The following is a 57671-nucleotide window of genomic DNA, read 5'->3' as shown; positions in this document are numbered from 1 at the left end:
CAGGTCGGCCGCGTCGCACGCGCGCGTGCCGTCGTGCGGCAGCCGGTAGGCGGCCATCAGGGCGCGCGCCGGGACCTCCTCCTCGACGACCTCGCGCAGTTGCTCACCGATGGTCTCCGGCAGCGAGCCGTCGCGCGGAGCGGGCTTGCCGTCGTGATTGGGGATGGAGCCGAAGTACTTCTCGACCCAGGCGAGGGTCCGCTCCGGGTCGATGTCGCCGACCACGGAGAGTACGGCGTTGTTCGGCGCGTAGTAGGTGCGGAAGAACGCGCGCGCGTCCTCCAGGGTCGCGGCGTCCAGGTCGGCCATGGAGCCGATCGGGGTGTGGTGGTAGGGGTGGCCCTCCGGGTAGGCGAGCGCGGTCAGCTTCTCGAAAGCGGTGCCGTAGGGGACGTTGTCGTAGCGCTGGCGGCGCTCGTTCTTGACGACGTCCCGCTGGTTCTCCATCGACTCGTCGTCGAGCGCGGTGAGCAGCGAGCCCATGCGGTCGGCCTCCAGCCAGAGGGCGAGCTCCAGCTCGTGGGCGGGCATGGTCTCGAAGTAGTTGGTCCGCTCGAAGCTGGTCGTGCCGTTCAGCGAGCCGCCCGCGCCCTGGACGAGCTCGAAGTGGCCGTTGCCCTTGACCTGGGCGGAACCCTGGAACATCAGGTGCTCGAAAAGGTGAGCCAGACCGGTGCGCCCCTTGACTTCGTGGCGCGAGCCGACGTCGTACCAGAGGCACACCGCCGCGACCGGGGTCAGGTGGTCCTCGGAGAGCACCACGCGCAGGCCGTTGGCCAGGCGGTGCTCGGTCGCTGTCAGGCCCCCGGAGCCTGCCTGGGCTGTGGCCGTGTGACCCATGGGCATGTACGTCCCTTCGATCGCGGAGCGGTCTTCACAACCGCGGTTTCCTGCTGGTCCTGCCACTGTATGCAAGCGTGCGAAGCCCTGGTGAAGTTCCCGGCGGCGACCTGGTCCCGGAAGCACGCGAGGCGTCCCGGACAGGGTCCTGGTCCCGGTTGTCAGTGCGGAGGTCCACAATGGTCGGCGTCAGATCCGGATCGCAGCAGCAGAGCGAGCCGCAGGGGCGGTCGTCACCGACACGAGCGTCCCGTAGGCGAGTGACCAGTAACAGGAGGAGCCGGCAGCGATGGCCCGCCGCAGCACGAAGACGCCGCCCGACGACTCGTACGAGGAGCGGATCCTCGACATCGACGTCGTCGACGAGATGCAGGGCTCCTTCCTCGAGTACGCGTACTCGGTCATCTACTCCCGAGCCCTGCCGGACGCACGCGACGGCCTCAAGCCCGTGCACCGCCGCATCGTCTACCAGATGAGCGAGATGGGCCTGCGCCCCGAGCGCGGGTACGTGAAGTGCGCCCGTGTCGTCGGCGAGGTGATGGGCAAGCTGCACCCGCACGGCGACGCGTCCATCTACGACGCCCTCGTGCGCATGGCCCAGCCCTTCTCGATGCGGGTTCCCCTGGTCGACGGCCACGGCAACTTCGGCTCGCTGGGCAACGACGACCCGCCGGCCGCCATGCGGTACACCGAGTGCCGGATGGCCGAGGCGACGAGCCTGATGACGGAGTCGATCGACGAGGACACCGTCGACTTCAACCCCAACTACGACGGCCAGGAGCAGGAACCGGTGGCCCTGCCCGCCGCCTTCCCGAACCTCCTGGTCAACGGCGCCTCGGGCATCGCGGTCGGCATGGCGACGAACATGGCGCCGCACAACCTGCGCGAGGTCATCGCCGCCGCCCGCCATCTGATCAGGTACCCGAACGCCGATCTCGACGCCCTCATGAAGCACGTCCCGGGCCCCGACCTGCCCACCGGCGGCCGCATCGTCGGCCTGTCCGGCATCCGGGACGCCTACGAGTCCGGCCGTGGCACGTTCAAGATCCGGGCGACGGTGTCGGTGGAGCCCGTGACGGCCCGCCGCAAGGGCCTCGTGGTCACGGAACTGCCCTTCACCGTCGGCCCCGAGAAGGTCATCGCCAAGATCAAGGACCTGGTCGGTTCGAAGAAGATCCAGGGCATCGCCGACGTCAAGGACCTCACCGACCGCGCCCACGGCCTGCGCCTGGTCATCGAGATCAAGAACGGCTTCGTGCCGGAGGCGGTCCTGGAGCAGCTCTACAAGCTGACGCCGATGGAGGAGTCCTTCGGCATCAACAACGTGGCCCTTGTCGACGGCCAGCCGCTCACGCTGGGTCTGAAGGAGCTGCTGGAGGTCTATCTCGACCACCGCTTCAACGTCGTGCGACGGCGCTCGGAGTTCCGCCGCGGCAAGAAGCGCGACCGGCTGCACCTGGTCGAGGGTCTGCTGACGGCCCTGCTGGACATCGACGAGGTCATCCGTCTGATCCGCTCCAGCGAGAACTCCGCGCAGGCCAAGCAGCGCCTGATGGAGCAGTTCTCGCTGAGCGATGTGCAGACGCAGTACATCCTCGACACGCCGCTGCGCCGTCTGACCAAGTACGACCGCATCGAGCTGGAGTCCGAGAAGGACCGGCTCAACGCGGAGATCGAGGAGCTCACCCGGATCCTCGACTCGGACACGGAGCTGCGCAAGCTGGTCTCCAGCGAACTGGCCACGGTCGCCAAGAAGTTCGGCACCGACCGGCGTACGGTCCTGCTGGAGTCGGGCGGTGCCCCGGTCGCGGCCGTGCCGCTGCAGGTGGCCGACGACCCGTGCCGGGTGTTGCTGTCCTCGACGGGTCTGCTGGCCCGGACGGCGAACGGCGAGCCCTTCACGGAGGACGCCGGCGCCAAGCGCGTGAAGCACGACGTGATCGTCTCGGCGGTGCCGGCCACCGCCCGCGGCGAGGTGGGCGTGGTCACCTCGGCGGGCAGGCTGCTGCGACTGAACGTGGTCGACCTGCCCCAGCTTCCGGAGTCACTGACGGCGCCGAATCTCGCGGGGGGCGCGCCGCTGGCGGAGTTCGTCTCCCTGGAGGACGACGAGACAGTGGTCTGTCTGACCACGCTCGACGAGTCGTCGCCGGGCCTGGCGCTCGGCACGGCTCAGGGCGTCGTCAAGCGCGTGGTGCCGGACTATCCGGCCAACAAGGAAGAGCTCGAGGTGATCACCCTCAAGGAGGGCGACCGGATCGTCGGCGCCGTCGAGCTGCGCACCGGCGAGGAGGACCTGGTCTTCGTCACCGACGACGCGCAGCTGCTGCGTTTCCAGGCGTCCCAGGTCCGCGCGCAGGGCCGCCCGGCCGGCGGTGTGGCGGGCATCAAGCTCACCGAGGGCGCGAAGGTCATCTGCTTCACCGCGGTGGACCCGGCGGTGGACGCCGTGGTCTTCACCGTCGCGGGCTCGCGGGGCACGCTGGACGACTCCGTCCAGACGACGGCCAAGCTGACCCCGTTCGACCAGTACCCGCGCAAGGGCCGCGCCACGGGCGGCGTCCGCTGCCAGCGGTTCCTGAAGGGCGAGGACTGTCTGTCCCTGGCCTGGGCGGGCCCCGTCCCCGCCCTCGCGGCGCAGAAGAACGGCACCCCGGCCGACCTCCCTGACATCGACCCGCGCCGCGACGGCTCGGGGGTGTCCCTGGCGAAGACGGTGGCGGTGGTGGCCGGGCCGGTCTAGGCGGTGGCCGGGCCGGTTGAGGGCCCTTCTTCTGGTGGCTCTTGAACGGTGCCGTGGAGCAGACGCTGGCCGTGGTGGCCGGGTCGGTCTAGGCGGTGGCCGGGCTGGTCCGGGCCGGGTCCGCGGCGTCCTCCTCGGGGTCCCGCACGTACCGCAGGACGCCCCACATGCCGTGCTCGTCGGCATGTGGGGCCTCGCTCCTGCACGCCTCCAGCTCCTTGCCGAGGGCGGGGGCGTCGATCCCGGAGCCGATGAGGACCAGCTGGGTGAGGCGTTCGCCGCCACCCGGCCAGGGCTCCGGGTAGAAGCGCAGGAACCGCCCGACGGCGTGGACGGCGTAGCGGTTGCGGACGTCGTACGGCCCGAAGTCGATGTAGCCCTTGATCCGGTACAGCCCCTCGGGCCGACTGTCCAGGAACGTCATCAGCCGACGCGGGTCGAGCGGCTCCCGGGAGACGAACGACAGGCTGTCGTACGCGGCGTGCAGGTGGCCGGCGTGGTCGTCCGCGCGGTGCTGGTGCGGGGCCAGTCCGTGGGCGGCGTCTGCGTGCGGGGCCGCTGCGCGCGGGTCGTCCTCGTGCAGGTCGTCGTCCTCGTGCAGGTCGTCGAAGGACAGCTGCCCGATGCGCTCCTCGCTCGGGCGGCAGTCGAAGAGGAACTCGGGGTCGATCCGGCCGTAGGTGGCCGGGACGACGGCGGCGCGGTCGACCAAGGACCGGACCAGCCCGAGGACACGTTCGCCGTCCGCCGCCCGGTCGAGCTTGTTGACGACGACGAGGTCGGCCAGCGCGAGATGCCGGTCGATCTCGGGATGCCGGGCACGGGTGTCGTCGAACTCGACGGCGTCGACCACCTCGACGAGCCCTCCGTACACGACCCCGGGGTGCTCGCTGGCCAGCAGCATCCGCACGAGTTCCTGCGGCTCGGCGAGACCGCTGGCCTCGATGACGATGACGTCGATGCCGAGGGAGGGCTCCGCGAGCCGCTCCAGGTACTGGTCCAGTTCGCTCGCGTCGACGGCACAGCACAGACAGCCGTTGCCCAGGGAGACCGTCGAGTCGCCGAGCGCTCCCGCCACGGCCATCGCGTCGATCTCGACCGACCCGAAGTCGTTGACGAGGGCGCCGATACGGCTGCCGCCGCTGCGGTGCAGGAGATGGTTGAGCAGGGTGGTCTTTCCCGAGCCGAGGAATCCGGCCAGGACGACGACCGGGATCTGCTGCGGTTTCGGGCTCGGCTGGCTCACCGTGCGACCTCTCTCGCGCCGACGCGTGCACCGGCTCGCGTTCCCGGCACACGTGGGGAATGGGGATGCCGCACCAGGATACGAGCCGGGAGATCCACGCCGAAGTCAACGACTGTCAGCAGCACTCGCGGGGGCAGACGTTGGGCAGGGCGCCGGCCTACGCGACCCGCGCTGTGCTGCGTGCGCCTTCTTTCCGCCTCCCCGCCGATCAGAGCCGCTCGGCGCTCTGGGAGACGGCAAGCGCCGCCCACCGCTCGCCGGGCTCTCCAGTCGACCGGCGCGCCGACGACCGGCGGGAGGCGCCTGAGCCGGGGGCCACACGGCCACTGGGAAATACGGGTTTCGATTGTTGGAGGGCCCCGCCTCGGCAGGGATGGGCCTGGTGGCGGGTACAGCGTCTGCACTGGGCGTTGCTCAGCAAGGCGATGGACGATCCGGAGCCGGCCGAGGTGCTCGACGCCTCCGACGGGACCGTCTCCCCAGGAAGCAGCGCCAGTACCTCTTCTCCAACGCTGCAGCCCCATGTCCCCCTCGGCGCCGCCCTTCCACGGCATGATCGGCCGAGAAAAATGTGGAGACGCATCGCCGACCGTAGGTGAATGCGCTTTACTGCCAGACACCCGGGCGATGCCACAAGCGGCGTCCGCTCGTCGAGGACGAGCCCCCTACTGTGCATCGCTCGTAGCTTTCGGCAAATGTGCACTCCGCCATGCACCCATGCTCTAAGGACAATCAGTGACGCAGATTATCCGTCGGATCGGCGCTTCACCACGTGAACGAGGAAGCAACTCCGGCGCTAATTGCCCTGACATTTTTGAACTGGCAGACGGAAACTTCGCCGTCATCGGGACAGACGTCACCGACACGCTCGACAGCGAACTTCCGATCGATGCCTCGCGGGCCGACTACGAGCGGATCGTGTCCATTTCCCGGGAGACACTCGTCCGCGCCAAGGCGGACATCCCGGACGCCTGATCCGCACGTCGGCACAGCCGTCGGTCTGCTCGCCGACGCAGAGGGACGGACCGCCTGCGTGCACCGGTCGTGCCGCAGGCGTCGCGAAAAGGAGAGCCGGTTTCCCCTCCCTCCAACGGGGAAGCATCCCGCAGACGTTGGGGGGCGGATGGATCGCCGACGCTTCAGCCGGTCGCTGTTACGGATGAGCCTGTGGGGCGCAGCAGGCCTCATGGGCGCAGCACTCGTCGGCGCCGGTTCCATAGTGATCAGTGGCTGGCTACTGAGTGGTGTCGAGGACGTGAACGGCGGGCGGCGCCAGGCGGTTGAGCGCAGCGCTGTCGGTGATTATTTCGGGGGCATCAGCGCTGTTTTTTCGGGACTTGCCCTCCTCCTTCTCGTGATCACCTTACTGTTCCAGCAGCGGGAATTGCGCTTGCAGCGTCAGGAACTGACATTGCAGCGACAGGAACTCATCTCCTCCCGCGAGGAACTACGACGCAGCGCACGATCCGATCTCCGAGCCCTGCACGTTCAGCTGACCCAGATGGCCATGGATGACCCCTCCTTGGCGAGCGTGTGGAATGACTACCCGGACGAGACCGCTGAAGTAGTGCGCCAGAACTTGTTTGCCAATCTCACGTTCGGCCATTACCTCCTCTTCTACGAATGGGGAGACGTGACGGAAGGGGAGTTACTCGAGTACGCCCGCACGCTTCTCAGGAGTCCCTCCTTCCAGCGCTACTGGGAGGCATCCCGCGGCGCCAAGGAAGGCCTCTCGCCGGACAGTCACGAGGGACGCCTTTTCCGCCTCTTCGAGCAGGCCATCCGCGAGACTCAGGGCCGCAGCACTCCCAGCCCCCCGTAGCCGGGTACGGACCTTCAGGCGGGCACAGGCGCCGGCGCTTCCGGCCCCACATACCGCGCCACCGGCCTGATGATCTTCGTGTCCTCCGCCTGCTCCAGGATGTTGGCGCTCCAGCCCACCGCCCGGGCGGCGGCGAAGGTCGGTGTGAACATCTCGCGTGGCAGACCGCAGAGTTCCATGACCACGCCCGCGTAGTACTCGACGTTGGTGTGCAGTTCCCGGCCGGGCTTCAGCTCCGCCAGAATCGCCTCGATGTGACGCTCGACCTCGACGGCGAAGTCAACCCGCGGCCCGCCGAACCCCTGGGCGACCTCGCGCAGCATCCGGGACCGCGGGTCCTCCGTGCGGTAGATCGCGTGTCCGAACCCCATGATGCGCTCACCGGCGAGCACCCGCTGACGCACCCAGGGATCGATACGGTCCGGGGTGCCGATGGCGTCCAGGGTGTCCAGAGCCCGGCTGGGAGCGCCCCCGTGCAACGGGCCCGACAGCGCCGCCACCGCCCCGGCGAGGCATGCCGCCACGTCCGCACCCGTCGACGCGATGACCCGGGCCGTGAAGGTGGATGCATTGAATCCGTGGTCGATGGTTGAGATCAAGTATTGCTCGATCGCCCGCGCATGCCGCTCGGTCGGTACCGAACCGGTCAGCATGTACAGGTAGTTCGCCGCGTAGGTGAGATCCTCGCGCGGCTCCACGGGTTCCAGCCCCTGACCCAGCCGGTGCAGCGCGGTGAGCAGCGTCGGTACGGCCGCGGCCGCCTCGATCGTGTCCCTCCGGCGCCGGTCGGCGTCGATGTCGTACACGGGGCGGAAGCCCTTCGCCGCCCCCAGCAGCGACAGCGCGGTACGCATCCCGGCCAGCGGCCCGGAGCGTGCGCCGGCCGCGGCGATGGCCGGCAGCGCCGCTCGCAGATCGGCGGGCAGGCGCCGCAGCGCGGCGGTCTCGGCCGCGAAGGCCACGCTCCGCTCGGCGTCCGGCAGTTCGCCGTGTACGAGCAGGTGCCAGACGTCCTCGAAGCCGCGCGTCCGCGCGAGGTCGACGGCGGAGTACTGGCGGTAGTGGTAGAAGCCCTCCCGACCGCGGACATCCCCGATCCGGGTATCGGCGACGACGACACCGGCAAGCCCCCGAGGCGCTTCGACAAGAGTGGCTGCTGACCTGTTGACGGACATGAGTTCCTCCCTGGACTTGATTCGACTGTCCATGATTGACTAAATGTCTGTCAATATTGATTGAGTCAATACATTAATCAATGATCCGCCAGACGGATACGGTGACCCCCATGCGCGATCAAGAACCCGCCCCCCAGGACACGGAACGGCGGCTGACCACCAAGGAGGCCGCCGAGCTGCTCGGCGTGAAGCCGGAGACCGTGTACGCGTACGTGAGCCGCGGCCAGCTCAGCAGCCGACGGGTGAGCGGCGGCCGGGGCAGCACCTTCGACGCCGGGGAGGTCGAGTCCCTCGCCCGGCGCAACAGGCGGGAGAGCGTCGGCAGTTCCGGCTCCGGCGGCGAGCTGTCCGTCCGCACCCGCATCACGCTCATCGAGAGCGACCGCTACTTCTTCCGCGGTGTCGACGCGGTCGACCTGGCCACCCGGCACACCTACGAGGAGGTCGCCGAGTGGCTGTGGACCGGCCGGATGCTGCCGGGCAGCACGTTCACCGCGCCTTCCGCATCCGTCGCCGTCGCCCGCCGCGCCGTCGACGCGCTGCCGGAGCACGCCGCTCCCGCCGACCTGTTGAGGGTCGCGACGATCGCCGCCGCTACCGCGGATCCACTGCGGTTCGACCTCTCCGAGAGCGCCGTGCTCGGCACCGCGCGCACCCTCATTCCCACGCTGGTGGCCGCTCTGCCGCCGGCGGGTCACCAGCGCCGCGACGAGGGCCCTCTGGCACGTCGCCTGTGGTCCCGGCTGTCGGTGCACAAGGACCCCGACGAGGCCTCCCTGCGCGCCCTGGACACCGCCCTCGCGCTCCTCGTCGACCACGACCTGGCCGCCTCCACTCTCGCCGTGCGCGTCGCCGCGTCGGCCCGTGCCCACCCTTACGCGGCGGTCTCCGCCGGGCTGGGCGTGATCGAGGGCCCGCTGCACGGGGCGGCCAGTGGGCACGCGCACCGGCTGCTGCAGGACGTGCTCGACCGGGGCGACTCTGCATCCGTGATCGCGGACGAACTGCGCGCCGGCCGCCGCATCCCGGGCCTCGGACACCGGCTCTACCACGGCGAGGATCCACGCGCGCGGGCCCTGTTCGCTCTCCTGGAGCAGATCCCGCGCGCGGAGCCGGCTCTCCTCGCCGCCCGCGACATCGTCGAGACGACCGCCCGTCACGCCCCCCTGCACGCCACCGTGGACCTGGCCCTGGCCGTGCTCACCGCGTCCTGCGGCATGGCCCCGAGCGCGGGCGAGACGATCTTCGCCGTGGCCCGGACGGCGGGCTGGATCGCCCACGCCCTGGAGGAGTACGGCGAGCGCCCGCTGCGGATGCGCCCGAGCGGTCTCTACGCAGGTCCGAAGCCGCCGCAGCCACTGCCGGAGTAGCGCAGGCCGGACCCGAAAGCCGCCACGACCGAAGTCAGGTTAGGCTCACCTCTGTGAGTACGTGCTCAAGCGTCTCCCGGGACTTCGCCGAGCCCGTTTCGGGAACCGCGGCCACCGCCAGGACCTGGCTGTTGCTGGAACAGCCCGGTCCGTGGGGCGCCAAGGCGCTCACTTCGAGCCACCTGGACCCCGCCCTGGGGCGTGCCCTGGAGGCCGCCGCCAAGGACACGGGCGTACGGATCGCGCTCATCCGCCGCCCCGGGCGCCACGCGGACCGCCGCATGCCCGCCGCGCGCCGGGTGTACGCCGCGCACGTCGTCCCGGGAAACGTATGGCTGCACAGCGCCTCGACCTCGGACCCCGGGGAGCTGCTCGGCCTCGACTTCGCCGCACTCGGCCGGGGCGACCACCGCTCGTTCGGCGCGGTGCTCGGCGGCCGGCCCCACGACGGTGACCCGCTCGCCCTCGTCTGCACCAACGGCAAGCGCGACCGCTGCTGCGCCCTCCTGGGCCGGCCCCTCGCGGCCGAGCTGGCGACGTCGGGAGTCGAGGGCGTCTGGGAGGTCACCCATCTGGGTGGTCACCGCTTCTCCCCCACCGTGCTCGTGCTGCCGTACGGATACGCGTACGGCCGGGCAGAGGCCCATTCCCTCAAGGAGGTCCTGCACGGCGCCCGTGAGGGGCGGATCGTCGTGGAGGGGTGCCGGGGCAGCTCGGCCTGGGACCGGCCCGGACAGGCCGCCGAGCTCGCCGTGCGCACCAGAGTCGGCGAATACGACGCCCAGGCCCTGAGCGTCGTCCGGACCTCCGGCGCGGCCCCGCGCTGGGAAGTGACCGTCGCGCACGCCGACGGACGCCGCTGGCAGGTCGACGTGGCCCAGGGCACGGCCCTGCCGCCCCGCCCCGAGAGCTGCGGGGCATCCGTCCTCGGCTCCCCCGCACGCATGGACGTGGTGGCCGTGCACGAGGTGAGGGTGGCCACGGCACTGGCCAGCTGAGCGTCCGGCTCGCTTCCGGCACACATTGACGCCGCCTCTGCACACATTGATCCGGAGATCCACGCCACACCCGCCTAGGGCTGGCGGCCGGCCGCACGTACGGTCTTGGGTATGAGCCCCACTCCCCCCGCGCGCCGCCTGCGCCTCGGCCTGCCCCGCCGGGTGTTCTCGCAGGTGCTGCTGATGCAGGTGGCGATCGCCGCGGGAGTCGCGGTGCTCGCGACCGGATTGTTCCTCGCACCCCTCAGCAACCAGCTCGACGACCAAGCCATGCGCCGCGCGCTCGCGATCGCGCAGACGACCGCGCAGCTGCCGGATCTCGCGAAGGACCTGCGGGACACGCCGCCCTCGCCGCACGGCCCGGTGCAGCAGGAGGCGGAGCGGATCCGGAAGGCCACCAAGGCCGAGTACATCGTGGTGATGGACTGGCGGGGCGTGCGCTGGTCACACACGGACCCCAAGCAGATCGGCGGCATCGTCTCGACCGACCCCGGCCAGGCCCTGGCCGGCAAGGAGGTCATGGAGATCGACAGCGGCACCCTGGGCCGCTCCGCCCGGGGCAAGGTGCCGCTGCGCGACAGCGACGGCACCGTCATCGGCGCGGTCTCCGTCGGCATCGCCTACGACAGCGTCCGGGCCCGGCTGATCCACGCGATCCCGGGGCTGCTCGCGTATGCCGGCGGTGCCCTGGCCGTGGGCGCGCTGGCGGCGTGGCTCATCTCCCGGAGGGTCCACCGGCAGACCAGGGACCTGGCCTTCTCGGACATCGCGGCGCTCCTGTCGGAACGCGAGGCGATGCTGCACGGCATCCGGGAGGGCGTCGTCGCCCTCGACCGCGCCGGCCGCATCCGCCTCGTGAACGACGAGGCACAACGCCTGCTGGGCATCGGGGAAGCAGTGGTCGGCCGTTCTCCCGACGAGGCGCTCGGCGCGGGCCGTACGGCCGATGTGCTGGCCGGACGCGTCACCGGCACGGATCTGCTCACCGTGCGCGGCCAACGGGTGCTGGTCGCCAACCGCATGCCCACCGACGACGGCGGCGCCGTGGCCACGCTGCGCGACCGTACCGAGCTGGAGCAGCTTGGCCGCGAACTGGACTCCACTCGCGGTCTGATCGACGCCCTGCGCGCCCAGGACCACGAGCACGCCAACCGGATGCACACGCTTCTGGGGCTGCTCGAACTGGAGATGTACGACGACGCCGTCGATTTCGTCGGCGAGGTGGTCGGCGACCACCGGGCCACAGCGGAGCAGGTCACCGAGCGGATCGAGGATCCGCTGCTGGCCGCCCTGCTGGTCGGCAAGGCGACCGTCGCGGCCGAGCGGGGCGTCGCCCTGTGGGTGTCGGACCGGACCCGGCTGCCCGACCGGCTGGTCGACCCGCAGGGGCTCGTCACCGTCGTGGGGAACCTGGTGGACAACGCCCTCGACGCCGTGGCCGGCAAGCCGCACGCGCGCGTGGAGGTCGAACTGCGCGCCGAGGGGCGTACGGCGATCCTCAGGGTGCGCGATACAGGGCCGGGAATCCCGCCGGAGCACCGTGAGTTGGTCTTCACCACGGGATGGTCCACGAAGAAGCCGCCGGCCCACCGCGAGCGGGGTATCGGACTCTCCCTGGTGCGCAGGCTGGCAGAGCGGCAAGGTGGCAGCGCCACGGTCGGCGAGGCGCACGGCGGAGGCGCGGAGTTCACCGTCGTACTGCCCGAGGCGCTGGCCGGGACGGGTCCCGAACCGGCCGTGTCGACCGTGCCGTCCGCACCGCAGACCGTCGAGGAGGGGTCGTGATGATCGAGGTCCTGGTCGTGGACGACGACATGAGAGTCGCGCGGGTCAACGCCGCCTACGTCGAGAAAGTACCGGGCTTCCATGTCGCCGGAGAGGCCCACAGCGCCGGGGAGGCGCTGCACCGGCTGGAGACGCTGCCCCGGCTGGACCTGGTGCTCCTGGACCACTACCTGCCGGATGCGACGGGGCTCTCGGTCGTCCAGGAGATGCGGCGGCGCGGGGACCAGACCGACGTGATCATGGTGACGGCGGCCCGGGACGTCTCCACCGTGCAGGCGGCGATGCGGCACGGCGCACTGCAGTACCTGGTCAAGCCGTTCGCCTTCGCCGGCCTGCGCGCCAAGCTGGAGGCCTACGCGGAGCTGCGCCGCACCCTGGACGGCGGTGGAGAGGCGGAACAGGCCGAGGTGGACCGCATCTTCGGGGCCCTGTCGGCGTCGTCGGAGCCGGACCTGCCCAAAGGTCATTCCCCCACCACCGCGGAGCTGGTCCGCCAGTCCCTGATGCACGCGGACGGGCCCCTGTCCGCTCAGGAGATCGCCGAGCGGACCGGAGTGAGCCGACAGACCGCCCAGCGCTACCTGAAGCTCCTGGAACGAACAGGACGGGCCAGGCTGACCCTCAAGTACGGCGACGCGGGCCGCCCTGAACACCGTTATGAGTGGGCGACCCGCGGTTGAGGCGACAGCCCGTCGGCGTTGTCACGAACTCGGTGACGGCTGCGTTCCGACCGTGGCATCGAAGGCACCGCCTCTACGCCGCTCCCGCACCCGTCAGCGACCGCACCTCCGCCTCCGCGTGCTTGACCTCGTCCGGTGTCTCCGTCGAGGTGACCGTGCCCAGCCAGCCCGCGAGGAAGCCGAGGGGGATCGAGACCAGACCCGGGTTCTGCAGCGGGAAGTACTGGAGGTCGATGCCCGGGAACAGCGAGTCGGGGCCACCCGAGACCACCGGTGAGAGCACCACGAGCACCACGGCCGGGACCAGACCGCCGTAGACGGCCCACACGGCACCCCGTGTGGTGAAGCCGCGCCAGAACAGCGAGTAGAGCAGCACCGGCAGGTTCGCCGACGCGGCGACGGCGAACGCCAGACCGACCAGGAACGCCACGTTGAGGTCCCGCGCCAGCAGACCGAGCGCGATCGCCACCGCTCCGACGCCGACGGCCGCGATCCGGGCCACCGCCACCTCGCTGCGCGGCATCGCGCCCCGGCGCCGCAGGGAGGCGTACAGGTCGTGGGCCACGGACGCCGAGGACGCGAGCGTGATGCCGGCGACCACGGCGAGGATCGTGGCGAAGGCGACCGCGGCGACGATCGCGAAGAGAACCGTCCCGCCGGTGGATCCCGCACCACCACCCAGGTCGAGCGCCAGCAGCGGAACCGCCGTGTTCCCGGCCGCGTTCGAACCGCGTACCGCGTCCGGCCCCAGGATGGCGGCCGCACCGAATCCGAGCACGATCGTCATCAGGTAGAAGCCGCCGATGAGTCCGACGGCCCAGACGACCGAGCGGCGCGCGGCGCGCGCGGTGGGCACGGTGTAGAAGCGCGACAGGATGTGCGGCAGTCCTGCCGTACCCAGCACCAGAGCCAGCCCCAGGCTGATGAAGTCGAAGCGTGCGGTCCAGTCCCCGCCGTACTTCAGCCCCGGCGCCAGAAACGCCCCGCCGTGCCCACTGCGCTCGGCTGCCGTGAGCAACAACCGGTTCAGGTCGCCGTGGAAGCGCATCAGGACGAGCACCGTCAAAGCGATGGTGCCGCCGAGCAGCAGAACAGCCTTGACGATCTGGATCCAGGTGGTCGCGCGCATCCCTCCCAGCGACACGTAGATCACCATGAGAGCGCCCACACCGATGACCGTCCAGGCGCGGGCCGCGTCGCTCGTGCCTCCGAGCAGCAGCGCCACCAGGCTGCCCGCGCCGACCATCTGCGCCACCAGATACAGAACGGAAACCGTGACCGAGGAGGTTCCCGCCGCGATCCGTACCGGCCGTTCCCTCATCCGGGCCGCCACGACGTCGGCGAGGGTGAACCGGCCGCAGTTGCGGACCAGTTCGGCGACCAGGAACAGCACCACCAGCCACGCCACGAGGAAGCCCACGACATACAGCAGCCCGTCGTAACCGAACAGCGCGATGAGACCGGTCACCCCCAGGAAGGAGGCGGCCGACATGTAGTCACCCGCGATGGCAAAACCATTCTCCATGGGGGAGAAGAGCCGCCCGCCCGCGTAGAACTCCTCCGCCGAGCCGCGCCGGTTGCGGCTGACCCATGTGGTGATTCCCAGCGTGACCGCGACGAAGGCGCTGAAGAGCAGCAACGCCAGCGTCTGATGCTCCCCCGTCACGACCCACCACCGCTCACGCCACGTGTCAGTTCCTGTGTGTCCCACCGCAGTTCGAGTGCGGCTCGGTCCCTGCGCAGCCGCGCGTGCCGCGCGTAGGCCCAGGTGAGCAGGAACGTGGACAGGAACTGCCCGAGCCCTGCCACCATCGCGACGTTCATCGCTCCCGCCACGGGTCGCGCCATCAGCTCCGGTGCCGTCGTGGCAGTCACGACGTAGCCCACGTACCAGGCGAAGAACGCCACGGACGCCGGCACCACGAACCTCCGGTACCGCCGCCGCACTTCCTGAAAGGCCGCACTGCGCTGGACTTCCAGGTACACGTCGGCCGCCGCTGCCCTCGTCTCGCCCTCCGTCCGTGCCGTCGGAACCATCGGTTGAGTTTGCGCCCCGTCGCTTGACGACTCGCCCCAGCCGGAGGCGAGGGCGTCGTACCAGGGATCGTCGTACCTGAGCTGTCCGGCCTCCTCGGCCGGGACCGGGGCGTGGCCGTCGAGAGGCTCGGCCCGGCTCTCCTGGTCGGCCCCGGCGCCGCGGGGACGGCCCTTGCTTGGCTGCATGCCCAAGGATGGACAGAACGGGAAGATCCCCGACTCTTCTTCCCTTCACACTTCACCCCATCAGGTGACTAGGGGCTTCTGATGGATCCGTGGAGGAAGGAGCGGCGTCTGGTGCGTGCGATCGGCGTGCGCCGCGAACGGTCACGTGGCGGAGCCACCTGGCCCTTCGCGCCGTGCGTGCGGCCTGGGGGTCCCCTGCTCGACGTGCGGCAGGGGGGTCCCCTGCTCGAGCGCGCAGCCGAGAGCTTGGGGAGTGCGTGCCGGGCGTCGTGACGCCGCGGAGATCCATATGCAGGCCGGGCCGCTGCCGACCGGGCGTGAGACCCGGCCGTGTCCCGGCGGCAGCCCGGCGCGGCGGCTACGCGTCGATCCGCGACCGGTCCAGCGTCGCCGCCGAGTTGGAGATGAACTCCTTGCGCGGCGCCACATCGTTGCCCATGAGCAGATCGAAGACCTGCTCGGCGGCCTCCAGGTCGGAGAGGTTGATCCGGCGCAGGGTGCGGTGACGCGGGTCCATCGTCGTCTCGGCCAGCTGGTCGGCATCCATCTCACCGAGACCCTTGTAGCGCTGGATCGAGTCCTTGTAGCGGATGCCCTTGCTCTGGAACTCCATGAGCGTGTCACGCAGTTCGCGGTCCGAGTACGTGTAGACGTACTTGTCCTGGCCCTTCCTCGGCTGGACGATCTCGATGCGGTGCAGCGGCGGCACCGCGGCGAAGACCCGGCCGGCCTCGACCATGGGCCGCATGTAGCGGTGGAACAGCGTCAGCAGCAGGGTGCGGATGTGCGAACCGTCGACATCGGCGTCGGTCATCATGATGATCTTGCCGTAGCGGGCTGTGTCGATGTCGAAGGTCCGGCCCGAGCCGGCTCCTATGACCTGGATGATCGCGCCGCACTCGGCGTTCTTCAGCATGTCCGTCACAGACGACCTCTGGACGTTGAGGATCTTGCCGCGGATCGGCAGCAGCGCCTGGAACTCGGAGTTCCGGGCGAGCTTCGCCGTGCCGAGCGCGGAGTCTCCCTCGACGATGAACAGCTCGCTGCGGTCGACGTCGTCGCTGCGGCAGTCGGCCAGCTTGGCGGGCAGCGAGGAGGACTCCAGGGCCGTCTTGCGGCGCTGCGCGTCCTTGTGCTGCCGGGCGGCGATACGCGTGCGCGCGGCGGCGACGGCCTTCTCCATCACGACCCGGGCCTGCTGGGCGGCATCCCGCTTGGTGGACGTCAGGAAATCCTTGAGTTCCTTCGTGACCACGTTGTTCACGATGCGGCGGGCCGCCGAGGTCCCGAGGACCTCCTTGGTCTGGCCTTCGAACTGCGGCTCGGCGAGACGCACGGTGACGACCGCGGTCAGGCCCTCCAGGGCGTCGTCCTTGACGATGTCGTCCTCGGCGACGCGCAGGAGCTTCTTGGCGCGCAGCACCTCGTTCATCGTCTTGGCCACGGCCTGCTCGAAGCCCGCGACGTGGGTGCCGCCCTTGGGCGTGGCGATGATGTTGACGAAGGACCGGAGCGTCGTGTCGTAGCCCGTCCCCCAGCGCATTGCGACGTCCACGCCGAGTTCGCGGGTGACCTCGGTGGGCGTCATCTGGCCGTGGTCGTCGAGGACGGGGACGGTCTCCTTGAAGATGCCCTGCCCGGAGAAGCGGAGGACGTCGCAGACCGGCTTGTCGTTCGCAAGGTACTCGCAGAACTCGCTGATTCCGCCATCGAAGCGGAAGGACTCCTCACCCTTGCTGCCGCCCTCGCCGAGCCCGTACTCGTCGCGCACGACGATGGTCAGGCCGGGCACCAGGAACGCGGTCTGGCGGGCGCGCTGGTGCAGCGTCTCCAGGTTGAGCTTGGCGTCCTTGAGGAAGATCTGGCGGTCGGCCCAGTACCGCACGCGCGTGCCGGTGCGGGTCTTCGGGATCTTCCTGGCCTTGCGCAGGCCACTCTTGGCCTCGAACCTGGCCTCGGCGCCGTTCCCGGCGAAGGCGCCGGGGACACCGCGCCGGAAACTGATCGCGTGGGTGTGACCACCGCGGTCCACCTCGACGTCCAGCCGGGCGGACAGGGCGTTCACCACGGAGGCGCCCACGCCGTGCAGACCGCCGGAGGCGGCGTAGGAGCCGCCGCCGAACTTGCCGCCGGCGTGCAGCTTGGTCATGACGACCTCGACACCGGAGAGGCCGGTCTTGGGCTCGACGTCGATCGGGATGCCCCGGCCGTTGTCCCGGACCTCGACGGATCCGTCGTCCTGAAGGATCACCTCGATGTGGTCGCAGTACCCGCCCAGGGCCTCGTCGACGGAGTTGTCGATGATCTCCCAGACGCAGTGCATCAAGCCACGGCTGTCGGTCGACCCGATGTACATACCTGGGCGCTTGCGCACGGCCTCGAGCCCCTCGAGGACGAGCAGGTGCCGCGCGGTGTAGTTGGAACCGTCCCGGTCGGCTCCTGCCAGCAGAGCTGTGGACGGCACGGACGTCTCGGCGGTCACGCGGTTCGCTCCTCGCTGAATTTCAGATGGGGCCCTCGTGGGTAAGGGCGCGGCTTCGGTCACCGGTGAGAGGGTACCCAGGCCTGGTAGAGCCGTTGTAACGCCACCCTCGTCGGAAACTCAGGCTAGTCCACACTCGCATGCGCGTTCGATCCCTCGATGGAGTGAAGTACACATCACGTTCCCTTCCAGGCATGAACCATTTAGGCTCCGGGCACGTCCTCATGAACAACCGGCAACCCAGCCGGGAGGACCGACCACCGATACGACGCGAAGCCCGTAAGACACATAGACACGCAATACGGCACATTCGCCGCCAACCGGCAGCAGACAGCCGCCTCGCAAAGATTCTTTCGAGGAAAAGCCACGAGCGGGAACGTTTTGGGGCTGGTTGGATGTTGACCCTGGTACGACAGCTCGTCGAGCTAGAGAAGAGGCGACGTGACTACTGTTCTGACCCCCGCGAGCCAGTTGACGGCCGCTGATCGCTGCGACCGCTGCGGCGCCCAGGCGTACCTGCGCGTCGTACTGCTCAGCGGCGGAGAGCTGCTCTTCTGCGCCCACCACGGGCGCAAGTTCGAGCCGGAACTCAAGAAGATCGCCGCTGAGATACAGGACGAGACGGAGCGGCTCACGTCCGCTCCCGCCGCCGAAGAAGAGCGCTGACGCCTCGCGTCCTACGACGAGCCAGCCCGGCACAGGCCGGTGAACGGGCGGTTGCCTCTGGTCACCAGAGGCAACCGCCCGTCCTCGTCTCCGCATCGGCCCACGCCGGACGCCTCAGACACCCGTCGAAGCCCGTGCCCAGTCGAGCGTCCGCATGATGTCGGACACCCGCATGTACACACCGGGGTTGCCGGCCCGACCACAGCCGATCCCCCAGGACACGAGCCCGATCAACCGTCCCTGTGCCACCAGGGGCCCTCCGCTGTCGCCCTGGCAGGCGTCCCGGCCCCCCTCGGCCTCCCCGGCGCACAGCATGCTCGCGGCGTCATAGGTGCCGCTCTCGCCGCCCGGATACGCCTCCTCGCACAGTGCGTCGGGAAGCACGCGCACGCGTGCCGCCCGCAGACCGTCCGGGTACTCGCCTGTGCCCGAGGTATCGCCCCAGCCGTACACCGTCGCCGTCTCACCGGCCGTGTACGCGGGGTCACCGTCGGCCGCCATGCTGATGGCCGAGTCGCCCCGGAGCGGCTCGGCCAAGGTGAGCACGGCGAAGTCCCCGGCGTTGCTGACACCGTCGTAGGCCGGGTTCACCCACGTACGGCGCACGGCGATCTCCTGACCCTCGCGGCCCGAGAGCAGGTCTGTGCGCCCGGCTATGACCTTGAGGTCCCGCACGCGCTCCGGCGGCCCGCCCAGGACCTCCTCGTCCAGGCAGTGGGCCGCGGTGAGCACGATGGAGGGCCCGACCGCCGCACCCCCGCAGAACTGCCCCGCGCGCATACCCCCGAACCGGTCACGACTGGACAGGGCCACCGTCCACGGGCTCTGGGACGCCTCGACAGGGAATCCACCTATGACCACACTGTCAGCCGCCACAGGGGCGCTGGAGCTCATGGACAGGGCAGGGACCGCGGCCGCCAAGGCCAGCGGCAGGACCAGAGCTCGAGCCAGTCGGCGACGCATACACACTCCTCACTCAGTGGTGTCTGTGGGACACCCAGAGTGATCCACCTCGCGGAACCCCGCACCCGCGGCGAAGCGACACCGCGGAAGGCCCGGCCCCCCTGGGGGAACCGGGCCTTCCGTGTCGTACAACCTTGCTCAGTCGAGGTAGTCGCGCAGCACCTGCGAACGGGACGGGTGGCGCAGCTTCGACATGGTCTTGGACTCGATCTGGCGGATCCGCTCACGCGTGACGCCGTAGACCTTGCCGATCTCGTCGAGGGTCTTCGGCTGGCCGTCGGTGAGGCCGAAGCGCATCGAGACGACGCCCGCCTCACGCTCGGACAGGGTGTCCAGGACGGAGTGCAGCTGCTCCTGCAGGAGTGTGAAGCTGACCGCGTCGGCCGGGACGACCGCCTCGGAGTCCTCGATGAGGTCACCGAACTCGCTGTCGCCGTCCTCGCCCAGCGGGGTGTGCAGCGAGATGGGCTCACGGCCGTACTTCTGGACCTCGATGACCTTCTCGGGGGTCATGTCGAGCTCCTTGGCCAGCTCCTCCGGGGTGGGCTCGCGGCCCAGGTCCTGGAGCATCTGGCGCTGCACACGCGCGAGCTTGTTGATGACCTCGACCATGTGCACCGGGATACGGATGGTGCGGGCCTGGTCGGCCATGGCGCGGGTGATCGCCTGACGGATCCACCAGGTGGCGTACGTGGAGAACTTGTAGCCCTTGGTGTAGTCGAACTTCTCGACCGCGCGGATCAGACCGAGGTTGCCCTCCTGGATGAGGTCCAGGAACAGCATGCCGCGGCCGGTGTAGCGCTTGGCCAGGGAGACCACCAGACGGAGGTTGGCCTCCAGGAGGTGGTTCTTGGCGCGGCGGCCGTCCTCGGCGATGATCTCCAGCTCGCGCTTGAGCTTCGGGGCCAGCTTGTCGGCGTTCGCCAGCTTGTCCTCGGCGAACAGCCCGGCCTCGATGCGCTTGGCGAGCTCGACCTCCTGCTCGGCGTTGAGCAGCGGGACCTTGCCGATCTGCTTGAGGTAGTCCTTGACCGGGTCGGCGGTGGCTCCGGCGGCGGCGACCTGCTGGGCGGGCGCGTCGTCCTCGTCCTCGTCGGAGAGCACGAAGCCCGCGTTCTCGGTGGTGCCCTCGGGCTCATCACCGGCCTTGGCGGGGGCTGCCTCCTCGAGCACCTCCTCTTCGAGGACTTCGGCGTCGTCCTTCTTGGCGCCGGTCTTCTTGGCCGCCGTCTTCTTGGCGACGGTCTTCTTCGTGGCCGCCTTCTTGGCGGTCGTCTTCTTGGCAGCCGCCTTCTTGGCGGGTGCCTCCTCCTCGACGGCCGGCTCGGCGGCGGGCGCCGCCGGCGTGGCGGTGGCGGTGGCCTTCCGGGTGGTCACCGCCTTGGCCGCGACCGTCTTGGTGGCGGTGCGCTTGGCGGGACTCTTCGCTGCGACGCTCTTTCGGGTGCGCTTGGGCTCTGCGGCACTGACCATCAGCGTCACACCCTCTTCCTCGAGGATCTGGTTGAGGCTGCGCAGTACGTTCTTCCACTGAGTGGCCGGAATCTGGTCAGCTTCGAAGGCCCGACGCACGTCATCGCCGGCGATCTGCCCCTCAGCCTTTCCCCGCTCAATGAGCGCCATGACAGAGACGGACTCGGCGATCTCCGGCGGGAGCGTACGGGATGTGCTGGCCGACACGAACAACCTCTCGGAACGTTGGAAAACGGCTTCCGGCCCCGTCCACAGAGGACAGGAGCCGACCACCGGCTTGGGGATGGGCCGACGGCGCGGGCGGGGGCCGGGAAGATGCACAGCGCCGTGAACGGCGTCCGTATTCCCTCCGCGGCTGTCACCTCTTAGGTCATCGCGTTCTTCCCGCGAGCGTTACGCCCAATCCGCGTGGCCCGAGTCACACCCCGTAAGCGAACAAAAATGGTCAGACACTGACAGAAGGTGGCATATATGGTACGACCTCGGCCGCCCCGCCGGGTCTCGACCCCTTCGCGCCGTCGGACCCCGCAGGATCACAGGGATCCCACGAGGTCCGACGGGAGGCGGATCAGCGATCGGGCACTGCCACAGGAGGGGGGTGGCACACCCGGCCGGGCCGCCCGCGGAACTCGGTCAGTGCTCGCGCGGGGCGGGCACGACCCGTTCCACCTCGGGATGGACCGTGAGGAGCTGGCGCATGGCCGCCTCCGCCGCCGCCCCGTCGCCGGCGGCGAGGGCGTCGCAGATACGGCCGTGGTGCGCGAGGGACGCCTCGTTCGGCCGGTCACAGCCCGCGATCGGGCCGCCCGAGACCTGAAGGGCCGCGGACACGATGCCGGAGAGGTGCTCCAGCATGCGGTTGCCCGCGACCTGGATGAGCAGCGAGTGGAACTCCGAGTCGGCGCGGGAGAAGGTGAGCGCATCACCCTGGGCCATCGCGTGCCCCATGATCTCGACCATGTCAGCAAGACGCTGCTGGACATCCTCGCGCCCGTGCCCGGCTGCGAGACGGGCGGCGAGCGGCTCGATCGTCCACCGCAGCTCGCTCAGCTCGCGGCGCTGGTCGTCGCGCTGCGGCCCGAAGGCCCGCCACTCGATGATGTCCGGGTCGAGGAGGTTCCAGTCGCTGACGGGGCGCACGCGCGTGCCGACGTTCGGACGGGCGCTCACCAGGCCCTTGGCCTCCAGGACGCGGAGCGACTCGCGGACGACGGTGCGGGAGACCTCGAAGCGCTGACCGATCTCCTCGGGCACCAGCGGGCGATCGGCACCCAGGTCGCCGGAGACGATCATCTGACCGAGCTGCTGAACGAGTTGGCCGTGCAGCCCGCGTCCGCGGCTGCCCGCGGCGCGTCGGCCTACACGGCCCAGCTCGGGGTCCCCGCCGTCCCAGGCAGGGAGCCCGACGCGGTCGACGGCGGGCGCCTCGGCGTACGGGTAGCGGTCGAGTCCGCCCGGGCTCGCGAGGCCGGAGTCAGCGGAGCGGGCGGCGGTCATCATGGTGTGCGCAAGGGTACTCACGCATCCTTTGTCGGCCTCGTCTCCAACTCCCTTGAGGTCTTTGGTGAAAAGCACACGAAAGGGTGATCGCTCACCCCGTCGCAATTGACGCCTTATCGGAAAGAAATGGGCGTTCTGCGGGGAGTTGTGGGCATGGCCGGATCAAGGGTTACGGACAGTCGTCACCGGAATCGGGTGCGCAGGCCTGTGAGCAGATACGCGCAGAGCAGCGCGGTGAGCGACAACGTCAGCGCGCCGCCCACGGGTTGGGAGATCACCTCGAGCGCGGCCTCCAGGTAGCGCTCTCCCCCGAAGGGCCATCGCGGCAGGAGGGCTTCTCGCAGCCGCACGTGCAGTCCGGCCGCGGTTCGCACGGACGGTCCGTTCACGAGCTGGTGCACGACGGGTACGACGAGGAGGGGGACGGCGCCGACGGCGGCGAGTCCGGCGGTGGCGGACCGGAAGACACCTGCTGCGAGTACGCCGGCCCAGGCGCAGCCGACCACGAGCCCGATCCAGCTCGCACTCATGGGGAGCCAGTCGGCGGGAACCTGGGCGAGCTCCCGTCCGTAGACGAGATAGAGCACTTCGGCGTCGCAGCCGACGGTCAGGACGGCCAGTACCAGCGCGGTGGCCGAGGAGACGAGCAGTTTGGCCGCCAGCAGTCCCAGCCGGCGGGGCACGGTTCCGCGGTCCGCCGCCAGGGCGGGATGGCGGAACTCGTCGCCGAACGCCAGCGCACCGAGCAGTCCAGCGCCGAGCGCCGCGGGCGGCAGGGGCAGCTCCCGCGGCCATGCGGCCAGCAGGCGCGGCTGAGGGGTGTGCCCGATGCGTGCGAGCACGACGGCGGTCACCGCGGACACGGCGAGCACGACGGCCCCGGTCAGGAACCCCGTGCCGATACCGGCGGCCCGGCGGATCTCGTAGCGGAGGGGGCGGAGGGGGCTCGGGGCCGGGCGGACGGAGATGGGGGGCGGCAGAGGGGGCAGGGCGTCGAGCGTGCGAGCTGCGCGGCTGCCGGCAGGGAGCAGCGTGGGCGGCAGGGAGGGCGCGGTCTCCAGAGGACAGTTGCCTGACTGGTTGATCGAGGAGGTGTCCAGGAGTTCTTGCGGCTCGGCGGCAGGGTGCGGATGCCCGGAGCAAGGCGATGGCTCGTCTGTGACCGGTTCCGGCGCGCCCCTGGGGTATCGCGGTTCCAGCGTGGGCCGTGGCTCGCCGGAGACGACCGCGGGATCTGCGGAGGAGGGCGACGACTCCGCGGCTTGCTTGGGTGCGCCCTGTTCTGACGCGCATTGCTCTGGTGCGCATTGCTCTGGTGCGCCTTCTTCCAGCGCACCTTGTTCTGATGCGCCCTGTTCTGGGCCGCATCGCTCCGGTGCACCTTGTTCTGATGCGCCTGACGCAGCCCCCGGCTCAAGCGTGGGCCGCGGCTCGGTCGTAAAGGCCGTGGGGTCGGTCTCGAACGGTCTCGACGGATCGAGAGACGATGCTGCTCCTGCGGGCCGGGGCGCACGGGCCGTCCGGTGCGCGCCGGTCAAGCGCTCCGATGCGGCGAGATTGCGGCCATACGGCCCACTTGCCCGAGGGAGGCCCGCGCCTGGCCCCATGTCTCCGATTTCGTCGGCGAGTTGATGAACCACGATGCCGTGGCGGAAGGCGATCTCGCCGACGTCCGCGCAGGTACCGCCGTACACCGAAAGGCGGTTGCCGCTCTCTCGGACGACCTCGACGGAGCGCTGTGAGGTGCGGGCCTGCTTGGCCAGGAGAGCTGCCAGACGGGCCGCATGCGGGCTGCGTACGGCGACACGGGGGCGGAGGCGGGTGCGCGAGAACTCCGCGACCTCCTGGTCGGCCACGAGCCTGCCTTGTTCCAGGGTGACGACGCGATCAGCGATGCGCGCGGCCCCCTTGGGGTCGGTTGTGGTGAGAAGGACCGTGCCGCCCTGGGCCGCGTGGGCGCGCAACATGCCGTGCAGCCAAGTGCTCTCACGAGTGGACAGTCCGCCGGCCGGATCGTCGAGGACGAGGGTGTGCGGGTCGGCCAAGAGGACGCAGGCGAGGCCCAGGCGGCGGTCCATGCCGCGGGAGAGGGTGCCGAGGCGTTCGTCGCGCAGGCTCACGAGCCCGACCGCCTCCAGGACTTCATCGGCACGCCGGACCGGGACTCCGGCGGCAGCGCACAACATGCGCAGGTGACTGCGGACGGTGCGGGCCGGGTGCCCCGGCACGTCGCCCAGCAACACGCCGACCTCACGCGAGGGGTGAGCGATGCGGTGCAGGGGGCGGCCTCGGAAGTGGGTGATGCCGCGACCCGGTTGAAGCTCGAGCATGAGTCTGAGAACCGTCGTCTTGCCGGCGCCCGGCGCTCCGAGCAGCACGGTGATGCGGCCCGCCCTCGCCTCGAAGGAGACGTCGTCGGCTGCCGGCGGAAGCTCTCTGCGGGGGTTGCTGGTCAATCCGAAGGCCTGGATCATCCGCAGCAAGATAGCGCGCTATGTCCGGTTTTTCGGTCACCGCAAGGCTCGCCTCAGGCAGGACCCTCACCACGACCGGGCTGGGGGCGAGTCGAGTTCCGGGCCCGGCGCCGTACGCGTCCGGGCCTCCACTCACACCTCTGGGCGCAGCATCGGGGGGTTGAGCAGCGTCGCGCCACCGGCACGGAAGAGCTGGGCCGGGCGTCCGCCCTGGCGGGTGGTCGTCCCACCGGTGGGAACGAGGAATCCGGGTGTGCCCGTGACCTTGCGGTGGAAGTTACGCGGGTCGAGCGCCACGCCCCACACCGCCTCGTAGACACGGCGCAGTTCCCCGACGGTGAACTCGGGCGGGCAGAAGGCGGTGGCCAGCGACGAGTACTCGATCTTGGAGCGGGCTCGCTCCACTCCGTCCGCGAGGATCTGCGCGTGGTCGAAGGCGAGCGGCGCGACCGGCTCGGTGTCACGCCCGTAGCCGCCCTGCTGCAACAGTTCCTCGACCGGGGCCCACCTCGCGTTGCTGGCGTCCCCGCCTGCTCTGGGCGGGGGCAGGTCGGGGGCGAGAGCGAGATGCGCGACGCTGACGACCCGCATTCTGGGGTCGCGCTTGGGATCTCCGTAGGTGGCGAGCTGCTCCAGATGCGCGCCGTTGTCCTGCGCCGGGACGGACGGGTCGTGGACGCGCAGTCCCGTCTCCTCGGCCAGCTCGCGTGCCGCGGCCTGCGCCAGGTCTTCATCGGCCCGTACGAAACCGCCGGGGAGCGCCCAGCGCCCCTGGAACGGCGGCTCACCCCTGCGTACCGCCAGCGCACACAGGGCATGACGGCGCACGGTCAGCACGACCAGGTCCACGGTGACGGCGAAAGGCGGAAACGCTGACGGGTCGTAGGGCATGCGGCGATCATAGTCGTCTGCTTGACGATAAACACTCCCTTCGCCAGTCCGGTCGCTTACTGATCCACTTCGGTCCGGTATGGCCTGCACCCGCTGCCCTCCGGTCCTGAAGTGGCACGTCGTCGCACGTCACACCCCCAGTTGCAGCTCGTCGGCGGCCTCCTCGACCATGGCGAGTCCGAGCCGGCTGACCCGCACGGAGAACGGGGCACCTGCCACGCGCAGCCCCGTGAATCCGATCTCCCCGAGGGGCGCACTGCGCACGGGACGAAGGGTGACCGTCCCGGCCGGGGCGTCGGGGCGGACACCGGCGAGGGTGGTCAGCAGCAGGACTCCGGCAGCCGCCGCTGTGGCAGCGGGGCGGCAGGCTGCCGGGTGCGGGAGCGGAGCGCCCCCTTCCGTACGCTGCTCCCCGGCGTACATCTCGGGCAGGCGGTAGGAGAAGGTCTCGGCAGCCACGAGTACGCCGCGCAGCAGCGAGTTCGCTTCCTTCTCGTAGCCGGCGGCGGCCAGTCCCGCTACGGCCAGCGCCGTCTCCTGGACCCTTACGGCTCCTGCCCGGTGGCCGAACGGGTTGTATCCCGGTTCTTTCGCGCCCAGGCCGCGCAAGCCCCACCCCGAATCCATGACCGGGCTGCCGAGCAGGCGGGCGAGGTGCTCGGTCCGGGCCTTGTCGAGCAGGCCGGGTGCCGACTCGCCCCCGCCCAGCAGACCCGTGTCGAGGAGGTGCACGGCGGCGGCGCCCAGGTGGGGCACCAGGCTGCCGTCGGGCCGGCGGGCTGCCGCGGGCCGGCCGCCCCCGCGGTCCTCGATCCAGAAGTCGTCTCGGAATGCGGTCCGCAGGGTTTGCGCCCACTGCCGGAGTGGCGCTCCCCCCTCCCGGCCGCAAGCGTCGAGGAGGTCGGCGCCGAGCAGCGCGGCACGGTGGGCGTGGGCTTGTGTCTCGCAGCGGACGGGCCCGCCCTGGTTCGCGTCGTGCAGGTACGGGCCGTCACCCACGGTGGTCCGCAGCCAGGTCAGGCAGCTCTCGGCGGCGGGCAGCAGCTCTTCCGTGTCCTGTTCTGAAAGACCCCAGCGGCGAGCCTCGGCGAGCAGGGCGGGGAAGAGCAGGGTGGCCTCTGTTCCGGTGCACTGCGGCGGAAGATACGGCCCGGCGTCCCGTCTGGGGCCTGGAAGCATTCCCGACTGTGCTCCCGGTCCGGGGAGTTGTGTCCGGGCGAGGATCCTCAGCGTTCCCGCGGCGAGGCCGGTGCCGAGCGGCAGTGCCATCCGGGCGGCGATGAGCGCGTCGGCAGGTGCCAGACCGCAACGCCAGGGTGCCCCGGCCGCGAGGTGGGTGTCGGCGGGGTTCGCGGAATCACGCAGGAGGAGGCCTTGGAGGTCCTCGATGCTCGTCCGCAGAAGCTCGGGGACTCTCAGGTCGTCACCCTCCGCATGCGCGGCGGCCAGCGGGCTGGTCGCCGCTCGTCCCACGGCTCGGAGGGGCCCTGCACCGTCCGGCCGCACCCGCAGTTCGACGGTTCTGCTGCCACCGGGTTGCAGGTCGAGCTCCCACCGCAGCAGCCCGCTCGAAGCAAGGGCGTCCATGGGAGGCGGTTCGGCCGTGACGGAAGCGTTGCCGGTGGCGCAGGACCAGCGCAGGCCGGAGCCGTGGACGCTGGCGGGGAGTTCGGGCCCGGCACTCCCGGAGGCGATCGTCCCGAGATCGGCGAGGTCCGTGCCCAGGACGATCTCGACCGGCAGCCGCAACGGGCGGGAAGCCGCACTGTGCAGGGTGATCCGCTCCGTGCCGTCAGCGAAGCGGTTGCGTTCCACGATCACGTCCGGGTCCGGGCCTGCTTGGGGTGACGTGCGCAGTGTGCCCACGAACCTGGCGCGGTCGGCCGAGGCCATCCGGGCCTGTACCGCGAGGGGTTCGCGTCCTGCGACGCGGATCTCGCACCGGGAGAGCACGCGTCGGCCGGCCCGGTAGAACCCCTCCAGTCCACGGCCGGTCAGTTGCCCTTCCTCGGTCGAGATGGCGAGTCCGGGGAGGGCGACACAGATCATCGCGGTGTGGGCGGGGGGCAGGTCGGCGGACCAGCGCAGTCCAGGGATGGTTGCTCCCCGGGGCGGGGGCGCAGACGTGTGCCCCCCGGATGAGGGATTCCGTCCCTGGGCAGAGGGCGGTGCGACTGAGCCGTATCCCGACCCCGCACCCGGGCGACGGTGCTGGCCCGCCCATCGGGGAGACGATCGGCCCGGACGGGGTGACGAGGGCGGGCGCGAGTCGGGTCCGGTGGGTGCAGGGGGGTACGACGTGCTGCCGGGGAACCGCGGCCCGTATCCGTCGAGACGTGCCGCCGGCCGCGGAGGGACGACCTGGTCCCCCGCCCGCGGAGCCCCTGCCCCCGGCGGGCCGAGGCCGGGTCCGAGAGGTGGCGGGCCACCCTGGGGGCGACGGTCGTCGGCGGCGGGCGGAGTCGGCTGTTGCATGGGGTGGCTTCCTCTGCGCTCGGTGCGCCTCGATCGGGTTCGGCGCCGGTGCCGGAGAGGTCCGGCGGGGCAGGGGCAGTGCGGCGTCATGGCCCGTCCGGCCGTACCGCCACTCAGGTGAACGGCGCGACCGTCCTCCGAGTCACGCCCTGGGGCCGGCCTCAGGAACCTCGAAGCCTCGCGGCGAGGGCTCACTCCTCGCCGTTCTTGTCGGGGCGGGGTCGTAGACCTTCTTGGCCCGTGTCCCGGTCGGGCATGGCTGCCTTCTGCGTCGTACGCGCACGCGGGCCGCCCGTTCGCACGCTTCCCGATCGCGCGGTACTCGCCCTTGCCGCACGGCCTGGACGAGGACCGGTTTCGCGGACACCGGCAGGGTGTTTGATGCTCGCGGATGGACGCCGTCGGGGAGCCCGGGTGCCCGTGTCACGGTCTTCCGCGCGGGCACGGCCGGAGGCGGCTCCGGCGGTGCCGGCAGGAGCGGAGCGACGGCGACGGCGTGACGGCATCGCTGCCGGTGCGGGCTTGTCGTGTGGCTCTTCGCGCGCCGCGGACGTCTCGCGTCCGTCGGACTCGTCACTGTCCGCCCGTGCTTCCAAAAGATCAGCCACAGTGGACCCACGGCCTTTTCGCTCCGATCGCAGGCAGCTGCGGATCGACTCCGGGTCGAGACCTTCGTTGCAGGCCTGGTGCAGAAGCCGGGCGAAGAGGTAGTCGGGATCGGCTCCCAGGGCCATGGCGAGGGCTTCGCGGGCCTCCAGTTCGTCGCCGGTGGACCAGGCGACCCAGCCGGCGAGGGTGAGCGGCACGGCGGCATGCTCTCCGTAGGGCCCGACGCAGCGCCGAGCCAGTGTCCGCCAGAGGCGAAGGGCGCGTCCGGCTTCCTCGCCCTCCATCCACTCGGCCGCGCGGTCCCGGGTCGCCCGGTCCTGGAGGCCGAGGATCAATCGGGCGGCCTCGTCGTACCCGAGCAGTTCGTCGTCGCGGAGATCCGCCAGGAGCATGCCGGTCACGGGCTGTGCCTCGGCGAAGCGGTTCAGGACCCTCCCGGCCAGTTCCAGCGTCTCGCCGGCCACGACGGCACGGCCCGCGTCGTCCAGGATCTTCGGCACCAACGCCATGCTGGCGGTGTCCAGGGCGGCCTCCTGCTCGAGGGCCGCGGCGTTCTCCCAGGGCAGCAGCCTGGCCCGGAGCTCCCGAAGCGTGCCGCGTACCTGGATACCGGCGTAGGTGGCCGCCGCGGCCAGCACGGAGGTGCCGGGCAGGCCCATGGCGGCTCCCTCGGGGGAGCAGCATGTCGCGTTGTCACAGCAGTACGACCAGTACCGGCCATCCGAGATGCACAGCGCCTCGACCACCACCACGTCGAGGGAACCGCACTCGACGCGCAGCCTCTGGGCCAGAGGCCTCAGCCGCTCCATCACCTGCCGGCCGGTCTGGCCCTTCTCCGGTTCCTGGCACAGGAAGGCGACCATCGACTCGGGCCGTGCACCTCGGCGCTCGCTGCCCGCCACAAGCCCATGGGACAGCTGCCGGGCCGCGGACGGCCAGTCGTCCGCGTTCGCGGGGATACCGAGACGGGCCCGGCCTCCGAACCGCCCGCGTCCGTCGCTGTCGTGCAGAGCGACCAGGACGATGCTGTCCTCGGGCCGGTATCCGAGCAGGTACGGCAGGGCATCGGCCAGTTCGGCCGGAGTGCGCAGGGTGACCTGGTGCTCGCCGCCGTGACTGTCGTAGGCGGGGCTTGAGGCGTGCGGCCGGGAGGCGTCGCTCGCCCTCTTCTCCTGCTCACCGTTCTTCCGCCCGTCCTGCGCTTCGGGCCCGGTGATGTCGCCGTTCTCGGGGGATCCGGTCGTTTCGCTGTGGTTCGTCATGCGAAGACGATCTCGCGGAACCCAAACCTCCGCTTGAGCCTGTGGAAAAGTCCGATCAGGAACACGTCAGTCCCGGGCCGCCGCGTCCACAGGTACCGGTGCGCCGCTCCGGATGTCAGTCCAGTCCTGTTGTATGGAACGCATGGAGCACACGAGCAACGCGGAACTCCGGGCGGCTGCCGACGCGGTCCTCGCCCGTCTCGTCGGGGACGTCTCGGGAGAGGCCCGGCTGCGCGAGGACCAGTGGCGGGCCATCGAGGCGCTGGTCGCCGACAGACGCCGTGCCCTGGTCGTCCAGCGCACGGGCTGGGGAAAATCCGCGGTCTACTTCGTGGCGACCTCGCTGCTTCGGGCCCGGGGCAGTGGCCCGACCGTGATCGTGTCACCGCTGCTCGCGCTCATGCGGAACCAGGTCGAGGCGGCGGCTCGGGCCGGCATTCGCGCCCGGACCATCAACTCCTCCAACACCGAGGAGTGGGCAGCCGTTCAGGACGAGATCGCCGCCGGCGAGGTGGACGTCCTGCTGGTGAGTCCCGAACGGCTGAACAACCCGGACTTCCGGGACCAGGTGCTGCCCCGCCTCGCGGCCGCCACCGGGCTCCTGGTGGTGGACGAGGCCCACTGCATCTCCGACTGGGGCCACGACTTCCGGCCGGACTACCGTCGGCTGCGCACCATGCTCGCCGATCTCCCACCGGGTGTTCCGGTGCTCGCGACCACCGCCACGGCCAACGCGCGCGTGACGGCCGACGTCGCGGAACAGCTCGGTACCGGCGGCAGCTCGGACGCCCTCGTGCTCCGGGGCCCGCTGGACCGGGACAGCTTGAGCCTGAGCGTCCTCGGACTGTCGGATGCCGCGCACCGCATGGCCTGGCTGGCCGAGCACCTCGACGAGCTGCCGGGGTCCGGAATCATCTACACCCTCACCGTGGCCGCCGCCGAGGAGGTCACCGCCTTCCTCCGACAGCGGGGGCACACGGTCGCGTCGTACACGGGCAAGACGGAAAACGCCGACCGTCAGCAGGCCGAGGAGGATCTGCTCGGCAACAAGGTGAAGGCGCTGATCGCCACGTCAGCGCTCGGGATGGGCTTCGACAAGCCCGACCTGGGGTTCGTGGTCCACCTGGGTTCCCCCTCCTCCCCCATCGCCTACTACCAGCAGGTGGGGCGCGCGGGACGAGGCGTGAAGCACGCCGAGGTGCTCCTGCTCCCGGGCAAGGAGGACGAGGCGATCTGGAAGTACTTCGCGTCACTCGCCTTCCCCTCGGAAGACCTGGTGCGCCGTACGCTCGACATCCTCGCGCATGCGGAGAAGCCCCTGTCGCTGCCCGCCCTGGAGCCCTTGGTGGAGCTGCGCCGCTCCCGCCTGGAGACCATGCTCAAGGTCCTCGACGTGGACGGAGCGGTCAAGCGCGTCAAGGGCGGCTGGATCTCGACCGGGCAACCCTGGACGTATGACGCCGAGCGGTATGCGTGGGTGGCACGTCAGCGCGACGCCGAGCAGCAGGCCATGCGCGCGTACGCGTCGACAACCGACTGCCGCATGGAGTTCCTGCAGCGGCAGCTGGACGACGAGGCCGCCAAACCGTGCGGTCGCTGCGACAACTGCGCGGGTCCGCGCTTCACCGCCGACATGTCCGCGGAGGCGCTCGACGCCGCGCGTGTGGACCTCGGCCGGGCAGGTGTCGAGGTGGAGCCCCGACGCATGTGGCCCACCGGGCTGCCGGCGATCGGAGTGGAGCTCAAGGGGCGCATCCCGGCCGGCGAACAGGCCGCGTCGGGGCGTGCACTGGGACGGCTGTCGGACATCGGGTGGGGGAACCGGCTGCGGCCCATGCTCGCGCCCCAGGCCCCCGACGGGCCGGTGCCCGACGACGTGGCGAAGGCCGTGGTGGACGTACTGGCCGACTGGGCCAGGGGTCCCGGAGGCTGGGCCCCGGGCGCACCGGAGGCCGGTCCTCGCCCGGCCGGCGTCGTCACCGTCGCCTCGCGCACTCGACCGCAGCTGATCGGCTCCCTCGGGGCGCGCATCGCCGAGATCGGGCGGCTGCCGCTGCTGGGCGCCGTCGAGTACACCGGCGACGCGCACTCCGGCTCCCGGAGCAACAGCGCCCAGCGGCTGAAGGCACTCGACGGGGCTCTGGCCGTGCCTCCTGCCCTCGCCTCCGCCCTCGCTGAGGCCCAGGGCCCGGTCCTTCTCGTGGACGACTACACGGAGACCGGCTGGACCCTCGCGGTCGCGGCGCGCATGCTCCGACGCTCCGGCGCGCAGGGGGTGTTGCCACTGGTGCTGGCCGTGCAGGGCTGACGGCGGGCCACCGGGCGGGGCGGCTGCCCGGCGCACGCCTCTGGACGCCGAACACCCTCATGACGTACGAACGTGTCGTGCTCGAACGCCCCATGGGTGGTCCGGCGACACATACGGTGGGGATATTAGCCGCGCATCATCTGATAACGGTCTGCTGCCTCAATTGCTCGTTGCCGCATTCAAGTTCGACAGGAAGAATTGAGGTCTGCTCCCGCACGGCTCGCCGGCCGCTCCGGTAGGGCCTCGCTGCGGTGCGCGCTCCCAGGAATCCGACCCCGCCCGCAGTGTGGGCGCGTAGCCGAAGGGAGGACCGTGACCTTCGGATTCGCTCCGGCCTCGGCAGCGGCGTCGAGGTCCGCCGCTTCCGCCAACCGCTTGCTCGAACCCGCGGAATGGGCCGCCGCCGGGATCCCACTCCTGCGCAACCCTCGTGAGATCGTCAGCGGACTGCACGCCCGTCACCACCCGCAGCCCGCGACCGCTGTCGTCGCCGTGCTCGACCCGGACGAGCGGCTGCGGGCGAGTGCCTCGTTCGTGCGCCGTCCGGCCCCGGCCGACGGCTGGATGTTCCGCAACGCTCTCCTCGCGCAGCTGCGCCGGGTCATCCCGCACGACCTGCGCCGTCGCACGCCGGTACGCACCGCGGTGCTGCTCTACTGCCGTGAGGGCGACGCGCGTTGGACGGAGGAGGACGGTGCGTGGATGTGGGGGCTGCGCGACGCGTGCACCCTGCACGGGCTGCGCTGCGGTGCGTACATCACGCTGACCCGTGACGGCTGGCAGGTCCTCGGCGAGGGCCGCGGCGGACGCCGCCCCCACTCGGCCTCGGCACCGGAGCCGTTCGCCACCTCGGAGGCGCCGCCGCCCATACCTCGCACCGGCGGCGCCTCCGAGGTTCTGCGCCGAGCAGCGGCGGCACGCTGAGTCCCGGGCGGACCGTTCCCGATCCGGGCTGTCGGCCTGTCGACCGCGCCTCCTCGCACGACACACGCCGATTGCGGGGCGGCCTACCGGAACCAGCACCAGAACCCTGGCCGAACCGCACGCACGGCGCTCTGCCACAGCAGCGGAAGCACCCTCCTGACCGTCAGGCCTCAAGCGAGCACGATCTCCCGCCCTCCGGGCACGGCGAACCGCCCGCCGTGCGGCGCCGCCGTAGCGGCGCCCGAAGTCACCCCAGCGCCCTGCCGGAGCGCCAAGGCATCGGCTCAAACGCCCGCGCCCAGCACCGAGTTGATCCGCTGCGGGTCGCCGCACACGATCAGCAGGGCACCGGCCCGGGAGTGGGCCGCGGACAGGGCACCCGAAGCTGCTGCCTCGGGACCGCCGTTGACGGCGACCACGACCACCGGACGCGACGCGGCGCGGGCCGCGATGGTGACATCTGTGTAGAAGACATCGTCGCCGGCGTCATGCTGGGCCCAGTAGGAGGTCTCACCGAAGGACAGCTCGTGGGCAGCCCACGGGTGCTGCTCCCCGGTCGTGATCACCAGCACGTCGCCGGGGGCACGACCGGAATCCAGCAGCAGGTCCACTGCTTCCTCGGCGGCGTCCAGCGCCCCTTCCACGGAAGCCGGAATCAGCTGGATCTGCGGGGCGGCCGGAGCGGCGGCACCGGCGGCGGGGCCCGACGGAGCGGGCTTGGCGGCCACCTCGCGCGGCGTACGTTGCACCGGCGGCGTCGGCCGAAGAGGGCCGGGGCGACCGGGACGCGACGAAGCCGCAGGACGGGGGCCGGGTACGGGACGGGGGGTCGGCGCGGTGCGGCCGCTGGCCGGCGTGGCGCGGGGACCCTGGGCACTCTCGTGAATCTGAGGCTCCTCGGGAATGAGAGGCATGGGTTGATATTTATCAAACGTTGGTGCGGCCCGCGTCGGCGGGTGGCGCATGGGTGCGAACGAAACCGTCAGAAGTCGAAGCCGAGCTGACCCTCGATCTCCGGAACGCTTCCGTCCGTCCAGTTGCGGACCTTCTTGAGGTGCCGCCACTGGGGCAGCGCATCAAGATACGCCCACGACAAACGGTGGTAGGGGGTGGGGCCCCGCTCCGCCAGTGCGGCCTTGTGCACGGGTGATGGATACCCTGCGTTGTCCGCAAAACCGAAGTCTGCATGGTCGATACCCAGTTCGGCCATCATTTTGTCGCGCTGGACCTTGGCGATCACCGAGGCCGCCGCGACCGCCACGCAGGACTGGTCGCCTTTGATCACCGTACGGACCCGCCAGGGCGCACCGAGGTAGTCGTGCTTGCCATCGAGGATGACCGCGTCGGGACGGGCCGGCAGTGCGTCCAGCGCACGCCCCGCCGCGAGCCGCAGCGCGGCCGTCATCCCCAGGGCGTCTATCTCCTCGGGAGAGGCATGCCCCAGCGCGTACGACGTCACCCAGGTCCGCAGTTCTTCGGCGAGGACGGTACGTCGCTTGATGGTGAGCAGCTTCGAGTCCGTGAGCCCATCGGGGGGACGGCGCAGTCCGGTGATCGCCGCGCAGACGGTGACGGGACCGGCCCACGCGCCGCGCCCCACCTCGTCGACACCTGCAACGATCTTCGCTCCGGTCGTGGCTCGAAGGGAGCGCTCGACGGTGTGAGTAGGCGGTTCGTACGGCATGGCGCCCCTAGATTACGCCGCCTGGAACCGCCCGCGACACCCCGGCCCGCCGCGGCCCGCGAACAACCCGGTCAGGCATCGGCCGACCGGAGCGTCGGGAACCGTCCGGCCGCGGCACCAGGCCTCCCGGCCCGCCGCGGGAACTTGTGCGGCCGCAGGAGCGGAACCATCAACTGGTCGGTCAGTTCGGCGACTTCGCCATCCCGACATTCACAGTCGCACATTTTCGAGCGGGTACATCATCATCGCCGGTATGGCGTCGAAGACATAGCCGTTCACAACCTCGGGGCGCACCTCGCCTCGCCCGAACCCCCTATCGACGACCTCCCGCAACATCCTCGTGGCGGGCTCCACAGCCCCCTCGAAGATCACGCCAGGAAGCGTTCGGCCTGCACGGTGTCGCACTCGTGAATCACCGAGCGAAGCGCGAACCCAGGGCGGGAGAATGTGGCGTCAGGGGATCGCAGACACAGCGCCGGGTCCTTCGCCACCGTGGTGCTGATGCTGCCCTTCGGCATCATCGAGTCCCGGGCCGAGGAGCCGATCACCCCGCTACGGATGTCCGCCGACCCGGAACCGCTCGGGCACGTACGTGGTCGTGCTGAGCCCGGCCACGGCGATGCTCGGCATGGGCCGTATCTCCCCTGGCCAGGGCCTGGCTGATGGTCCGGGTCCGCAAGAGCGGCCTGGAGGCACTCTCCGGCTCGGCCGGACCGGGGGTCGGCTGACGAGGGAGCGCCGCGAACCGGTGCCGGCGGCTCGTCGGCGGGCCCGACACAGGCCCACCGAGGGGTGGCGAGCCGGTTCGCCGCCGACCGCGGACCGCCGGACTGCATCAGGGGGCGCAACAGCGTGGGCGGCAGCGCGGCCACCCGCGCCCGTCCCGCACAACGGACGGCAGCGCCCCACCAGCGAACCAGAACGGCGAGCAGAGCCTCCATGACCACCCGCCACCCCCTTCCCACTCCGGCCTGTACGCCCTCGATGGCTCGCACGGCGAGTGCCAGGACAACGGGCGAACAGTCACGGAGAGTTCCCGATACTCACGGAGAGTTTGCGAAGGAGCGGAGAGTCCGACCGTCAGATCGACGTGGGCACCCAGTGCGGAAGCGGCTCCGTCCGCTCCACCCACTCGGTGGGCGGTGTCCCAGCCTTCCCCGCGGCGATCACGCCGCCGACGATCGCGCACGTGGTGTCGACATCCCCGCCCACCTGCGCGGTCGTCCAGAACGCCTGCTCGTAGTCGCCGAGACTTCTCGCGGCCGACCAGAGAGCGAAGGGCACGGTGTCGTGGGCGGTCGTACGCCGCCCGCAGCCCAGTACAGCCGCCACCGTGCCCGGGTCGCCGTAGTCGAGCATGTCCCGGGCCCGGCGAAGTCCCGCGCCCACGGCGCTCTTGGGTACCAGGTCGATGACACTGTCGAGGAGGGCTTCGGCGCCGGGCGGCCCGTCGGGGGCGGCAGCGAACGCGGCTGCCGCGGCGACGGCCATGGCCCCCACGACGCCCTCGCGGTGTTGATGGGTCGTGTACGCCGAGATTTCCGCCTGGTGGGTCGCCTGCTCCGGATCGTCCGCGTACCAGGCGCCCAGCGGGGCGATCCGCATCGCCGCGCCGTTGCCCCAGGAACCCTGCCCCTTGAAGAGTGCCGCGGCGAGCTCCCGCCAGTCCCCACCTTCCCGGACGAGGCGCAGCATGCGGTTGACCGCAGGGCCGTAGCCCCGGTCGAAGTCGTGGTGCTCGGCGAAGGAGCGGGCCAGGGCATCCTGGTCGATGCGGTGGTGGACGGCCAGGACGGCGACGACCGAGCCGGCCATCTCCGTGTCGTCGGTCCACTGCCAAGGCCCGGGCGGCACCTCGCGGCGCTTCAGCAGCGGGTAGTTCACCGGCACGAAGTACTGGGAGCCCAGGGCGTCTCCGACGGACAGTCCGCGCAGGCAGGCCAGGGCGCGGTCCAGGCGCACGTCGGGTGAGGAATCAGCGGTCATCGCCCTGCAACTCTATCCGGTGATCCCGTACGGCTCGGGATCTCGCCAACGATCGAACGGCCGGTCGAGGGTGTACTTGCCGTCGTCCCCCAGAACGAGCATCCGCACCTCGCCGTTCCCGGGATTCGACAGCGACTCGAACTCCGACACCGTCCAGTGGAACCACCGCATGCAGAAGAGCCGCATGGCCAGGCCGTGGGTGACGATGAGGACGTTCTGCGGGTGGTCGGGGTCCTCGAAGCTGCGGAACAGGCTTTCCAGGAAGCCGCCGACCCGGTCGTAGACGTCGGCGCCCGACTCGCCCTGGGCGAAGCGGTAGAAGAAGTGGCCGTACGCGTCTCGATAGGCCTTCTGAAGGCGGACCTCGTCCCGGTCCTGCCAGTTGCCCCAGTCCTGCTCGCGCAGCCGGGGTTCCTCGCGCACCCGTATGAGTCCGGAGTCGAGGTGGAACGCGCGCAAGGTCTCGAGCGTACGACGGTACGGGGAGACGTACACGCTGACGTGCTCGTCGCCGAAGAGCCGGCGCAGATGCTCGCCCGTCGCCTCCGCCTGCCGCCGACCACGCTCGGTCAGCGCCAGGGCGTGGTCGGGCTCACGCTCGTAGACGGAGTCATCAACATTGCCCGTTGACTCGCCGTGCCGGACAAGGACGATGCGCCGTGGTCGTGCCATGCCAAGACCCTAGATCGGGTGAGGGCCGGTGGAGCACTCCTGCCACACCCATACAGCGTAGGTCACATGATTCCTGCACCACAGATCACACCGGTCGCACGCCTGTCCGAACAGAACAGCTCCGCCGCGGCCTCACGGCGCCACGCCGTCTAAGTCACAGCCCGGTGCGCCGTACCGGTCCGAGCACCCGCCCGCCCCGTCCGGAGCACCCGTCCTACGCGCGAAATCAGACCGTCCAGCTCGACTCCATGTCCACGACGTCCCCGGTGAGCGCCGCAACGTCCGCCTCCGTCTGTGCCCTCAAGGCGAGCCGCTCCACGCGTTCGGTGCGGTACTTGCCGTGTTCGGCGGCCGAGCGCCACATCGACAGCACCAGGAACTCGTTCCCCGGCGCCTCACCGAACAACCCACGCACCATGCCGGGCGAGCCGGCCATCGCCGGGTTCCAGACCTTCTCCTGCATCAGCACGAAGTGCTCGGCCCGCTCCTCGTGGATGCGGCAGAGCGCCACCCGGAGCAGGTCGGCGTCGGTGAAGCGCGGTTCGAAACCGGTCTTCACATCGAAGCGATAGTCGAAGAGCCGCACCTGGGCGTCCTTGAACGTGCCCGCCTGGGTCGACGCGAGCCGGTCGTGCGAACGTGCCATGAAGGAGTCGTAGAACGCGCGGCTCTCCCAGAACGCGAAGATGTGCGCCACGTCCGGCCGTCCCCGGCTCCAGCCACCCCCCTGCCCGCGAAATCCCGGCTCCCCCAGAAGCCCCGCCCACTTCCGCTGCCCCCGCTCGAAACCGCGGCGGTCCACCACGGTGCAGCGAATCCACTTGACCAGCACCGCGCCATGGTAAGGCCACGGAGCGTGGCGTCGGTCACTCTTGGGTGGTCCGCTCCCCCACGCGCGCAGCCACACGCGTGGCAGGATGGACAAACGGTCATGAGGGCCCGGCAGTTGGGTACGACGGACGGGTCGGTACGGGGAAGGGGACTCTGGTGGACGGGCTCAACAAGGGGCTTCGCAAGGTCGAGATCGCGGTGCGGTGGGATCCCAGCCCGGCGGGACAGCCGTCCACCGACCTGGATCTGGTCGCGGCGACCTACCTGGCGGACGATCCGCACGGCGACCCCGCATATGTGGTGCACTTCGACAGCCGCTCGCCCGATGGCACGATCACTCTCAACCGCGACAGCAAGGACGGCCAGGGCTTCGGCTACGACGAAGTCATGACCCTGGAACTCGACCGGCTCGATGTCCGGTACGCGCGCGTGGTGGTTGGTGTCGTCATCCAGCAGCGCCCGGCGGAGCGCACCTTCATCAGTGTGAGCAACCCCGGATTGCGTATCCGTGAGGGGTACACCGTCCTCACGGAGGACGACTTCGGGAGTGTCCTCGGGGCAACTGCAGCGACAGTCGCGGAGTTCGCCCGCGAGGGCTCCGGCCCGTGGGACTTCCGCGCCGACCTGCGTGGTTTCGAGGGCGATCCCGTGGACTTCACCACCACGATGGGTGCGGCACAGCGACCCTGAGCTCCCCGCCGACGGGGCAGGCAAAGCGACAGGGGCACCGCCCGCGGGCGGTGCCCCTGTCGTCATCGGCTCAGGCGTTCGGCGTCAGCTGCAGCCGCTGGTCGAGCCGCAGCCCTCGCAGATGTAGCAGGAACCGGCGCGCTGCATCTTCGTGCCGCAGGAGAAGCACAGCGGGGCGTCGGCCTGAATACCCAGCTGCATTTCCACCAGTTCGGCACTGGTGTGGGCCTGCTGCGGGGCGAGCTTGGCCGCCTCCTCTGCCTTCGGAGCGGTGACGGCCTTCAGCTCCTGGGCGCGCGGCGCCGACTGCGCCAGGCCCTCGACGTCGACCTCGTCCTCGGACGGCTCGTACGAACCGGTCTCCAGGTGACGCTGACGCTCCTCGGCGGAGTGGATGCCGAGCGCGGAGCGCGTCTCGAAGGGCAGGAAGTCCAGCGCCAGGCGACGGAAGATGTAGTCGACGATCGACTGCGCCATCCGCACGTCCGGGTCGTCCGTCATACCGGCCGGCTCGAAGCGCATGTTCGTGAACTTCGAGACGTACGTCTCCAGCGGCACGCCGTACTGGAGGCCGACGGAGACCGCGATGGAGAAGGCGTCCATCATGCCCGCGAGGGTCGAGCCCTGCTTGGACATCTTGAGGAAGACCTCGCCGAGACCGTCGTCCGGGTAGGAGTTGGCCGTCATGTAGCCCTCGGCACCGCCGACGGTGAAGGACGTGGTGATGCCGGGACGTCCCTTCGGCAGGCGCTTGCGGACCGGGCGGTACTCGACGACCTTCTCGACCGCGGTACGGATCGTCTCCTCGACCTTCTCCGTGATCTCTGCCTTCTCCTTCTCCTTGGTCTTGGCGGAGAGGGGCTGGCCGACCTTGCAGTTGTCACGGTAGATCGCGAGCGCCTTGACGCCGAGCTTCCAGGCCTCGAAGTAGATCTCCTCGACCTCCTCGACGGTCGCCGTCTCCGGCATGTTGACCGTCTTGGAGATGGCACCCGAGATCCACGGCTGGATCGCCGCCATCATGCGGACGTGGCCCATCGGGGAGATGGCCCGCTCGCCCATGGCGCAGTCGAACACCTCGTAGTGCTCGGGCTTGAGACCGGGGGCGTCGATCACATTGCCGTTCTCGGCGATGTGGGCGACGATCGCCTCGATCTGCTCTTCCAGGTAGCCCATGCGGCGCAGGGCCTGCGGGACGGTGCCGTTGACGATCTGCATCGAGCCGCCGCCGACGAGCTTCTTGAACTTGACCAGCGCGAGGTCGGGCTCGACACCGGTGGTGTCGCAGGACATCGCCAGGCCGATGGTGCCGGTCGGGGCGAGCACGGACGCCTGGGAGTTACGGAAACCGTTCTTTTCGCCGAGGCGCAGCACGTCCTGCCACGACTCGCTGGCGGCGGCCCACACCGGGGTGTCCAGGTCGTCCATGCGGACGGCCTTGTCGTTGGCGTCCGAGTGCTGCTTCATGACGCGCTTGTGGGCGTCGGCGTTCCGGGCGTATCCGTCGTACGGGCCGACGACCGAGGCGAGTTCGGCGGAGCGCCGGTAGGCCGTACCCGTCATCAGGGAGGTGATGGCGCCGGCGAGGGAGCGGCCTCCGTCGGAGTCGTAGGCGTGGCCCGTGGCCATCAGCAGGGCGCCGAGGTTGGCGTAGCCGATTCCGAGCTGGCGGAACGCGCGCGTGTTCTCACCGATCTTCTGCGTCGGGAAGTCCGCGAAGCAGATCGAGATGTCCATCGCGGTGATGACCAGCTCGACGACCTTCTGGAAGCGCTCGGCCTCGAAGGACTGGTTGCCCTTGCCGTCGTCCTTCAGGAACTTCATCAGGTTCAGCGAGGCCAGGTTGCAGGACGTGTTGTCCAGGTGCATGTACTCGCTGCACGGGTTCGACGCGGTGATGCGGCCGGACTCGGGGCAGGTGTGCCAGGTGTTGATGGTGTCGTCGTACTGGATGCCGGGGTCGGCGCAGGCCCAGGCGGCCTCGGCGATCTTGCGGAAGAGCGACTTGGCGTCGACCTCCTCGATGACCTCACCGGTCATCCGGCCCCGAAGGCCGAACTGGCTGCCCTGCTCGACGGCCGTCATGAACTCGTCGTTGACGCGGACCGAGTTGTTGGCGTTCTGGTATTGGACGGACGCGATGTCGTCGCCGCCCAGGTCCATGTCGTAGCCGGCGTCGCGCAGGACGCGGATCTTCTCTTCTTCCTTGACCTTGGTCTCGATGAAGTCCTCGATGTCCGGGTGGTCCACATCGAGGACGACCATTTTGGCGGCGCGGCGGGTGGCGCCACCGGACTTGATCGTTCCTGCGGAGGCGTCGGCGCCGCGCATGAAGGAGACCGGGCCGGAGGCGTTGCCGCCGGAGGACAGCAGCTCCTTGGAGGAGCGGATCCGGGAGAGGTTCAGGCCGGCGCCGGAGCCGCCCTTGAAGATCATGCCCTCTTCCTTGTACCAGTCGAGGATCGACTCCATGGAGTCGTCGACGGACAGGATGAAGCAGGCGGAGACCTGTTGGGGCTGCGGCGTGCCCACGTTGAACCACACGGGGCTGTTGAAGCTGAAGATCTGGTGCAGGAGGGCGTAGGCCAGCTCGTGCTCGAAGATCTCGGCGTCGGCGGGCGAGGCGAAGTACTTGTAGTCCTCGCCGGCCTTCCGGTACGTCTTCACGATGCGGTCGATCAGCTGCTTGAGGCTGGTCTCGCGCTGCGGGGTGCCGACGGCACCGCGGAAGTACTTGCTGGTGACGATGTTGACCGCGTTCACCGACCAGAAGTCGGGGAACTCGACGCCGCGCTGCTCGAAGTTGACCGAGCCGTCGCGCCAATTGGTCATGACGACGTCACGACGCTCCCAGGTCACCTCGTCGTAGGGGTGGACCCCAGGCGTGGTGTGGATGCGCTCGACACGCAGGCCCTTGCTCGCCTTGGGGCTCTTGGCGCGGGAACTCCGTGCCGGACCGCTCGCCGTCTCTGTCATGCCGCCTCCCTGTACGGGCGAAAACGCCCTGAAGTGCCCCGTTGTTCCCGTGGCACGGTGTTCTGTCTGGTGTTGCGGGCACCCACTCACATCGCCCGCAACAGGTCTTCTCGCCGCCGCCCGGCCGGGCCCGGAGCTGCCTTCCGGATCCGGCCCACCGGTCAGTCGGCGGCGCCTGCGGGCTCGGGGGCCTGTTCCGCCCCTTTGGGCCCGCGGTCGTCTTCTTGGCTCTCCGCAGCCGCGTCCTCGCGGTCTCCGTCGTCCGCGCCGGGGTGGCCCGTCTGCGACCTGAGTTCCTCGATGGCCGCCTCGAAGTCGTCCATCGAGTCGAAGGCCCGGTAGACGGAGGCGAAGCGCAGGTAGGCGACGAGGTCGAGCTCCTGCAACGGGCCGAGTATGGCCAGCCCCACGTCGTGGGTGGTCAGCTCGGCGCTTCCGGTTGCTCGCACCGCCTCCTCGACCCGCTGGCCGAGCTGGGCCAGCGCGTCCTCGGTGACGGGCCGCCCCTGGCACGCTTTGCGCACACCGTTGATGACCTTCGTACGGCTGAAGGGCTCGGTGACTCCGGACCGCTTCACCACCATGAGCGAGCACGTCTCCACGGTCGTGAAACGACGGGAGCAGTCAGGGCACTGGCGGCGCCTGCGGATCGACGTGCCGTCGTCGGTCGTACGACTGTCGACCACACGGCTGTCGGGGTGCCTGCAGAAGGGGCAGTGCATGAACTCCCAACCCTCCTCACAGCAGACTCAATAGCCTCGCCGAGTCTCTCGCGCCCCACGAAGCAGCCCCAAGCATAGGCGATGACCATGAGCCTCGAGACCCGGGGGACCACAACTTCTGGGCTGCTGATGCAATCCAACCACTAGATGTGGGGATTGGCTCATACATCCAGGCCGATCCCGCGTGTCGCGCGAGTAGGCGCAGGTGACGCGTGACGGTCCAGCCGCATCGAACCCCGCGGGCCCCTGGAGCACCATCACCGACGGTTCTGCCCGGGACGCAGCCGCACCCGTTCCCGCACAGCCGTATCGCCGCGGCACATGCGGAGATACCGTGGGCGCCGCGAGGAGGGGACGTGGGACTCCCGCACAGATGAGGGCTGCTCCCGGGGCAGGGCAATGCCGGATGGCAGACTGGGGCACAGTCCACGAGGTGATCACCCCGGCGGTGAAGAGTACAGCAATGGGCCCTTTTGCCCGCCACGTGGCATGGCCGCCAATACACCCGGACACATGATCGCGTCCGGTGATTCGCGATTTTTCACTCGAACGTGTGTTTGGCGCAACCTTTCGAAAGCAACTACCGTTGTCCAGCAGGGAGACCATCGAGAGGGGCCGACGTGACCACCACCGCAGACAGTGCCGCCATTGCTGCCCAGGACCGCTCCCAGGGCCGACTGGAGCCGGTGCATGCGATGAACGAAGCCACGAACCCTGAGGGGCAAAAGCGCTCCCTGCCGGGCCGACCTCCGGGCATCCGGGCGGACAGCTCCGGACTCACCGATCGCCAGCGCCGCGTGATCGAGGTCATCAGGGACTCCGTTCAGCGACGGGGCTACCCGCCGTCGATGCGGGAGATCGGTCAGGCCGTCGGCCTCTCCAGTACCTCCTCCGTCGCACACCAGCTGATGGCCCTCGAGCGCAAGGGCTTCCTGCGCCGTGACCCGCACCGCCCGCGCGCCTACGAGGTGCGCGGTTCCGACCAGGCCGCCTCGGTGCAGCCCACGGACACGGCGGGCAAGCCGGCCGCGTCGTACGTGCCGCTGGTCGGCCGGATCGCCGCCGGCGGCCCGATCCTCGCCGAGGAGTCCGTCGAGGACGTCTTCCCTCTCCCCCGACAGCTCGTCGGTGACGGTGAGCTGTTCGTCCTGAAGGTCGTGGGTGACTCGATGATCGAGGCCGCGATCTGCGACGGTGACTGGGTCACGGTGCGCCGTCAGCCGGTCGCCGAGAACGGCGACATCGTGGCCGCGATGCTCGACGGCGAAGCCACCGTCAAGCGCTTCAAGCGCGAGGACGGCCATGTCTGGCTCCTGCCGCACAACGCGGCCTACGAGCCGATCCCCGGCGACGACGCAACCATCCTCGGCAAGGTGGTGGCCGTGCTGCGGCGCGTCTGACAACGCGCACCCCGTCGGGTGGGCCCATCGGGCCCGCCCTCTGACCGGGCCCCGGGACCCCTGCGCCGGTTCCGGGGCCCTGCGCTGTCCAAGGCCGGTTGCCGGACCCGGGCGAGCCCCGAAGACGCGGGGGCGGTGGGGGGGGGGGGGGGGCCCCCCCCCCCCCCGCCCCGGCGGGGGGGGGGGGGGGGGGCGCGGGGGGGGGGGCCCCGGGCGCGGGGCCGGGGCCCGGGCGCGGCCCCGGGCGGGGGCCCCCCCGGGGGCCCCCCCCCCCCCCGCGGGGGGGGGGGGGGGGGCCCCCCCCCCCCCCCCACAGCTCACGCGTCTTCCGTCTGCTTCGCTGCCGCGTCGATGGCCGACAGCGACTTCCGAACCTGGTTGCGGTCCGTCGTGAACCAGAAGTCGGGCAGTGACGCCTTCAGGTAACCCCCGTACCGGGCCGTCGCCAGACGCTGGTCGAGGACGGCGACCACCCCGCGGTCGCCCGACGCCCGTACGAGACGGCCGGCGCCCTGGGCCATGAGGAGTGCCGCATGGGTGGCGGCGACCGCCATGAAGCCGTTGCCGCCCGCGTCCTCGACGGCCTTCTGGCGGGCGCTCATCAGGGGGTCGTCAGGGCGCGGGAACGGAATCTTGTCCATGACGACCAGCTGGCAGCTGGGACCCGGGACATCCACGCCCTGCCAGAGCGACAGCGTGCCGAAGAGGCACGTCTTCGGATCGGCCGCGAAGTTCTTGATCAGCTCGCCGAGTGTCTCCTCGCCCTGCAGGAGGATCGGGAACTCCGGGATCCGGGAGCGCAGCTCCTCGGCGGCCAGCTGGGCGCCCCGCATCGAGGAGAACAGGCCGAGGGTGCGGCCACCCGCCGCCTGGATCAGCTCCGTGAGCTCGTCGAGCATGTCCGCGCGATCGCCGTCCCGCGCGGGACGCGCCAGGTGCTTGGCGACGTACAGGATGCCCTGCTTGCGGTAGTCGAAGGGCGAGCCGACGTCGATGCCCTTCCACTGCGGAACATCGTCGCCTTCGGTGCCCTCGGGGGCGAGGCCCAGGGAGGCGCCGACGCCGTTGAAGTCGCCACCCAGCTTCAGCGTCGCCGACGTCAGGACCACGGAGCGGTCCGCGAAGAGCTTTTCCCGCAGCAGTCCGGAGACGGACATGGGGGCGACCCGCAGGGAGGCACCGAACCGGTCGTGGCGCTCGTACCAGACCACGTCCCACTCGGAGCCGTTCGTGATGCGCTCCGCCACGTCGTGCACGTTCTCCACGGAGGCGAGGGCCTGCTTGCGGACGGCGTCCTCGTCCTGGACGGACTTGTCGCGGGTCGCGCCGATCCCCGAGATGACGGTGCGACACGCGTCGCGCAGCGCCATGAGGGCATACCCGAGGTCCTCGGGAATCTCCTCCAGACGGCCCGGCAGCGCCAGCTCCATCAGCCGTTCGAAACCCTCTGCGGCGGTCTGGAGCTGGTCGGCCGCCTTCTCGTTGACGAGTTTCGCGGCACGGCGCACGGCGCGGTTGACCTGGCCGGGCGTGAGCTCGCCGGTGGCGACTCCGGTGACCCGGGAGACCAGTTCGTGCGCCTCGTCGACGATCAGCACCTCGTGCTGCGGGAGGACAGGGGCGCCTTCGATGGCGTCGATCGCGAGCAGCGCGTGGTTGGTGACGACGACCTCGGCGAGCTTGGCCCGCTCGCGGGCCATCTCGGCGAAGCACTCGGCGCCGTAAGCGCATTTCGAGGCACCCAGGCACTCCCTCGACGACACCGACACCTGCGCCCAGGCCCGGTCCGAGATGCCGGGCGTGAGGTCGTCACGGTCGCCGGTCTCGGTTTCGTCGACCCAGTCACGCACCCGCAGCAGATCCTGACCCAGCTTGCTGGTGGGCGCGGCGGCCTCGAACTGGTCGAAGAGACCCTCTTCCTCGTCCTGCGGGACGCCTTCGTGCAGCCGGTGCAGGCAGAGGTAGTTCGACCGGCCCTTGAGCATCGCGAATTCCGGACGCCGGCGCAGCAGAGGGTGCAGCGACTCGACGGTTCTCGGCAGGTCGCGCTCCACCAGCTGGCGCTGCAGGGCCAGGGTGGCGGTCGCGACGACCACCCGCTCGCCGTGCGCCAGCGCGGGCACCAGGTAACCCAGCGACTTGCCGGTACCGGTGCCGGCCTGGACCAGCAGGTGGGAGCCGTCGTCGATCGCTTCCTCGACGGCTTCGGCCATGGCCACCTGGCCGGGGCGCTCCGTACCGCCGACGGCAGTGACGGCAGCATGCAGGAGTTCGGGGAGTGAGGGCTTCGTCATAGCGCGACCACCCTACGACCCTGCACTGACAAACGGGTGATCAAGGCGCGGGCGGGGGACGGGATCAAGACCATGGGCTCCTGGAGGATGTGCGGGTGGACGGGTTGCCGTGTGGCCGAGGTCGTGGCGAAGCCGCTCAAAGATTCGCGCGGCAGATGGGAACTGCGGCGGCACGGGCTGCGTTCAATGGGTGATGGCGCGGTGACACAGCGCTACCGAAGGGGCCGGAGTGATCGGTCTCGGACCATGAGGGCGGCCCGCTTGACGGGCAGGTCGACCTCGGCGGAGAACCGGAAGCCGGCGGTCAGGAAAGCGGCGATGGAGGGGGTGTTGCGAATGTCGGGTTCCGCGATGACGCGTGCGCAGGAGGGCCGCTGCGCGAGAACGAGATCGGCCACGGCCCGGAGCAGCAGACCGCCGAGGCCACGCCCCCGGTCCGCGACCGCACCGACCAGGAGGTGGATTCCTGTGTCATGAGGCCGGGCCGGGTAGTGACGGGCCAGCGGGTCGAGATCCGCCCGATAGATCTCCCAGTAGCTCATCGGTGTTTCGTCCAGTACGCCGACGCACGGCACGCTGCGCCCGTCACCGGCGAGCTGGGTCCGCAGGTGGTCCTCGGCCACGTCCCGCGGTCCGGACAACTCCCAGAACGCCGCGGCTGCGGGGTCGTTCATCCAACGGCTGATGAGCGAGAGGTCTCGTTCGATGCGCGCGGGGACGAGGCGGAACACACCTGCGGGCGTGTCGGCCGGGCCCCATTCGGCGACGCGGTCAAGGAGGTCGTCGGGGGATTCGTCGTGATGGGGGACGGCGAAGGGCCGGGACGGGTCACCCGGCGGGGCGGTGGGAACGGAAGGTTGCGCCGCGTCCTCGTCCCGCCTCCGGACTCCTCCCAGACCGTCAGGTGCATCGACCGCCTGAACTGTGTCGGCCGCAACGAGCGCGCTGAGCTCGTCCGGGAGCCGCAGGTCCATGGTGTCCTCGCTGTGCGCGCCCGCGCGGGCCGGATGCCCGCCGGACTCTGCGCCGGGAGCCGATACGGATCCGCTACCGGCACCGGAGACGGCACGGTGCCCGTTTCTGTAAGCCACGTCAGCCATGACAGGGGCGGTGATACCGGTCGCGGTGACTGGGTCGGAGGGAGGCACCGAACGCTCCTCTCGGAAGGGGGTGGGGCATGTGCTCAGGGACGATGAAGGAGGTCAGTCGTGGTCGGTATCGATCAGGGTGATCAGGAGCGCAGGGGGTTGGCGATGGTCACGTAGACGGACTGGCCGTCGACAGGGCCGACGAGTTCGTCGAGACCGTGCAGCCGGGTCAGCAGGTTGGCCTTGCAGCGCAGGACGGGTGAGTCGAGCAGCCGGGCGGGCAGCGAGGTCCGCAGCCGGGCCGGACCGGAGCCCGCGGTTCCGAGGAAACGGCGGAAGGCGGCGAGCAGCAGCCGCTCGTCGGCCAGCCCTTGGGAGCCGAACGCGCCGATGAGGCCGAACACGTTGTTGACCACCAGGTAGTACACGAGTCGCTCGTCGGTGACGTCGTCGCCTACGAACGTGTCGCTCCGCTCTCCGATCCCGGGCAACCGGGCGTCGAGGTCCGCTCGCCGGGACTCGCGGAAGTAGTAGCCCTGGTTGTCGCGGTATCGGCCTCCCGTGGGCCAGCCGTCTGCGTCCAGCAGAAGCAGGGTGTTCTGCTGGTGTGCTTCCAGGGCGATGCCGGCCTCGCCGTCCAGCCAGAGGACGGGGCGCACCACATGAGCGAGGTAGCGCAGGAACCACTCGGCGGCGACGGCTCCCCGGGGGCGGCCGGTGCGCCGGGCGAGACGCGTGACGACCTCGGCCAGCCGGGACCGCAGGGACGGGTCGAGCTTGGCCGGGTGGTCTGGCGAGCTCTCCGGCACGGTCGGCGCGGGCGGGCGCGGGGAGACGAGGCCTGCGACACAGGAGACATCGTCCGGGGAGTTGAACGGGTTGTGGCGGATCACCACGTCCAGTCCGGGCACCGGGGCTCCGTCGGGTGTGTCGACGGCGAGCCAGGCGGGGTCCCGAACGATGTCGAAGTCCGGGTGCACGGCCTGCCACTGCTGCGCGAGGCCGCTGCGGAGCAGGCGGTGGACCTCGACGCCACGGTGGAGTTCCTTGCGGAGGTTCTCACGGCGGGAGTTGGTGATGCGCAGGCCCAGCGAGAGCTTGAGCATCGCGGGGGCATGGGGGCGGTAGACGGTTCGTACGGAGGAGGTGGGATGCCAGTGAGGGCCGCTGCTGCCGAGGTCACGGAGCAGTCCGGCATCGAGCAGGGCAGCGGTATCGGGACGGTGCCGGATCTCGTGTGCCTGCCAGGGGTGCAGGGGCAGCAGGGCGTACCCGTCCGGCAACACCGGTGTGGAGCCGGCGAGGCGGGTGGTGAGCCGGGGGGCTGCGACAGGGCGGCCGCGTTCGGTCCAGGAGGAGTCGGTGACGAGGACGGAGGGAGCGACAGCCATCCAGTGCAAAGGGAAGGAGCCTCGCGACTCGGGCGAGTACAGGGCTGCCTGTACCTCGGATAGACCGTCGCGGCTCTTCGGGGTCGGGTGCAGGGGGTGTCCGAGGAGGAGTGCCTGCTCCGCGGACAGGAAGAGGTCGGGGCCGTCGGCCGGTCGTTCCCGGCGGGCGGTGATGAAGCCGGCGACCCGTCGGAGGGAGTCGGCAACGCCCGCGATGAGCTCGGTGCCCTCGTTGAAGCCGGTGGTGGTCGAGTTGGGCGTGGCCATGGGGAAGGAGTCGTGTGCGCGGTTGCCACCGGAGCCGTCTGCGGACATCTCCCGGCTGAGTAGAACGGCGAGTGTCAGGGCATCGACCGGTGGGGCGCAGTCGGGAGCGCCGGCCAGACGAGGAGCGCCGAAGCGGTGCCAGCCCGTCGGAGACCAGTAACGGACCGGGGCGAGCAGGGCTGCGCCGCTGGCGGGAAGGGGGATGCGCAGGATGCCGTCGGCGAGGGCGGACTGGTTGGTCTCGCGTGCCCAGCAGCGGAGCAGATTCTCCGTGGCGGCGACCTGGGCGACGGTGTGCGGATCGGGATCCGTCAGGGGGTCGGGGCCATGGCCCTCGGTCAGACCCTGGGCGGGTTTCGCCATCGGCCGCTGATGAGGGACCCGCGGGTTCGGTGACATCCCCGATGGCCGGGCGCCGACGGAGCCTTGTGCAGGCGTCGGGGTGGGCGAGTCGGGGTGAGGGTGGGGGGTGGTGTTCACGGCGGGTACCTCATGGACTGGTCCGGATCATGCGGGTGAGGGTTGAGTGGGTCGAGGAGACTCACTCGGGCGTTGCTGCCCGGCGCGCGGGCTGTGGTCGTGCGGCGCTGGGGCGTCCGGGATTGTGGTCGTGCGGGGCTGTGGTCGTGCGGCGCTGGGGCGTCCGGGGCTGTGGTCGTGCGGGTCGCGAGCGTGCGAGGCTGTGGTCGTCCGGGGCTGTGGTCGTGCGGGTCGCGAGCGTGCGGGCTCATGGCGCGCCAGGCTGGCAGACAGGCGGCTGACCGCCAGACGACTGCCTGACAGACGACTGGCAGGCAGACCGCGGCAGGCAGACGGCTGGGCGCCAGGCGCTGGGGCGGGCAGACGGCTGAGGGAGACGCCTCACAGGCGGGCACCGATGCGGACTCCGGTGTGGAACGGCGGCCAGCCGTAGAAGCTCACTGCGGCTCAGGGGGCGACTGCCGGGCCACCCCCACGGCATCGGGCCGCCGTCCGGACCGCGTCGGCCAGGCGGTCCATTACGGCGGCCGCTTGTTCATCGGTAAGGGTCAGTGGCGGCAGCAGCTGCACGACGCTCGTGTGACGGCCGCCGAGTCCGACGATGAGGCCCCGCCGCAGGCACTCCTGCTGGATCGCAGCGGCCAGTCCGGGGGCGGCCGGCAGGGGGTGGCGTCCGCTGGGCGGCATCACCGATGCCGCCACGCCGCCCTCCGCAGCTCCCGGAGCGCCCGAAAAGCCGGAGTCCCCCTCCGCCTCCGGATCCACCAGCTCGACACCGATCATCAGCCCCCGCCCCCGCACGTCCCCCACGCACGCGAACTCCGAGGTGAGTTGCTGCAATTGGCCCAGCATGCGCTCCCCCAGTGTCGCCGCGCGCTCGGCGAGGGCATTCTCGCGGACGTGGGCGAGGGTCGCCGTGCCGGCGGCCATGGCCAGCTGGTTGCCGGGGAAGGTGCCGACGGGGGCGCCGGATTCCCCGGTGTCGAGGTCGTCGCGGTAGACCACGACGGCCAGCGGCAGGCTGCCGCCGATGGCCTTGGAGAGAATCATCACGTCGGGGGTCACACCGCTGTGCTCCACCGCCCAGAAAGCACCGGTCCGGCCCACGCCGGTCTGGATCTCGTCGACGATCAGCGGGATGGACCGGTCGGCGGTGAGCTGTCGCATGCGCCGCAGCCAGGTGTGCGGTGCGGGGATCACCCCGCCCTCACTCTGGACGGGCTCGACGATCATCCCGGCGGGCAGCGGAACTTCGGGCCCGGGGTCGTCGAGGAGGGACTCGGTCCAGCGGGCGGCGAGGTCGGCGCCGCGCTCGCCCCCGACGCCGAAGGGGCAGCGGTAGTCCTGCGGGTAGGGCAGACGGGCGACCGGCATGTCCGGGGTGTCCGCGGAGGTGCCGCCGAGTGCCCTGCCGGTAGTACCGCGGCCGGAGCCGGTGAACGCCAGGAGGCAGGTCCGACCGGTCGCCGCGCGTACCATCGCGTAGGCGGTCTGGACGGCTTCGCTGCCGGCCGGTCCGCAGAACCGCACGCGTGCCCGCTCGGCGAGGCCTGCCGGCAGGGTGCGATACAGCTCGGTGAGGAAGGCGTCCTTCGCGGGTGTCGCCAGATCGAGGGCGTTCAAGGGTGCGCCGGAGTCGAGCACCTTGCGGATGGCCTCCAGGACGACCGGGTGGTTGTGGCCGAGGGCGAGAGTGCCGGCGCCGGAGAGGCAGTCCAGGTAGCGGCGGCCGTCCGCGCCCTCGATGGTCAGTCCCCTCGCCCGCACCGGAACGATCGGCAGGGCGCGGGCGTAGGTCCGGGCGGCGGGTTCGCGCGCGGCTTGGCGGCGCAGGATCGCCTCGGGCCCGTTGCGCGGGGCGAGTGCGGTGGCTTCGGCTCCGCCGGGGAGGGATTTCACCTGCGTACGCCCCACAGCCGCCTCCTCTGACGCACAACCGCCATGGGTGGATTCCGCCACGACTTCCCTGACCTCCCACTGGGCACGGGCACAGAGGGCCGCGCACGGACAGCAGGCCCCCCACCGCTACCAACCCCGGATCACTCACCGGGTTACGGGTTGCCTCAAGATCCTTTCCGTGACGGAACTGTTGCGGGCCCGTCGGATCGCTCTCACAGCCACCGCATAGTGTGTGGTGCCGTTCCCGGACACCGTGCGGTCGTCCCGAACGTCCCGTGTGACAGCGGGAATCGGGGCCGAAGTGCCGGTTCGTCCATGTTCGTTCCGTATCAGGGGGAGTCAGATCATGCGATCCATACGACCGTCGTCCCATGCCGGCCGAGGGGGGAGGGCGGGTCGCAGGAACTCCCCCATGTTGGCCGCCGTGGCCCTCGCCTCGGCGCTGGCGCTGACCGCCACCGCCTGCGAGTCGGGCGATGCCACGGCGGGCGGTGGGGCCTCCGCGTCGGCCACCCCCTCCGACGACGGCAAGCTCAGGCTCCCGGACGACATCAGGGACCGGCTCCGTGAGCACGGGATCGACGTCGACAAGTGGAAGAACGGCGCCTGGAAGAACTGGGACCGGGACGACTGGCTGCGCGAGGCAAACGAGTACGTCAACCCGATCATCGAGGGGCTCTGGAACCCGGACCGTATGCGGGAGGCCGAGGAACCCGACCAGGGTGTCGACGACAGCGACCTCTCCGGTGACCAGGGCGTGACCGATCCGACGCCCGAGCCCGTCGAGGCGCAGGCCGTGCCGCCGTCGTACCACGCCAACGCCCCGACGGCCGGGAAGGTGTTCTTCGACTCTCCCAAGGGCTCGGCCGTCTGCTCGGCGACCGTGGTGAAGGACCCGGCGCACCCCGGCAAGTCCAACCTGGTGTGGACGGCGGGCCACTGCGTGCACGCGGGCAAGAAGGGCGGCTGGTACCGCAACATCGCTTTCGTGCCGTCGTACAACGACGACGGCAGGCCGGTGGAGGAGCTGGAGAACGCCACCCGTGAGGACGTCGCTCCCTACGGTGTCTGGTGGGGCGACTGGGCGCAGACCTCGGACCAGTGGATCGAGCAGGGCGGTTCGACGGGCGGCGACGGCGCGCCGTACGACTTCGCGGTCATCCATGTGACGCCGGAGAAGGGCAGTGGCGGCAAGTCGCTGGAGGAGATGGTCGGTTCGGCGCTGCCGGTCGACTTCAAGGCGCCCGCGGTGCCGCAGGTGAAGAGCGTTACGGCGATCGGCTACCCGGCCGCGCCGCCCTACGACGGGCAGAAGCTGTATCGGTGCCAGGACCGGCCCGGGCGGCTGTCGGTCACCGCGTCGGATCCGACGATGTACCGCGTCGGCTGCACGATGACCGGCGGTTCGTCGGGCGGCGGCTGGCTCGCGACCGGCTCGGACGGCAAGCCGGCGCTGGTGTCCAACACCTCCATCGGCCCGGTGACATCGGGCTGGCTGGCCGGACCGCGCCTGGGCGGCGTGGCCAAGGGCGTGTACGACTCGGTGAGCAAGAAGTTCGCCGGCCGGTGACGGCCGGTTGAACGCGCCGTCGGTGGGGCGACGTCCCCTCGGCCTTCACCGCCCCACCCCGGTACGCCCTCAACTCCACGGGCATAGTGGGGAGTCGCGCGGGGACGCCGATGCCCACGTCCATGGCATGCGCACGTAGCGCCCGCCCATAGCACCAGCACAGCGCCAGATTCGTACAACGGGGGTCATCGCACCATGCGTTCCACACGTACGCCCGCACCAGGGCGCGGGCGGCGCACCGTCCTCGCTGCCGCCGGGCTCGTCGCCGCCCTGGCTCTCACCGCGACCGCCTGCGGCGGTTCCGCGGACTCGGCGAGCGACACGCCCGACGCCACCTCCTCACAGGCCGCCGCGGAGGACAGCGGCAGCGGCGGCGGCAAGATCCCGGCCGATCTAGCGGGCAAGCTCAAAGAGCACGGGATCGACGTCGGCCGCTGGAAGGACGGCGGCTGGAAGGACTGGGACAAGGACAAGTGGCTCGGTGACGCCAAGGACTTCGTCAACCCGGTGATCGAGGGCCTCTGGAAGCCGGAGCGGATGCAGTCCGCCGAGGAGGCCGACAAGACGGTCACGACGAAGGACGCGTCGGCAGGCCAGGGCGTCAGCGACCCGGATCCGGCTCCTGTCCGGGCGCAGGCCGAGAACACGCCGTACCACCGCAACGCGGCGCCCGTCGGCAAGGTCTTCTTCGACTCCCCCGACGGCCCGGCCGTCTGTTCCGGCACGGTCGTCAAGGACGTCAACCATCCGGGCAAGTCCAACCTGGTGTGGACGGCGGGTCACTGCGTGCACGCCGGCGGCAACGGCGGCTGGTACCGCAACATCATGTTCGTCCCGGCCTACAACGACCTCGGCAAGTCCGAGGCGGAGGTCAGCAACGCGAACCCGACCGAGGCCGCCCCCTACGGCAACTGGTGGGCGAACTGGGCCTCGACCTCGAACCAGTGGATCCAGGGCGGTTCGGAGAGCGGCGGTGACGGAGCCGCGTACGACTACGCCGTGCTGCACGTGAAGCCGGAGCAGGGCGCCAAGTCCCTGGAGGAGACGGTCGGCGCCGCGCTGGACGTGGACTTCTCCGCCCCGTCCGCGGCCGAGGCCGCCAAGATGGGCGCCTGGGGCTACCCGGCCGCGCCGCCCTACAACGGCGAGAAGATGTTCAAGTGCATCGACGTCCCCGGCCGGTTCTCACTCAGCCCGTCCCTGCCGACGATGTACCGCATCGGCTGCGACATGACCGGCGGTTCGTCCGGGGGCGGCTGGTTCCGGGTCCTGAACGGCAAGTCGGTGCTGGTCTCCAACACCTCGATCGGCCCGGCCGACAACACCTGGCTGGCCGGTCCCCGGCTGGGCCGCGACGCCGAAGCGCTCTACCAGAACATGAGCAAGACGTACGGCGGTAAGTGACCGCATGCTGAAGGCCCGCTCCCCGGCAACAGGGGGCGGGCCTTCTCGCGGTCGGGCGAGCCGGCTCAGGCGGGTCTCAGAGCACCAACCAGGTCGGGCTCAGAACGCCGGCCCGTCCTGCTCAGAGCGCCGGCGCCGGAACGTACGGCGTGAGTTCCGCCGCCAGTTCCTCGTGCACCCGCACCTTGAGCAGGGTGCCCTCCGGGGTGTGCTCCTCGGAGATCACCTCGCCCTCGTCATGGGCACGGGCGACCAGCTTGCCGTGCGTGTACGGCACGAGCGCCTCGATCTCGACCGACGGGCGCGGCAGCTCGTTGTCGATGAGCGCGAGCAGCTCCTGAATGCCCTGGCCCGTGCGGGCCGAGACGGCGATGGACCGCTTCTCGACGCGCAGCAGCCGCTGGAGCGTCAGCGGGTCGGCCGCGTCCGCCTTGTTGATCACAACGATCTCGGGCACGTCGGTGGCGCCGACGTCCCGGACCACCTCGCGCACGGCGGCCAGCTGCTCCTCCGGGAACGGGTGCGAACCGTCCACCACGTGCAGGATCAGGTCGGACTCGCCGACCTCCTCCATCGTGGAGCGGAACGCCTCGACCAGGTGGTGGGGCAGATGGCGCACGAACCCGACCGTGTCGGCCAGCGTGTACAGCCGTCCGCTCGGGGTCTCAGCCCGGCGCACGGTCGGGTCGAGGGTCGCGAACAGGGCGTTCTCGACCAGCACGCCCGCGCCCGTGAGGCGGTTGAGCAGCGAGGACTTGCCGGCGTTGGTGTAGCCCGCGATGGCGACGGACGGCACCTTGTGGCGCTTGCGCTCCTGGCGCTTGATCTCGCGGCCGGTCTTCATGTCCGCGATCTCCCGGCGCATCTTCGCCATCTTCTCGCGGATCCGGCGCCGGTCCGTCTCGATCTTGGTCTCACCGGGACCGCGGGTCGCGAGGCCGCCGCCCTTGCCGCCGCCCATCTGCCGGGAGAGCGACTGACCCCAGCCGCGCAGTCGCGGCAGCATGTACTGCATCTGCGCGAGAGCGACCTGCGCCTTGCCCTCTCGGGACTTGGCGTGCTGGGCGAAGATGTCGAGGATCAGGGCCGTCCGGTCGATGACCTTGACCTTGACGACGTCTTCGAGGTGGATCAGCTGGCCGGGGCTGAGCTCACCGTCGCAGATGACGGTGTCCGCGCCCGTATCGACGACGATGTCGCGCAGTTCCTCGGCCTTGCCGGAGCCGATGTACGTGGCCGCGTCGGGCTTGTCGCGACGCTGGGTAACGCCGTCGAGCACCAGCGCGCCGGCCGTCTCCGCGAGGGCGGCGAGCTCCGCGAGGGAGTTCTCCGCGTCCTGCACGGTTCCCGAGGTCCAGACACCGACGAGGACGACCCGCTCCAGACGGAGCTGGCGGTACTCGACCTCGGTGACGTCCTCGAGCTCGGTGGAGAGGCCCACCACACGGCGCAGAGCCGCGCGGTCGGAGCGGTCGAACTGGTCGCCGTCCCGCTCTCCGTCGATCTCGTGGCTCCAGGCGACGTCCTCTTCCATCAGGGCATCGGCCCGAAAACCCTCGGGGTGGCTGTGCTCGAAGCGCTTGGAGTCCTGGGAAAAGGAAGAAGAGGAGGTCATTGGATCCTTACGTGGGTGGGAAGCCGTTCACTGTGTGCAACGCGCGGGTGGTCCGGGAGATTCCCGGCACCCCGTACCGCGCCGACCTGAAGATGTTCGCACGGCACGGGGCGTCTCGTCACTGTGTTATCGGGCGGGCGTCCATGCCGCTCGACCCGGCCTCGCCCAAACCTGCGACCTGGCTGCCTGGGCCTGCGGCTTCGTTGCCGGGGCTTGCGGCTTCGTTGCCGACGTCTGCGGTTTCGCTGCCGACGTCTGCGGTTTCATGGTCGGTGTCTGCGGCTTCGCGGGCGTCTCCGGCTTCCAGTCCGGGTGCCCCGGCATCGGAGGGGTTTTCTCGCCGTACAGCCAGTCCTGGAAGAAGCCGTCGAGGTCACGCCCGGAGATCTCGGCGGCGAGCCGGACGAAGTCCTCCGTGGTGGCCGTGTCGTCCTGATGGCGGACGACCCAGGCGCGTTCCAGGCGTTCGAAGGCCGGGCGGCCGATCTCCTGGCGCAGGGCGTACAGGACGAGCGCGGCCCCGTCGTAGACGTTGGGCCGGAAGATGCCGGTCTTGCGGGCGGGGTCCGGGGCCTTGGGGGCGGCGGGGGGCCCGCCGGCGGCTCGCCAGCGGTCGGAGGCACCGTAGGCGGCCTTCATCCGGTCGCGCATCGGCTTGCCGGCCTGCTCCTCGGCGTACAGCGCCTCGTACCAGGTGGCGTGCCCCTCATTGAGCCACAGATCGGACCAGGTGCGGGGGGTGACACTGTTGCCGAACCACTGGTGGGCCACCTCGTGCACCATGATCGACTCGACGTACCACGGAGGGTAGACCGGCTCGGTGAAGAGTTCCCGTTCGAAGAGCGAGAGCGTCTGGGTCTCCAGTTCGAAGCCGGTGGAGGCGTCGGCCACGAGCAGGCCGTACGTCTCGAAGGGGTAGCGGCCGACCTTGCTCTCCATCCAGGCGATCTGGCCGGGGGTCTTCTCCAGCCAGGGTTCGAGCGCCTCGCGGTGACGGGTCGGGACGACGTCCCGTACGGGAAGGCCGTGGGGGCCGGTGCGGTGCAGCACCGTGGAGCGGCCGATGGACACCTGGGCGAGTTCGGTGGCCATGGGGTGCTGGGTGCGGAAGGTCCGGGTCGTCGACCCGCCGAACTTCTCCACTCCGGCGGGCAGACCGTTGGCGACGGCCGTGTGACCGTCGGGCGCGGTCACACGGAAGGTGAACATCGCCTTGTCGGAGGGGTGGTCGTTGCAGGGGAACACCAGGTGCGCCGCGTCGGCCTGGTTGGCCATGGCGAGGCCGTCCGCCGTGCGTACCCAGCCGCCCTCGCGCCCCTTGCCGGGCACGGGATCGCTGGTGTGCCGCACGGTGATCCGCATCCAGTTGCCGTCCGACACCGAGTCCTCGGGTGTGACCACCAGGTCCTCGCCCGCAAAGCGGAACTCCGCGGGGTCGCCGTCGACCTCGACCGACTCGACCGTGCCGTGGGCGAAGTCCAGGTTGACGCGGTCCAGGTCGGCGGTCGTCCAGGCGTCGATGGTGGTGACGGCCCGCAGCGGCTCGCTGTTGTTGCCCGGATAGGTGAAGGCCAGGTCGTACGACGCGACGTCGTAGCCCGGATTACCGAGGTTCGGGAAGAGGCGGTCGCCGACGCCGAGCGGGACGGCGGGGGTGCTCGCGGCGACGAGGCAGACGGAGACGGCCGAGGTGAGCAGGGCGGCCGCGGTCCGGCGACGGGTGGGGGTGGTGGCCTGGCTGTGGGGGGTCAGGAGCATGCCCCACGGCTATCAGCGCGCGGGTGAGCGGCGGG

The 57671-nt window shown here is 70.4% G+C and carries 40 protein-coding genes and 2 pseudogenes (1 of these 42 only partly in view); 15 read left to right on the top strand and 27 right to left on the bottom strand.

Annotated elements, in window-relative coordinates; genetic code table 11:
* Window positions 1–846: the 5' portion of an insulinase family protein gene (locus tag ACFY9S_RS22605; RefSeq protein ID WP_391131356.1), read on the bottom strand. The gene continues 522 nt to the left of window position 1, outside the view; the window shows 846 of its 1368 coding nt (coding positions 1–846); its start codon is at window positions 844–846; its stop codon lies off the left edge, out of view.
* Between the two features lie 283 nt (window positions 847–1129).
* Between ACFY9S_RS22605 and ACFY9S_RS22600 the strand changes: the two genes are divergently transcribed.
* Window positions 1130–3583 carry a DNA topoisomerase (ATP-hydrolyzing) gene (locus ACFY9S_RS22600; protein WP_391131355.1) on the top strand — a complete coding sequence of 818 codons (2454 nt, stop codon included), beginning with the start codon at window positions 1130–1132 and terminating at the stop codon, window positions 3581–3583.
* A gap of 88 nt (window positions 3584–3671) precedes the next feature.
* Here the strand turns inward: ACFY9S_RS22600 and ACFY9S_RS22595 are convergent, their stop codons facing one another.
* Window positions 3672–4829 (bottom strand): GTP-binding protein, encoded by a 1158-nt coding sequence (locus ACFY9S_RS22595; RefSeq protein ID WP_391131353.1) that lies wholly within the window; start codon window positions 4827–4829, stop codon window positions 3672–3674.
* Window positions 4830–5564: 735 nt separating this feature from the next.
* On the opposite strand from ACFY9S_RS22595, the gene ACFY9S_RS22590 reads away from it, so the two are divergent.
* Both ACFY9S_RS22590 and ACFY9S_RS22585 read left to right on the top strand, forming a co-directional pair.
* Window positions 5565–5804, top strand: a complete 240-nt coding sequence (locus ACFY9S_RS22590; RefSeq protein WP_391131351.1) for a hypothetical protein — start codon at window positions 5565–5567, stop codon at window positions 5802–5804.
* A 211-nt stretch (window positions 5805–6015) separates the two neighbouring features.
* Window positions 6016–6651 (top strand): DUF6082 family protein, encoded by a 636-nt coding sequence (locus ACFY9S_RS22585; RefSeq protein WP_391131349.1) that lies wholly within the window; start codon window positions 6016–6018, stop codon window positions 6649–6651.
* A gap of 14 nt (window positions 6652–6665) precedes the next feature.
* Here ACFY9S_RS22585 and ACFY9S_RS22580 read toward each other — a convergent pair whose 3' ends face one another.
* Window positions 6666–7826: a citrate synthase gene (locus ACFY9S_RS22580; RefSeq protein ID WP_391131347.1), complete on the bottom strand. Its 1161-nt coding sequence runs from the start codon at window positions 7824–7826 to the stop codon at window positions 6666–6668.
* Window positions 7827–7936: 110 nt separating this feature from the next.
* Between ACFY9S_RS22580 and ACFY9S_RS22575 the strand changes: the two genes are divergently transcribed.
* From ACFY9S_RS22575 to ACFY9S_RS22560, 4 genes are all read left to right on the top strand, one after another.
* Complete coding sequence (locus tag ACFY9S_RS22575; protein WP_391131345.1) at window positions 7937–9196, top strand: citrate/2-methylcitrate synthase; 1260 nt, start codon at window positions 7937–7939, stop codon at window positions 9194–9196.
* Window positions 9197–9249: 53 nt separating this feature from the next.
* Window positions 9250–10194, top strand: coding sequence for a sucrase ferredoxin (locus tag ACFY9S_RS22570; protein WP_391131343.1), 945 nt, complete (start codon window positions 9250–9252; stop codon window positions 10192–10194).
* A 111-nt stretch (window positions 10195–10305) separates the two neighbouring features.
* Window positions 10306–11979 (top strand): ATP-binding protein, encoded by a 1674-nt coding sequence (locus tag ACFY9S_RS22565; protein ID WP_391131341.1) that lies wholly within the window; start codon window positions 10306–10308, stop codon window positions 11977–11979.
* A complete protein-coding gene (locus ACFY9S_RS22560) occupies window positions 11979–12659 on the top strand; it encodes a response regulator (RefSeq protein WP_391131339.1) in 681 nt (226 codons plus the stop codon). Before ACFY9S_RS22565 ends, ACFY9S_RS22560 begins: the two co-directional genes overlap by 1 nt.
* 73 nt (window positions 12660–12732) lie before the next feature.
* Here the strand turns inward: ACFY9S_RS22560 and ACFY9S_RS22555 are convergent, their stop codons facing one another.
* From ACFY9S_RS22555 to ACFY9S_RS22545, 3 genes are all read right to left on the bottom strand, one after another.
* Window positions 12733–14325: a cation acetate symporter gene (locus ACFY9S_RS22555; protein WP_391131337.1), complete on the bottom strand. Its 1593-nt coding sequence runs from the start codon at window positions 14323–14325 to the stop codon at window positions 12733–12735.
* A complete protein-coding gene (locus ACFY9S_RS22550) occupies window positions 14322–14882 on the bottom strand; it encodes a DUF485 domain-containing protein (RefSeq protein ID WP_391131335.1) in 561 nt (186 codons plus the stop codon). The genes ACFY9S_RS22555 and ACFY9S_RS22550 overlap by 4 nt, the downstream gene beginning before the upstream one ends.
* 358 nt (window positions 14883–15240) lie before the next feature.
* Entirely contained in the window at window positions 15241–17364 is a 2124-nt protein-coding gene (locus ACFY9S_RS22545; protein WP_391131334.1) for a DNA gyrase subunit B, read from the bottom strand.
* A gap of 441 nt (window positions 17365–17805) precedes the next feature.
* On the opposite strand from ACFY9S_RS22545, the gene ACFY9S_RS22540 reads away from it, so the two are divergent.
* Complete coding sequence (locus ACFY9S_RS22540) at window positions 17806–18030, top strand: hypothetical protein (protein WP_102909239.1); 225 nt, start codon at window positions 17806–17808, stop codon at window positions 18028–18030.
* Window positions 18031–18144: 114 nt separating this feature from the next.
* On the opposite strand, the gene ACFY9S_RS22535 is transcribed toward ACFY9S_RS22540, so the two are convergent.
* The 7 genes from ACFY9S_RS22535 to ACFY9S_RS22505 form a co-directional block, all read right to left on the bottom strand.
* Complete coding sequence (locus ACFY9S_RS22535) at window positions 18145–18993, bottom strand: trypsin-like serine protease (protein ID WP_391131332.1); 849 nt, start codon at window positions 18991–18993, stop codon at window positions 18145–18147.
* Between the two features lie 138 nt (window positions 18994–19131).
* The gene (locus tag ACFY9S_RS22530) at window positions 19132–20673 is read right to left on the bottom strand and encodes an RNA polymerase sigma factor (protein ID WP_391131331.1); all 1542 of its coding nucleotides are present in this window, start codon (window positions 20671–20673) and stop codon (window positions 19132–19134) included.
* A 426-nt stretch (window positions 20674–21099) separates the two neighbouring features.
* The gene (locus ACFY9S_RS22525) at window positions 21100–21987 is read right to left on the bottom strand and encodes a FadR/GntR family transcriptional regulator (RefSeq protein ID WP_180989536.1); all 888 of its coding nucleotides are present in this window, start codon (window positions 21985–21987) and stop codon (window positions 21100–21102) included.
* Between the two features lie 161 nt (window positions 21988–22148).
* Window positions 22149–24440, bottom strand: coding sequence for an ATP-binding cassette domain-containing protein (locus tag ACFY9S_RS22520; protein WP_391131329.1), 2292 nt, complete (start codon window positions 24438–24440; stop codon window positions 22149–22151).
* A 132-nt stretch (window positions 24441–24572) separates the two neighbouring features.
* Window positions 24573–25331, bottom strand: a complete 759-nt coding sequence (locus ACFY9S_RS22515; RefSeq protein ID WP_102912022.1) for an NUDIX domain-containing protein — start codon at window positions 25329–25331, stop codon at window positions 24573–24575.
* Between the two features lie 129 nt (window positions 25332–25460).
* Window positions 25461–27380, bottom strand: a complete 1920-nt coding sequence (locus ACFY9S_RS22510) for a glycogen debranching N-terminal domain-containing protein (RefSeq protein ID WP_391131327.1) — start codon at window positions 27378–27380, stop codon at window positions 25461–25463.
* Between the two features lie 617 nt (window positions 27381–27997).
* The gene (locus ACFY9S_RS22505; RefSeq protein WP_391131325.1) at window positions 27998–29677 is read right to left on the bottom strand and encodes a DUF4192 family protein; all 1680 of its coding nucleotides are present in this window, start codon (window positions 29675–29677) and stop codon (window positions 27998–28000) included.
* 142 nt (window positions 29678–29819) lie between these two features.
* On the opposite strand from ACFY9S_RS22505, the gene ACFY9S_RS22500 reads away from it, so the two are divergent.
* Both ACFY9S_RS22500 and ACFY9S_RS22495 read left to right on the top strand, forming a co-directional pair.
* The gene (locus ACFY9S_RS22500; RefSeq protein WP_391131323.1) at window positions 29820–31985 is read left to right on the top strand and encodes a RecQ family ATP-dependent DNA helicase; all 2166 of its coding nucleotides are present in this window, start codon (window positions 29820–29822) and stop codon (window positions 31983–31985) included.
* A gap of 312 nt (window positions 31986–32297) precedes the next feature.
* Entirely contained in the window at window positions 32298–32909 is a 612-nt protein-coding gene (locus tag ACFY9S_RS22495; RefSeq protein WP_102912018.1) for a hypothetical protein, read from the top strand.
* A 284-nt stretch (window positions 32910–33193) separates the two neighbouring features.
* Here ACFY9S_RS22495 and ACFY9S_RS22490 read toward each other — a convergent pair whose 3' ends face one another.
* From ACFY9S_RS22490 to ACFY9S_RS22480, 3 genes and pseudogenes are all read right to left on the bottom strand, one after another.
* Window positions 33194–33823 (bottom strand): hypothetical protein, encoded by a 630-nt coding sequence (locus ACFY9S_RS22490; RefSeq protein ID WP_391131321.1) that lies wholly within the window; start codon window positions 33821–33823, stop codon window positions 33194–33196.
* Between the two features lie 68 nt (window positions 33824–33891).
* Complete coding sequence (locus ACFY9S_RS22485; RefSeq protein WP_391131319.1) at window positions 33892–34593, bottom strand: ribonuclease HII; 702 nt, start codon at window positions 34591–34593, stop codon at window positions 33892–33894.
* 149 nt (window positions 34594–34742) lie between these two features.
* Window positions 34743–35066: pseudogene (locus tag ACFY9S_RS22480) on the bottom strand (TetR-like C-terminal domain-containing protein); the annotation flags it as partial.
* 4 nt (window positions 35067–35070) lie between these two features.
* Here ACFY9S_RS22480 and ACFY9S_RS22475 point away from each other — a divergent pair.
* A pseudogene (locus ACFY9S_RS22475) lies at window positions 35071–35224 on the top strand (MFS transporter); the annotation flags it as partial.
* Window positions 35225–35673: 449 nt separating this feature from the next.
* On the opposite strand, the gene ACFY9S_RS22470 reads toward ACFY9S_RS22475, so the two are convergent.
* The 3 genes from ACFY9S_RS22470 to ACFY9S_RS22460 form a co-directional block, all read right to left on the bottom strand.
* A complete protein-coding gene (locus ACFY9S_RS22470; RefSeq protein ID WP_391131317.1) occupies window positions 35674–36579 on the bottom strand; it encodes an ADP-ribosylglycohydrolase family protein in 906 nt (301 codons plus the stop codon).
* 12 nt (window positions 36580–36591) lie between these two features.
* A complete protein-coding gene (locus ACFY9S_RS22465; protein WP_102913720.1) occupies window positions 36592–37251 on the bottom strand; it encodes a histidine phosphatase family protein in 660 nt (219 codons plus the stop codon).
* Between the two features lie 226 nt (window positions 37252–37477).
* Window positions 37478–38083 (bottom strand): YdbC family protein, encoded by a 606-nt coding sequence (locus ACFY9S_RS22460; RefSeq protein WP_387845915.1) that lies wholly within the window; start codon window positions 38081–38083, stop codon window positions 37478–37480.
* 155 nt (window positions 38084–38238) lie between these two features.
* Here ACFY9S_RS22460 and ACFY9S_RS22455 point away from each other — a divergent pair, with 155 nt between their 5' ends.
* Window positions 38239–38772 carry a TerD family protein gene (locus ACFY9S_RS22455; protein WP_391131315.1) on the top strand — a complete coding sequence of 178 codons (534 nt, stop codon included), beginning with the start codon at window positions 38239–38241 and terminating at the stop codon, window positions 38770–38772.
* An 84-nt stretch (window positions 38773–38856) separates the two neighbouring features.
* On the opposite strand, the gene ACFY9S_RS22450 is transcribed toward ACFY9S_RS22455, so the two are convergent.
* Window positions 38857–41748 (bottom strand): vitamin B12-dependent ribonucleotide reductase, encoded by a 2892-nt coding sequence (locus ACFY9S_RS22450; RefSeq protein ID WP_391131313.1) that lies wholly within the window; start codon window positions 41746–41748, stop codon window positions 38857–38859.
* A gap of 161 nt (window positions 41749–41909) precedes the next feature.
* Window positions 41910–42470: a transcriptional regulator NrdR gene (gene nrdR, locus ACFY9S_RS22445; protein ID WP_391131311.1), complete on the bottom strand. Its 561-nt coding sequence runs from the start codon at window positions 42468–42470 to the stop codon at window positions 41910–41912.
* A 620-nt stretch (window positions 42471–43090) separates the two neighbouring features.
* On the opposite strand from nrdR, the gene lexA reads away from it, so the two are divergent.
* Window positions 43091–43870: a transcriptional repressor LexA gene (lexA, locus tag ACFY9S_RS22440; protein WP_102911867.1), complete on the top strand. Its 780-nt coding sequence runs from the start codon at window positions 43091–43093 to the stop codon at window positions 43868–43870.
* 317 nt (window positions 43871–44187) lie between these two features.
* Here the strand turns inward: lexA and ACFY9S_RS22435 are convergent, their stop codons facing one another.
* From ACFY9S_RS22435 to ACFY9S_RS22420, 4 genes are all read right to left on the bottom strand, one after another.
* Window positions 44188–46164, bottom strand: a complete 1977-nt coding sequence (locus ACFY9S_RS22435) for a helicase C-terminal domain-containing protein (protein ID WP_391131309.1) — start codon at window positions 46162–46164, stop codon at window positions 44188–44190.
* A gap of 212 nt (window positions 46165–46376) precedes the next feature.
* Window positions 46377–47312 (bottom strand): GNAT family N-acetyltransferase, encoded by a 936-nt coding sequence (locus tag ACFY9S_RS22430; RefSeq protein WP_391131308.1) that lies wholly within the window; start codon window positions 47310–47312, stop codon window positions 46377–46379.
* Between the two features lie 83 nt (window positions 47313–47395).
* On the bottom strand, window positions 47396–49273 hold the full coding sequence (locus ACFY9S_RS22425) for an IucA/IucC family protein (protein WP_391131306.1): 1878 nt from the start codon (window positions 49271–49273) through the stop codon (window positions 47396–47398).
* 564 nt (window positions 49274–49837) lie between these two features.
* A complete protein-coding gene (locus tag ACFY9S_RS22420; protein WP_391131304.1) occupies window positions 49838–51304 on the bottom strand; it encodes an aminotransferase class III-fold pyridoxal phosphate-dependent enzyme in 1467 nt (488 codons plus the stop codon).
* Between the two features lie 331 nt (window positions 51305–51635).
* Here ACFY9S_RS22420 and ACFY9S_RS22415 point away from each other — a divergent pair, with 331 nt between their 5' ends.
* On the top strand, window positions 51636–52859 hold the full coding sequence (locus ACFY9S_RS22415; RefSeq protein ID WP_391131302.1) for a trypsin-like serine peptidase: 1224 nt from the start codon (window positions 51636–51638) through the stop codon (window positions 52857–52859).
* Window positions 52860–53054: 195 nt separating this feature from the next.
* Window positions 53055–54263, top strand: coding sequence for a trypsin-like serine peptidase (locus ACFY9S_RS22410; protein WP_391131300.1), 1209 nt, complete (start codon window positions 53055–53057; stop codon window positions 54261–54263).
* 121 nt (window positions 54264–54384) lie between these two features.
* On the opposite strand, the gene hflX is transcribed toward ACFY9S_RS22410, so the two are convergent.
* Together hflX and ACFY9S_RS22400 are read right to left on the bottom strand one after the other, a co-directional pair.
* Window positions 54385–55878 carry a GTPase HflX gene (gene hflX / locus ACFY9S_RS22405; RefSeq protein ID WP_391131298.1) on the bottom strand — a complete coding sequence of 498 codons (1494 nt, stop codon included), beginning with the start codon at window positions 55876–55878 and terminating at the stop codon, window positions 54385–54387.
* A gap of 126 nt (window positions 55879–56004) precedes the next feature.
* Window positions 56005–57636, bottom strand: coding sequence for a M1 family aminopeptidase (locus ACFY9S_RS22400; protein ID WP_391131296.1), 1632 nt, complete (start codon window positions 57634–57636; stop codon window positions 56005–56007).
* Window positions 57637–57671: the final 35 nt, after the last annotated feature.

It is taken from the genome of Streptomyces sp. NPDC012474 (assembly GCF_042955185.1).
Lineage (GTDB): Bacteria > Actinomycetota > Actinomycetes > Streptomycetales > Streptomycetaceae > Streptomyces > Streptomyces cahuitamycinicus.
Note: the sequence above shows the minus strand (reverse complement) of the source record. Positions and strands in the feature narration are given on the sequence as shown.

Coding starts and splice junctions, on each gene's coding strand:
- ACFY9S_RS22515 (WP_102912022.1), bottom strand. CDS start 25,331: ATGCCCTACGACCCGTCAGCGTTTCCGCCTTTCGCCGTCACCGTGGAC.
- ACFY9S_RS22520 (WP_391131329.1), bottom strand. CDS start 24,440: ATGATCCAGGCCTTCGGATTGACCAGCAACCCCCGCAGAGAGCTTCCG.
- ACFY9S_RS22550 (WP_391131335.1), bottom strand. CDS start 14,882: ATGCAGCCAAGCAAGGGCCGTCCCCGCGGCGCCGGGGCCGACCAGGAG.
- ACFY9S_RS22450 (WP_391131313.1), bottom strand. CDS start 41,748: ATGACAGAGACGGCGAGCGGTCCGGCACGGAGTTCCCGCGCCAAGAGC.
- ACFY9S_RS22500 (WP_391131323.1), top strand. CDS start 29,820: ATGGAGCACACGAGCAACGCGGAACTCCGGGCGGCTGCCGACGCGGTC.
- ACFY9S_RS22510 (WP_391131327.1), bottom strand. CDS start 27,380: ATGATCTGTGTCGCCCTCCCCGGACTCGCCATCTCGACCGAGGAAGGG.
- ACFY9S_RS22470 (WP_391131317.1), bottom strand. CDS start 36,579: ATGACCGCTGATTCCTCACCCGACGTGCGCCTGGACCGCGCCCTGGCC.
- ACFY9S_RS22565 (WP_391131341.1), top strand. CDS start 10,306: ATGAGCCCCACTCCCCCCGCGCGCCGCCTGCGCCTCGGCCTGCCCCGC.
- ACFY9S_RS22575 (WP_391131345.1), top strand. CDS start 7,937: ATGCGCGATCAAGAACCCGCCCCCCAGGACACGGAACGGCGGCTGACC.
- nrdR (WP_391131311.1), bottom strand. CDS start 42,470: ATGCACTGCCCCTTCTGCAGGCACCCCGACAGCCGTGTGGTCGACAGT.
- ACFY9S_RS22490 (WP_391131321.1), bottom strand. CDS start 33,823: ATGCCTCTCATTCCCGAGGAGCCTCAGATTCACGAGAGTGCCCAGGGT.
- ACFY9S_RS22580 (WP_391131347.1), bottom strand. CDS start 7,826: ATGTCCGTCAACAGGTCAGCAGCCACTCTTGTCGAAGCGCCTCGGGGG.
- ACFY9S_RS22560 (WP_391131339.1), top strand. CDS start 11,979: ATGATCGAGGTCCTGGTCGTGGACGACGACATGAGAGTCGCGCGGGTC.
- ACFY9S_RS22435 (WP_391131309.1), bottom strand. CDS start 46,164: ATGACGAAGCCCTCACTCCCCGAACTCCTGCATGCTGCCGTCACTGCC.
- ACFY9S_RS22505 (WP_391131325.1), bottom strand. CDS start 29,677: ATGACGAACCACAGCGAAACGACCGGATCCCCCGAGAACGGCGACATC.
- ACFY9S_RS22585 (WP_391131349.1), top strand. CDS start 6,016: ATGGGCGCAGCACTCGTCGGCGCCGGTTCCATAGTGATCAGTGGCTGG.
- ACFY9S_RS22485 (WP_391131319.1), bottom strand. CDS start 34,593: ATGCCGTACGAACCGCCTACTCACACCGTCGAGCGCTCCCTTCGAGCC.
- ACFY9S_RS22600 (WP_391131355.1), top strand. CDS start 1,130: ATGGCCCGCCGCAGCACGAAGACGCCGCCCGACGACTCGTACGAGGAG.
- ACFY9S_RS22465 (WP_102913720.1), bottom strand. CDS start 37,251: ATGGCACGACCACGGCGCATCGTCCTTGTCCGGCACGGCGAGTCAACG.
- ACFY9S_RS22535 (WP_391131332.1), bottom strand. CDS start 18,993: ATGCGTCGCCGACTGGCTCGAGCTCTGGTCCTGCCGCTGGCCTTGGCG.
- ACFY9S_RS22425 (WP_391131306.1), bottom strand. CDS start 49,273: ATGGCGAAACCCGCCCAGGGTCTGACCGAGGGCCATGGCCCCGACCCC.
- ACFY9S_RS22415 (WP_391131302.1), top strand. CDS start 51,636: ATGCGATCCATACGACCGTCGTCCCATGCCGGCCGAGGGGGGAGGGCG.
- hflX (WP_391131298.1), bottom strand. CDS start 55,878: ATGACCTCCTCTTCTTCCTTTTCCCAGGACTCCAAGCGCTTCGAGCAC.
- ACFY9S_RS22410 (WP_391131300.1), top strand. CDS start 53,055: ATGCGTTCCACACGTACGCCCGCACCAGGGCGCGGGCGGCGCACCGTC.
- ACFY9S_RS22400 (WP_391131296.1), bottom strand. CDS start 57,636: ATGCTCCTGACCCCCCACAGCCAGGCCACCACCCCCACCCGTCGCCGG.